Annotated in this window: 40 protein-coding genes, 1 tRNA gene and 2 pseudogenes (2 of these 43 running past the window's edge); 19 read left to right on the top strand and 24 right to left on the bottom strand. The window is 72.1% G+C overall.

The features are described from left to right. The 5 genes from Leucomu_RS06390 to rpsB all read right to left on the bottom strand — a co-directional run. Positions 1-841, bottom strand: the 5' portion of a protein-coding gene (locus Leucomu_RS06390; protein WP_128386697.1) for a phosphatidate cytidylyltransferase. 77 nt of this gene lie to the left of the window's left edge; the window shows 841 of its 918 coding nt (coding positions 1-841); it begins with the start codon at positions 839-841; its stop codon lies off the left edge, out of view. Positions 842-846: 5 nt separating this feature from the next. Further along, on the bottom strand, positions 847-1,401 hold the full coding sequence (gene frr, locus Leucomu_RS06385; RefSeq protein WP_017884890.1) for a ribosome recycling factor: 555 nt from the start codon (positions 1,399-1,401) through the stop codon (positions 847-849). A 44-nt stretch (positions 1,402-1,445) separates the two neighbouring features. Next, complete coding sequence (gene pyrH / locus Leucomu_RS06380) at positions 1,446-2,162, bottom strand: UMP kinase (RefSeq protein ID WP_017884889.1); 717 nt, start codon at positions 2,160-2,162, stop codon at positions 1,446-1,448. A 107-nt stretch (positions 2,163-2,269) separates the two neighbouring features. Beyond that, positions 2,270-3,100, bottom strand: a complete 831-nt coding sequence (gene tsf / locus Leucomu_RS06375) for a translation elongation factor Ts (protein ID WP_128386696.1) — start codon at positions 3,098-3,100, stop codon at positions 2,270-2,272. Positions 3,101-3,175: 75 nt separating this feature from the next. Then, complete coding sequence (gene rpsB / locus Leucomu_RS06370) at positions 3,176-4,051, bottom strand: 30S ribosomal protein S2 (RefSeq protein WP_017884887.1); 876 nt, start codon at positions 4,049-4,051, stop codon at positions 3,176-3,178. Between the two features lie 423 nt (positions 4,052-4,474). Between rpsB and Leucomu_RS06365 the strand changes: the two genes are divergently transcribed. From Leucomu_RS06365 to Leucomu_RS06350, 4 genes are read left to right on the top strand one after another with little or no spacing between them, the layout of a single operon-like run. Beyond that, on the top strand, positions 4,475-4,840 hold the full coding sequence (locus Leucomu_RS06365; protein ID WP_017884886.1) for a YraN family protein: 366 nt from the start codon (positions 4,475-4,477) through the stop codon (positions 4,838-4,840). Continuing rightward, a complete protein-coding gene (locus Leucomu_RS06360) occupies positions 4,837-6,408 on the top strand; it encodes a YifB family Mg chelatase-like AAA ATPase (protein ID WP_194294573.1) in 1,572 nt (523 codons plus the stop codon). Before Leucomu_RS06365 ends, Leucomu_RS06360 begins: the two co-directional genes overlap by 4 nt. Beyond that, positions 6,405-7,829: a DNA-processing protein DprA gene (dprA, locus tag Leucomu_RS06355; protein WP_323368309.1), complete on the top strand. Its 1,425-nt coding sequence runs from the start codon at positions 6,405-6,407 to the stop codon at positions 7,827-7,829. Before Leucomu_RS06360 ends, dprA begins: the two co-directional genes overlap by 4 nt. Positions 7,830-7,833: 4 nt before the next feature. Further along, a complete protein-coding gene (locus Leucomu_RS06350) occupies positions 7,834-8,748 on the top strand; it encodes a tyrosine recombinase (protein WP_017884883.1) in 915 nt (304 codons plus the stop codon). 343 nt (positions 8,749-9,091) lie between these two features. On the opposite strand, the pseudogene Leucomu_RS15915 reads toward Leucomu_RS06350, so the two are convergent. Next, positions 9,092-9,241: pseudogene (locus tag Leucomu_RS15915) on the bottom strand (M23 family peptidase); the annotation flags it as partial. A gap of 568 nt (positions 9,242-9,809) precedes the next feature. Beyond that, the gene (locus Leucomu_RS06340; RefSeq protein ID WP_017884881.1) at positions 9,810-10,133 is read right to left on the bottom strand and encodes a DUF2469 domain-containing protein; all 324 of its coding nucleotides are present in this window, start codon (positions 10,131-10,133) and stop codon (positions 9,810-9,812) included. A gap of 98 nt (positions 10,134-10,231) precedes the next feature. Between Leucomu_RS06340 and Leucomu_RS06335 the strand changes: the two genes are divergently transcribed. The 4 genes and pseudogenes from Leucomu_RS06335 to Leucomu_RS06320 all read left to right on the top strand — a co-directional run bounded on the left by Leucomu_RS06335 (position 10,232) and on the right by Leucomu_RS06320 (position 17,366). Beyond that, the gene (locus tag Leucomu_RS06335; RefSeq protein WP_128386695.1) at positions 10,232-10,882 is read left to right on the top strand and encodes a hypothetical protein; all 651 of its coding nucleotides are present in this window, start codon (positions 10,232-10,234) and stop codon (positions 10,880-10,882) included. After that, the gene (locus tag Leucomu_RS06330) at positions 10,879-12,525 is read left to right on the top strand and encodes a DNA polymerase Y family protein (RefSeq protein WP_017884879.1); all 1,647 of its coding nucleotides are present in this window, start codon (positions 10,879-10,881) and stop codon (positions 12,523-12,525) included. Before Leucomu_RS06335 ends, Leucomu_RS06330 begins: the two co-directional genes overlap by 4 nt. Further along, positions 12,525-16,011 (top strand): annotated as a pseudogene (locus tag Leucomu_RS06325) (error-prone DNA polymerase). The gene Leucomu_RS06330 and the pseudogene Leucomu_RS06325 overlap by 1 nt, the downstream one beginning before the upstream one ends. Before the next feature lie 32 nt (positions 16,012-16,043). Next, on the top strand, positions 16,044-17,366 hold the full coding sequence (locus tag Leucomu_RS06320; RefSeq protein WP_017884877.1) for a nicotinate phosphoribosyltransferase: 1,323 nt from the start codon (positions 16,044-16,046) through the stop codon (positions 17,364-17,366). A 139-nt stretch (positions 17,367-17,505) separates the two neighbouring features. Here the strand turns inward: Leucomu_RS06320 and Leucomu_RS06315 are convergent, their stop codons facing one another. The 3 genes from Leucomu_RS06315 to Leucomu_RS06305 are packed head-to-tail and all read right to left on the bottom strand — an operon-like array spanning position 17,506 to position 20,365. Next, positions 17,506-17,781, bottom strand: a complete 276-nt coding sequence (locus Leucomu_RS06315; RefSeq protein WP_017884876.1) for a DUF3039 domain-containing protein — start codon at positions 17,779-17,781, stop codon at positions 17,506-17,508. A 32-nt stretch (positions 17,782-17,813) separates the two neighbouring features. After that, positions 17,814-19,385 carry a hypothetical protein gene (locus tag Leucomu_RS06310; RefSeq protein ID WP_128386694.1) on the bottom strand — a complete coding sequence of 524 codons (1,572 nt, stop codon included), beginning with the start codon at positions 19,383-19,385 and terminating at the stop codon, positions 17,814-17,816. Continuing rightward, positions 19,355-20,365: an ABC transporter ATP-binding protein gene (locus Leucomu_RS06305; RefSeq protein ID WP_017884874.1), complete on the bottom strand. Its 1,011-nt coding sequence runs from the start codon at positions 20,363-20,365 to the stop codon at positions 19,355-19,357. The genes Leucomu_RS06310 and Leucomu_RS06305 overlap by 31 nt, the downstream gene beginning before the upstream one ends. 297 nt (positions 20,366-20,662) lie before the next feature. Between Leucomu_RS06305 and Leucomu_RS06300 the strand changes: the two genes are divergently transcribed. Beyond that, a complete protein-coding gene (locus Leucomu_RS06300; RefSeq protein ID WP_017884873.1) occupies positions 20,663-21,469 on the top strand; it encodes an ABC transporter permease in 807 nt (268 codons plus the stop codon). 4 nt (positions 21,470-21,473) lie between these two features. Then, positions 21,474-22,259 carry an ABC transporter ATP-binding protein gene (locus Leucomu_RS06295; RefSeq protein ID WP_017884872.1) on the top strand — a complete coding sequence of 262 codons (786 nt, stop codon included), beginning with the start codon at positions 21,474-21,476 and terminating at the stop codon, positions 22,257-22,259. 27 nt (positions 22,260-22,286) lie between these two features. Here the strand turns inward: Leucomu_RS06295 and Leucomu_RS06290 are convergent, their stop codons facing one another. Further along, on the bottom strand, positions 22,287-23,519 hold the full coding sequence (locus tag Leucomu_RS06290) for a hypothetical protein (protein WP_128386693.1): 1,233 nt from the start codon (positions 23,517-23,519) through the stop codon (positions 22,287-22,289). Positions 23,520-23,627: 108 nt separating this feature from the next. Between Leucomu_RS06290 and Leucomu_RS06285 the strand changes: the two genes are divergently transcribed. Further along, a complete protein-coding gene (locus Leucomu_RS06285; RefSeq protein WP_051066226.1) occupies positions 23,628-24,623 on the top strand; it encodes a glycosyltransferase family 2 protein in 996 nt (331 codons plus the stop codon). Between the two features lie 42 nt (positions 24,624-24,665). Here the strand turns inward: Leucomu_RS06285 and Leucomu_RS06280 are convergent, their stop codons facing one another. The 3 genes from Leucomu_RS06280 to Leucomu_RS06270 form a co-directional block, all read right to left on the bottom strand. Next, positions 24,666-27,035 (bottom strand): CDP-glycerol glycerophosphotransferase family protein, encoded by a 2,370-nt coding sequence (locus Leucomu_RS06280; RefSeq protein ID WP_128386692.1) that lies wholly within the window; start codon positions 27,033-27,035, stop codon positions 24,666-24,668. A gap of 21 nt (positions 27,036-27,056) precedes the next feature. Next, positions 27,057-28,682, bottom strand: a complete 1,626-nt coding sequence (locus Leucomu_RS06275; RefSeq protein WP_017884869.1) for a S1C family serine protease — start codon at positions 28,680-28,682, stop codon at positions 27,057-27,059. Positions 28,683-28,846: 164 nt separating this feature from the next. Further along, a complete protein-coding gene (locus Leucomu_RS06270; RefSeq protein WP_128386691.1) occupies positions 28,847-30,943 on the bottom strand; it encodes a DUF11 domain-containing protein in 2,097 nt (698 codons plus the stop codon). A 376-nt stretch (positions 30,944-31,319) separates the two neighbouring features. On the opposite strand from Leucomu_RS06270, the gene Leucomu_RS06265 reads away from it, so the two are divergent. Continuing rightward, positions 31,320-31,396, top strand: a tRNA-Met gene (locus tag Leucomu_RS06265). A 313-nt stretch (positions 31,397-31,709) separates the two neighbouring features. Here Leucomu_RS06265 and Leucomu_RS06260 read toward each other — a convergent pair. After that, positions 31,710-34,763, bottom strand: coding sequence for a UPF0182 family membrane protein (locus Leucomu_RS06260; protein ID WP_128386690.1), 3,054 nt, complete (start codon positions 34,761-34,763; stop codon positions 31,710-31,712). A gap of 218 nt (positions 34,764-34,981) precedes the next feature. After that, positions 34,982-36,070, bottom strand: a complete 1,089-nt coding sequence (locus Leucomu_RS06255; protein WP_128386689.1) for a YlbL family protein — start codon at positions 36,068-36,070, stop codon at positions 34,982-34,984. A gap of 393 nt (positions 36,071-36,463) precedes the next feature. Here Leucomu_RS06255 and Leucomu_RS06250 point away from each other — a divergent pair, with 393 nt between their 5' ends. Together Leucomu_RS06250 and Leucomu_RS06245 are read left to right on the top strand one after the other, a co-directional pair. Continuing rightward, on the top strand, positions 36,464-37,666 hold the full coding sequence (locus tag Leucomu_RS06250; RefSeq protein ID WP_228407312.1) for a zinc-dependent metalloprotease: 1,203 nt from the start codon (positions 36,464-36,466) through the stop codon (positions 37,664-37,666). Between the two features lie 132 nt (positions 37,667-37,798). After that, positions 37,799-38,749 carry a hypothetical protein gene (locus tag Leucomu_RS06245; protein ID WP_128386688.1) on the top strand — a complete coding sequence of 317 codons (951 nt, stop codon included), beginning with the start codon at positions 37,799-37,801 and terminating at the stop codon, positions 38,747-38,749. On the opposite strand, the gene Leucomu_RS06240 is transcribed toward Leucomu_RS06245, so the two are convergent. Both Leucomu_RS06240 and nudC read right to left on the bottom strand, forming a co-directional pair. Beyond that, a complete protein-coding gene (locus Leucomu_RS06240) occupies positions 38,721-40,403 on the bottom strand; it encodes an ATP-dependent helicase (protein ID WP_128386687.1) in 1,683 nt (560 codons plus the stop codon). The two genes, Leucomu_RS06245 and Leucomu_RS06240, sit on opposite strands and share 29 nt — an antisense overlap. After that, entirely contained in the window at positions 40,393-41,547 is a 1,155-nt protein-coding gene (gene nudC, locus Leucomu_RS06235) for an NAD(+) diphosphatase (protein WP_128386686.1), read from the bottom strand. Before nudC ends, Leucomu_RS06240 begins: the two co-directional genes overlap by 11 nt. A 123-nt stretch (positions 41,548-41,670) precedes the next feature. Here nudC and Leucomu_RS06230 point away from each other — a divergent pair, with 123 nt between their 5' ends. Then, a complete protein-coding gene (locus Leucomu_RS06230) occupies positions 41,671-42,891 on the top strand; it encodes a phosphotransferase (RefSeq protein WP_128386685.1) in 1,221 nt (406 codons plus the stop codon). Between the two features lie 56 nt (positions 42,892-42,947). Here the strand turns inward: Leucomu_RS06230 and Leucomu_RS06225 are convergent, their stop codons facing one another. Next, positions 42,948-46,463 (bottom strand): ATP-dependent DNA helicase, encoded by a 3,516-nt coding sequence (locus tag Leucomu_RS06225; protein WP_128386684.1) that lies wholly within the window; start codon positions 46,461-46,463, stop codon positions 42,948-42,950. Then, positions 46,460-49,738: a UrvD/REP family ATP-dependent DNA helicase gene (locus Leucomu_RS06220; protein ID WP_128386683.1), complete on the bottom strand. Its 3,279-nt coding sequence runs from the start codon at positions 49,736-49,738 to the stop codon at positions 46,460-46,462. Before Leucomu_RS06220 ends, Leucomu_RS06225 begins: the two co-directional genes overlap by 4 nt. Positions 49,739-49,907: 169 nt before the next feature. Here Leucomu_RS06220 and Leucomu_RS06215 point away from each other — a divergent pair, with 169 nt between their 5' ends. Next, a complete protein-coding gene (locus tag Leucomu_RS06215; protein WP_128386682.1) occupies positions 49,908-50,132 on the top strand; it encodes a DUF3107 domain-containing protein in 225 nt (74 codons plus the stop codon). Between the two features lie 292 nt (positions 50,133-50,424). After that, complete coding sequence (locus Leucomu_RS06210; protein WP_128386681.1) at positions 50,425-51,303, top strand: CPBP family intramembrane glutamic endopeptidase; 879 nt, start codon at positions 50,425-50,427, stop codon at positions 51,301-51,303. A 30-nt stretch (positions 51,304-51,333) separates the two neighbouring features. Here the strand turns inward: Leucomu_RS06210 and Leucomu_RS06205 are convergent, their stop codons facing one another. The 3 genes from Leucomu_RS06205 to Leucomu_RS06195 all read right to left on the bottom strand — a co-directional run bounded on the left by Leucomu_RS06205 (position 51,334) and on the right by Leucomu_RS06195 (position 54,811). Further along, complete coding sequence (locus Leucomu_RS06205) at positions 51,334-52,749, bottom strand: bifunctional phosphopantothenoylcysteine decarboxylase/phosphopantothenate synthase (protein WP_128386680.1); 1,416 nt, start codon at positions 52,747-52,749, stop codon at positions 51,334-51,336. A 134-nt stretch (positions 52,750-52,883) separates the two neighbouring features. Next, complete coding sequence (locus Leucomu_RS06200) at positions 52,884-54,095, bottom strand: methyltransferase domain-containing protein (protein ID WP_228407310.1); 1,212 nt, start codon at positions 54,093-54,095, stop codon at positions 52,884-52,886. Continuing rightward, entirely contained in the window at positions 54,092-54,811 is a 720-nt protein-coding gene (locus tag Leucomu_RS06195; RefSeq protein WP_128386679.1) for a ferritin-like fold-containing protein, read from the bottom strand. Before Leucomu_RS06195 ends, Leucomu_RS06200 begins: the two co-directional genes overlap by 4 nt. A gap of 141 nt (positions 54,812-54,952) precedes the next feature. Here Leucomu_RS06195 and Leucomu_RS06190 point away from each other — a divergent pair, with 141 nt between their 5' ends. Beyond that, entirely contained in the window at positions 54,953-56,470 is a 1,518-nt protein-coding gene (locus Leucomu_RS06190; RefSeq protein WP_407656654.1) for a DEAD/DEAH box helicase, read from the top strand. Between the two features lie 40 nt (positions 56,471-56,510). On the opposite strand, the gene Leucomu_RS06185 is transcribed toward Leucomu_RS06190, so the two are convergent. Next, positions 56,511-57,362 carry a PHP domain-containing protein gene (locus Leucomu_RS06185; RefSeq protein WP_128386678.1) on the bottom strand — a complete coding sequence of 284 codons (852 nt, stop codon included), beginning with the start codon at positions 57,360-57,362 and terminating at the stop codon, positions 56,511-56,513. Positions 57,363-57,567: 205 nt separating this feature from the next. On the opposite strand from Leucomu_RS06185, the gene Leucomu_RS06180 reads away from it, so the two are divergent. Continuing rightward, on the top strand, positions 57,568-57,671 hold the 5' end (the start) of the coding sequence (locus tag Leucomu_RS06180) for an aminopeptidase P family protein (protein WP_128386677.1). Its footprint extends 1,315 nt past the window's final position; only the first 104 of its 1,419 coding nucleotides appear in the window; it begins with the start codon at positions 57,568-57,570; its stop codon lies beyond the right edge, outside the window.

Here is a 57,671-nt window from a genome sequence, read left to right as displayed (position 1 = left end):
AGCCGCCGTGACCGGGAATCCACGAACTCATGTCTTTCACTCCCAGATTGCGTTTGATGAGCGACTCCGTGAGATCGCCCATCGTCGCCGTCAGCAGCACCACCAGACCGAGCAGGATCCCCACCCACCACGGCTGCTGCAGCGCGAACACCGAGACGCCGACGCCGGCCGCGGCCGCGACGACCGCCGCGCCCGCAAAGCCCTCCCAAGTCTTGTTGGGGCTGATCCTCGGCGTCATCTTGTGCTTGCCCAGGGTGACGCCCGCCGCATACGCGCCGACGTCGACCGAGACCACCACGAGCACGAGCGCGAACACCCACCACTCGCCGCCGTCGACGTCGACGAGCAGCACCGCGAACGATGCGAGGAAGGCGACGTAGACCAGCGTGAAGAGCCCCGAGAACACGTCGCGCACCAGGGTACGCGGCGGGGTCTCCCAGGCGGGCACCAGGCCCTCGACGAGCCGCCACACGGTGAGCAGCGCCGAACCCGCGAACAGGCCGAGCAGCATTCCCTCGGCGCCCCAGAAGTAGGCGCCGCTCACCACGACCAGCCCGCCGAGCACCACGCCGACGCGCGGCACCCGCCGCCCCGCGACGCGGAATGCGGCGGCCAGCTCAATGAGGGCCACCGCCACGATCACCGCGACGAGCAGCACGAAGACCTGCTTCACGAGCAGCAGGCTCGCGAGGAAGACCCCCGCGAACACGAGGCCCGAGAGCACCGCGAAGAACAGATTGCGCCCGGCCCGGGCCTCGATCCTGGCATTCGTCGCCTCGAGCTGCGCGCGCTTGCTCTCGAGTGCGCTGCGCAGTTCGTCGCGCCTGTCAGAACCGGTCATGGAGGTTAGACCTCCAGCAGTTCGGCTTCTTTGCGCTTGAGCGCGTCATCGACCTGGTCGATGAACTGCTTGGTCACCGACTCGAGCTCCTTCTCGGCGCGCGCCACCTCGTCCTCGCCGACCTCGCTCTTGAGCACGTCGAGATCGTCCTTGCCGCTGCGGCGCACGTTGCGGATCGCCACGCGGGCGTCCTCGGCGCGAGCCTTCACGATCTTCACGAACTCCCTGCGGCGCTCCTCGGTGAGCTCGGGCAGCGAGACGCGGATCACGTTGCCGTCGTTCGAGGGGTTGGCCCCGAGGTTCGGCATGTCGCGGATCGCCTGCTCGATGGCTTTCATCGCGCCCTTGTCATAGGGGGTGATGATCAGGCTGCGAGCATCCTGGTTCTGCACCGACGCCAGCTGCGCCAGTGGAGTCGGGGTGCCGTAGTAGTCGACCTGCAGGTTCTGCAGCAGGGCGGGGTTGGCGCGACCGGTGCGCACCGTGGCGAAGCCCTCCTTCGCAGCCTCGACCGCCTTGGCCATGCGGTCCTTGACATCGACGAAGACCTCTTCGATCACGGTGCTCTCCTTCTGAAACCTTCTGAAAACGCTCTGATACCAGCTTAGCGGTGCACCAGGGTGCCGAGCTGCTCGCCGCGGATCGCCTCGGTGACGTTGCCGGCCGGCTCCATACCGAAGACGCGCATCGGCATGCCGTTGTCCATGCACAGGCTGAACGCCGTCGAGTCGACCACCTTCAGGCCCCGCACGAGCGCGTCGTTGTACGTGATCTCGTCGATGAGGGTCGCGTTCGGATCCTGGTTCGGGTCGGCGGTGTAGACGCCGTCGACGCCGTTCTTCGCGACCAGCACCTCGTCGGCGTGGATCTCGAGCGCGCGCTGCGCGGCCACGGTGTCGGTCGAGAAGTACGGCAGGCCCGCCCCGGCGCCGAAGATCACGACGCGGCCCTTCTCGAGGTGCCGGATCGCGCGCAGCGGGATGTAGGTCTCAGCGACCTGGGTCATGGTGATGGCCGACTGCACGCGGCTCGAGACACCGGCCTGCTCGAGGAAGTCCTGCAGAGCGAGGGCGTTCATCACGGTGCCGAGCATGCCCATGTAGTCGGCGCGAGCACGGTCCATGCCGCGCTGCGAGAGCTCGGCGCCGCGGAAGAAGTTGCCGCCTCCGACCACGACCGCGACCTCGGCGTCGTCCATGGCCGCCGCGATCTCGCGGGCGATCTGGCTGACCACGTCGGGGTTCACGCCCAGCGTGCCTCCGCCGAAGGCCTCCCCCGAAAGCTTCAACAGCACTCGACGCTTGCGTGCGGTCTCGGTCATAGGGGGTACTCCTTCGCTCGGATGATCTGGTAGGTAGCTTATGGGGTGGCCGCTGTACGCAGCATAAGGGCCCGGGTCGCGTGTGCGACCCGGGCCCTGGACGACGCTTAGGCGCCGACCTTGCTGCGGGCGAACCCGGTGACGGTGATGCCGGCGGCCTCGGCCACCTTCTTGACCTCCCGCTTGTCGGCGTCGAGGGCGTGCACCTGCTCGTTCAGCGCGACCTGCTTGAAGAAGGCGGTGAGACGGCCCTCGACGATCTTCGGCAGAGCGGCCTCGGGCTTGCCCTCGTTCTTCGAGATCTCGGTGACGATCTCGCGCTCCTTCTCCACGTCGGCCTCGGGGACGTCCTCGCGGCTGAGGTAGAGCGGATCGGCGAACGAGATGTGGCGCGCGATGCTGAGCGCGGTCTCGGCGTCATCGCCCTCGTAGCCCACGACCACGCCGATCTGCGGGGGCAGATCCTTCGAGGTCTGGTGGAGGTAGATGGAGGTCGCGGGGGCCTCGACGCGCGAGACCTTGCGCAGCTCGATGCGCTCGCCGATGACGGCGGCCTCATCGGTGATCAGCTCGGCGACGGTCTGGTCGCCCGCGGGGGCCGCGAGGGCCTCTTCGGCGTTCTTCGCGCCGGCGGCGACGACCGCGTCGAGCACACGATCCGCCAGGGCGAGGAACTTCTCGTTCTTCGCGACGAAGTCGGTCTCGCAGACGAGCTCGATCATCGTGGCGGCGCCGTCGCTCTGCTTGGCCGCGACGAGACCCTCGCTCGCCTCGCGGTCGCCGCGCTTGGCGACGCCCTTCAGACCCTTGAGACGCAGGATCTCGATCGCCTTCTCGATGTCGCCATCGGCCTCGACGAGCGCGTTCTTGCTGTCGACCATGCCGGCGCCGAGGCGGTCGCGCAGTTCCTTCACAGCGGCCATGCTCACTGCAGCCATGTGTGACTCCTTCTTGTGTCGCCCTGCGCCCCTCGAGCGATCGAGGGGCGCAGGATCATACGTTGTGGTGTGGACTTACTCGGCGGCCGGGGCCTCGGCAGCCGCCTCGGCTGCGGGGGCCTCATCGGCGGCGGCTTCCTCGGCGGGAGCCTCGGCAGCGGGAGCCTCCTCGGCGGGGGCCTCGGTCTTCTCGGCGTTCAGCAGCTCGACCTCCCACTCGGCGAGGGGCTCGGCGGCGGCTTCGGCGCCCTCGGCGGGCTTCTGGTGGCGCTCCATGAGGCCCTCGGCGACGGCGTCCGCGATCACGCGGGTGAGCAGCGCGACCGAGCGGATCGCGTCGTCGTTGCCCGGGATCGGGTAGGTGACCTCGTCGGGGTCGCAGTTGGTGTCGAGGATCGCGATGACCGGGATGCCGAGCTTCTGCGCCTCGTCGATGGCGAGGTGCTCCTTCTTGGTGTCGACCACCCAGAGAGCCGACGGGGTCTTCGCCATGTTGCGGATGCCGCCGAGCGACTTCTGCAGCTTCTCGAGCTCGCGCTTCTTGAGCAGCAGCTCCTTCTTGGTGAAGCCGCTGGTGGTGCCCTCGAAGTCGAGCTGCTCGAGCTCCTTCATGCGCTCGAGGCGACCGGTGACGGTCTGGAAGTTGGTGAGGAGGCCGCCGAGCCAGCGCTGGTTCACGTAGGGCTGGTTCACGCGGGTCGCCTGCTCGGCGATGGCCTCCTGGGCCTGCTTCTTGGTGCCCACGAAGAGGATGTTGCCGCCGCGCGCGACGGTGTTCTTCACGAAGTCGTAGGCGGCATCGATGTAGCCGAGCGACTGCTGCAGGTCGATGATGTAGATGCCCGAGCGCTCGGTGAAGATGAAGCGCTTCATCTTCGGGTTCCAGCGGCGGGTCTGGTGCCCGAAGTGGACACCGCTGTCGAGCAGCTGACGCATGGTGACGACGGCCATTGCCGTTCTCCTGTTCTGCGCGCCCCTGCGGGCGCGCGCTTGCGGTTGTCATCGATCGCGGAGTGCGACCAGATCCTGGTGCCCCGGGCTCAGCCGCCCCGCGACGTGTGGAACACACGAACGGGGACCGTCGGCTTCGCTCCGCTGTGCGGGCACGCGAAGTCATCTCTTTCGAGATGCATCGACCAGTGTAGCATCCGGCTCCGCATCTCGGCGGTCGCGCGGAGGCGTCGCGGCCGCTCCTCGGACGGCGTCTCGCCGGGGGCCGTCCGCGGATGCTCGGCGGGCGCCCGCGGGAGGCCGGCGCGGACTCCGCTCACATGCCACCCGTTTCGCCCCTCACGCGACTATCCACTCACAATCGCCCGATTCCGGCGAAACCGCGCCGCCCCATCCCCCCAGTCTGAAGACCAGGAGGTGCCCATGACCAGCTCGGCCCACAACCAGACACTCGGCGCGCGCGGCGAATCGCTCGCCGCGGCGTTCCTCGAGGAGCGCGGCTTCGTGATCCTCGACCGCAACTGGCGCAACCGCTACGGCGAGCTCGACCTGATCGCGCTCGATCGGGGCGCGCTCGTGGCCGTCGAGGTGAAGACGCGCAGCGGCCGCGGCTACGGCAGCCCGCTCTCGGCCATCACCGCGCGCAAGGCCGGGCGCCTCAGACGGCTGCTGCTCGACTGGGCGCGGGAGCACCGCACCCGCGCCTCCGAACTGCGCGTCGACGCGATCGGCATCACGCTCGGCCCGAGCGGCGCACCCGGCATCGATCATCTGCGGGGCATCCTGTGACCCGCGCGGTCTGCCGCGCGGCGGCCATCACGCTCACGGGCCTCGAGGGCACAGCCGTGATGGTCGAGGCCGCGGTCTCGCAGCAGCTCCCCGGTATGGCGATCATCGGGCTGCCGGACACCGCGCTCGCCGAGGCGAAGCTGCGGGTGCGCTCGGCCACGGCCCAGCTCGGCATGCCCGTCTCGGAGCGATTCGTCACGGTCAACCTCAGCCCGGCGTCCCTGCCCAAGCAGGGATCCGGCTTCGACCTCGCGATCGCGCTCTCCGCCCTCGCCGCTCTGGGCCACCTGCCGGCCGGCGAGCTCGCGCAGACCGCGCACCTCGGCGAGCTCGGGCTCGACGGCGAGCTGCGCAGGCCCGCGGGGCTCCTCCCCGCGGCCGTCGCGGCCCGGGCCCTGGGCTTCCGCCGTGTCATGGTGCCCGAGGCGTGCAGCGCCGAGGCCGCCCTCGTGCCGGATCTCGAAGTGATCGCGGTACCCGGTCTCGCGGGTGCGGTGGCCTGGTACCGGGGTGAGGGCGGTCGCATCGCGGTGGGGGCCGGCGGCGAGCGCACCGGCGGTGCGGAGGCTGCAGGGCAGCGCGAGGATCGGGAGCAGCGCGAGGCCGAGCGTTCAGCGGATCCGGATCGAACCGTACAGTACAGTGCCGACGCGCAGCACCGCACCGAGGGTCTCGACATGGCCGACGTGATCGGGCAGCCCGAGGCCGTGGAGGCGCTCGCGGTCGCAGCCGCGGGGCGGCATCATCTCTCACTGCTCGGACCGCCCGGTGCGGGGAAAACGCTGCTCGTCTGCCGGCTTCCCACCATCCTGCCCGACCTCACCGACGACGAGTCGCTCACCGCCAGCAGCATCGCAGCGCTGGGCGGCGTATCGCTCACCTCGCTCGTGCGGCGGCCCCCGATGGAGTCCCCGCATCACACGGCCTCCAAGGTGGCGGTCATCGGGGGCGGCGACAGCGGCGGGGTGAGACCGGGTGCGATCACGCGGGCCTGTCACGGCGTGCTGTTCCTCGACGAGGCGCCCGAGTTCCCCAGTTCGGTGCTCCCCGCTCGCACCCAGCTGGTGCTCGCCTCGAACCCTTGCCCTTGCGGCAACGCGGGCTCGCGGGACACCGTGTCGGAGTGCCGCTGCTCCCCCGGCAAGCGGGTGAAGTACCTGCAGCGCATCTCGGGGCCGCTCAACGATCGCATCGATCTGCGGCTCACGGTGCAGCGCGTGCCGAGTGTGCTGCTCGGCGACGCCGAAGCCGAGCGCCCCTCGAGCGCCGATCTGCGGCGGCGGGTGACGCTGGCCCGCGGAGCGGCGGCCGAGCGGCTCAGCCGCACCCCGTGGAGCACGAACGCCGAGGTGCCGGGCAGCTGGCTGCGGGGGGGGCCGGCGGTGCGCCTGCCGCGAGCCGACACCGCGGTGCTGGATCGGGCGTACGCCAGGGGTGCTCTGACGCTGCGGGGCTACGACCGGGTGCTGCGCGTGGCCTGGAGCGTCGCCGACCTCGCCGGGCGGCAGCGCCCGGGTCGCGAGGAGATCGCGCAGGCCCTCGCCATGCGGGGCGGTGATCCCCGGTGAGCCGCTATGACGCGCGAGCCGCCCGAATGCTCGGCGTCGACGATGGAGTGCGCGAGCGGTTGGCGCTGCTGGCGCCGGAGACCGCGGGCCGCGGGGCATCCGGGATCGACGGAAGCGGGATCGACGCGCTCGATGCGAGCGGTGGCGCCTCTCAGGGCGCCGAGCCGGCCGAAGCGCTGTTCGCCCGCGTCGTGTGGGCGAGACTCGTGGAACCCGGAGACGCCGTCGCGGGATACCTCGTGGCGGCGCTCGGCGCCGTCGCCGCCCTCGGGCTGCTGCTCACGGGAGCGACGGCAGAATCCGCCCGCGACGCGGTGCGCGCGGAGGGCGGGGTCGAGCCGGATTCGGCAGAGCTCACCCGGGCGTTCGGGCGCTGGCGGCTGCGGCTCGACCGCGCCGCGAGCCTCGGCGATCTCGACCGCGGCATCGAGTCGGGGATGCGGCTCGTATCACCGGGATCCGCGCACTGGCCGAGCGCGCTCGACGATCTCGGCGGGCACGTCCCGCTGCTGATCTGGGCCCGGGGCGAACTCTCGGCGCTCACGGCCTTCTCGGTCGCCGTGGTGGGCGCTCGGGCTTGCACCGGCTACGGGGCCGGCGTCACGGCCGAGCTCACAGAGGCCCTCTGCACGGCTGGTGCCGCGATCGTCTCGGGAGCGGCCTACGGCGTCGACGCCGTCGCCCACCGCACCGCACTCGCCGTCGGATCCCCCACCATCGCGGTGCTCGCCGGCGGAGCGGATCGCGTCTACCCCAGTTCGCACGGGCCGCTGCTCGCCCGCATCGCCGAGTCGGGTGTCGTCTGCTCCGAGATGGTGCCGGGAACGGCGCCGACCCGGTGGAGGTTCCTGCAGCGCAACAGAACCATCGCAGCGCTCTCCCGGGCCACGCTCGTCACCGAGGCCGGCGTGCGATCGGGGTCGCTCAACACCGCGGGGCACGCCGCCGAGCTCGGCCGCCCGCTCGGCGCGGTTCCGGGCCCCGTCACGAGTGCGGCCTCGGCGGGGTGCCACCGGCTGATCCGCGACTACGACGCCGCGCTCGTGACCAGCGGCGCCGAGGCTCGGGAGTTCGCCGGCCTGGGCGGGGAGCCGATGCTGTTCGAGCTCGCCGAGGCATCGGATGCGGCGACCGGCGACCGTGCGGCGGGGCCGGTCGGGCTCGGCGCTTCCGGCGTTCCCGGCGCTCCCGGCGTGCTGGGCGCACCGGGAACACCCCGGCAGCCCGCCCTGCACCTGCGGGTGCTCGACGCGCTGCCGCTGCGCGGGGCGCGAGGAATCGTCGAGATCGCACGGCTCGCGGGCATCGACGAGCGGGAGGCGCGGGGCGCGCTCGCCGAGCTGGAACTGCTCGGCGCGGCGACGCGTCGCGAAACGCCGGGAGCAGCCGGAGCCCAGTGGGCGCTGCAGCGGCGAGAATGATGGCATGGAGTTGGCGGCGGCGATCAAGGCGTTCATCGCGGCCGTGCGCCTCGAATACGGGTATTCCGAGCACACGGTGCGCGCCTACGAGCGCGACCTGCGCGACTTCTCGGAGTTCGCCGAGCAGGCCGGCGCCACCGCTCTCGCCCAGTGCGACCTCGAGCTCATGCGCGGGTGGCTCTGGCAGCGGCAGCAGCGGGGCCTCGCGGCGAGCACCCTCGCCCGCAACGTCGCCACCCTCAAGTCGTTCGGCTCGTGGCTCGAGCAGCGCCGGCTCGTACCCGGCAGCCCGGCCTCCCGGCTCCGCGCGCCGAAGACCCAGCGCGAACTCCCTCGTGTACTCGCCGACGAGCAGATCACCCGCATCCTCGAGCGGGCCGCCCTGCGCGCCGAGAGCGGCGACCCCGAGCAATTGCGCGACCGCGCCGTGCTCGAACTGCTCTATGCCTCCGCACTGCGCGTCTCCGAGCTGTGCTCGCTCGACCTCGGGGGCGTCGACCGCCGCGAACGCACCGTGCGGGTGCTCGGCAAAGGCGGCAAAGAACGGGTGGTGCCCCTCGGGGCGCCGGCCGCCGAGGCCATCGACGCCTACCTCGAAACCGGGCGCCCGTCCCTCGCGATCCGCTCGGAGCAGCCCGACCTCGCCGCGTTCTTCCTGGGCAGGCGAGGTGCGCGGCTCGGCACCAACACCGTCTACCGGCTCGTGGCGCGCGAGCTCGAGCACGAACCGGGCGGCGGCCCCCGCGGCCCCCACACCCTGCGGCACACCGCCGCCACGCACCTGCTGAACGGCGGAGCCGACCTGCGCGTCGTGCAAGAACTGCTCGGGCACGCCAGTCTCGCGAGCACCCAGGTCTACACCCACGTCTCCACCGAACGGCTCGCGCAGAGCTACCGGCAGGCCCACCCTCGCGCCTGACCCGGGCGGCACAGCACCGACTCGGCACGACCCGTCTCGGCACGGCGCGATTCAGCACCGCGCGGTTCAGCACCGCGCGGTTCGCGACGTCGAATAACGCCGCACGATCCTCACTTCCGCGATGCGCGGTACCGAACGATGCGCGCTGCCGAGCGATACGCGGTGCCGACGCGCAGTGCCGAACGATCCCGCGTGCACGATCCCGCTCGCTCCGGTTCACCAGGGCAGCAGCACCGGCCGACCGCGGAGGTACCGCAGCGGATTGACGTACTCGCCCCCCCCCCAGGTGCACGCACTCCTGCAGGCAGTGGCCGCCGCCCGCCACCTCACCGAGCACGGCGCCGGCCGCCACCGGGTCTCCCGCCGCAAGGCCGCTGCTCACCGGTTCCAGGGAGTAGACGGTGCGCTCGTCCACCCGCACCGAGACCACCGGCCGGTCCACCACCGCACCCGCGAACGAGACCGTGCCTGAGGCCGGGGCCACGACAGCCATACCCGCGGTGGCGGCGAGGTCGATCCCCCGGTGGCCCGAGCCGTAGCGATGCGGCGGGGCGCTGTAGGGACCCGTCACCTCCAGAGACCCGAGGGGCGGGATCCAGAGCCCCGTCGGCGTCCCATCGGCGGCGAGCGCGGCAGCGGGAGCCCCCTCCAACCACGAGACCCGCGCGAGCGGCGCCCGCGCATCCGATGCCGACACGGGCGACGGCACCGCCCGCGAGAACGCCGACGGCACCGAGGGTACCGAGGGCACCGCGAGCGCCGAGGAGGCGGTCACCGTTGTCGGCGGCTCCCGGGCGGCGGCCGGTGCGCCGCCCGGGACGCCCGCACTCACGAGCACCGCGATCATCACCAGGGCGATGAGAGCGAGCGCAACGGCTGAGGCGCGAGCGTGAGGGGAGACGGGAGCGGTCATGCTCCGACCCTCTCATCGTGGAGCAGCCGGCGGGGCACGATCCCGAGATCTGTGGAGAACCGGCCCGTCGACCGCGCAGCGGCGCGGATGTGAGCGGGGTGCTCAATGCGGGCGCCGTGCGGCCCGGGGTCTCACGCGGGGCGACCGGCTACTCGTCGAGCGACAGCTCCTGCGGCAGCTTGAATTCGCGGGCCGAGAGCTCTTCGACGTTGACGTCTTTGAAGGTGAGCACCCGCACCGACTTCACGAAGCGGTCGGAGCGATACACGTCCCATACCCAGACATCGCTCATCGACAGTTCGAAGTAGAAGTCGCTGCCGGCGTCCTGCCGCTTGAGGTCGACCTCGTTGGCCAGGTAGAAGCGGCGCTCGGTCTCGACGACATAGCGGAACTGGCTGGCGATGTCGCGGTACTCGCGAAACAGCGACAGCTCGGCCTCGCGCTCGTAATCGTCTAGCTCGTCTTCGTTCATCCCCACCATCCTACGCCGTCTTCGACGCCTCCCCGAGCCCCGCCGGGGACGGGCGCGTCCGGATTGACTTATTCGAACATATGTTCGAATATTGCTGCATGAATTCCGTCGCGACCGTCCGCTCGCTGCAGCAGCGCATCACCGAGATGCAGCCGCTGCGGCTCGACGATCGCGCGCTTCCCACAGCGTCGGGCCTGCGCCCGCTGCTGCCCGGCGGGTCCCTGCGCAAGGGGGCGAGCTACGCCGTGCACGGCTCCACGCAGCTCGCACTCGCGCTGCTGGCCGAGGTGTCATCGGCGGGCTCCTGGTGCGGCGTGATCGGCTGCCCGGCCTTCGGCGCCGAGGCCGCCGCCGCACTCGGCGTCGCACTCGACCGCTGCGTGCTCGTCCCGTGCCCCGGCCCCGACGCCCTGGGCATCGCGGGCGCGCTGAGCGAGGTGCTCACCGTCGTGCTGCTGCGCCCGCCCCAGCGGGTGGGCCCCGGTGAGGTCGAACGCATCTCGGCCCGTCTCCGCGAGCACGGCTCCGCGCTCGTCGCGGTGGGCGACTGGCCCAGGCCCGAGAGCACGATGCGGGTCACGGGGTCGCGGTGGCGAGGGCTCGGCGAGGGGCACGGCCTGCTCGAGGAGCGGGAGCTCACGGTGCAGACCCAGGATCGGCGGGGTACGGCCCGCCACACCGTGCGCTTCGCGGGCGGCGCAGTCGCCGACCCGGCCGTTCCCGGGGTTCGCAGGCTGGTGCCGCGATGAGCGCCCCCGTCACGGTCTCCGCGGCGGCGAGCGCGGCGGAGCGGATCCTCGTCTTCTGGGTGCCCGACTGGCCGGTGCGCGCCTATCTTCGCGAGTTGGAGAGCGCGGAGGAGGACCCGCCGGCCACCCCCGCCATCGCGCTGATCGCGAATCGGCAGGTGATCGCCTGCTCCGACGCGGCGCGGGCGGAGGGCGTGCGGGTGGGGCTGCGCGAGACCGAGGCCCAGTCCCGCTGCCCATCGCTCGCGGTGCCCCCGCACGATCCCGAGGTCGACGAGCGCAGATTCGCCCCCGTGATCGCCTCGCTCGAGCACCTCATCCCCGGGGTCGAGCCGCTGCGGCCGGGGCTCTGCGCCATGCGCGCCCGCGGCCCGGCGCGCTACTACGGGGGCGAGGATCGCGCAGCCGATGCGATCCTGAGCCTTGCCGAGCAGTTGGGCCTTCCCGGGGCGCGGGTCGGCATCGCCGATGGCCGCTTCGCCGCCGAGCAGGCCGCCCGCGCCTCCTCGACCGATCCGGCTGTCACGGCTCCGTCCGAGGGAGTGCGCATCGTGCCGGCCGGAGCCGCAGCCGCTTTTCTCAGCTCGCTTCCCGTCGGCCGCGCTGCGCAGCCGGCCTTCGCCGAGGTGCTGCACGGCCTCGGAATCCGCACGCTGGGGGCACTGGCGGCACTCCCCGAAGACGCGGTGCGGCAGCGCTTCGGGCCGGAAGGGGTCGCGGTGCACCGGCGAGCCTGCGCCTCCGGCCCGCAGCACGGCTCCGAGGTGCGCCCGCGCACCCCGGTGCGGGAGCTCGCCGTCGAACTCTCGCTCGAACCACCGGTCGAGAGCGCCGAGCAGCTCGCCTTCGCGTGCATGGCCCTGGCCGAGCGATTCGTCTCGGGGCTCGCCGAGGATCGTCTCGTCTGCACCGCCCTCCGCATCGAGCTCACCGACGACATCGGCGTGCGGCACGAGCGCGTGTGGTCGCACCCGCACCGCTTCACCGCGGCCGATGCGGTCAACCGTGTCCGCTGGCAGGTCGCCGCGATGCCGACGACCCCCGCAGGTGCAGAGAGCGGCAGAGAGGGGGCGGGCATCGCCTGCGTTCGACTGTCCCCCGCCCACACCGACCGCGCCGCCGCGCACGAGCCGGGCCTCTGGAGCACGGAGCCCGACACGCGCGTGCATCACCATCTGAGCAGAGTGCAGAGCCGGCTCGGACACACCGGAGTCGGCACGATGGGGCTCGTCGGCGGCCGCCTGCTCGCCGAGCGGCAGAGCTTCGTCCCCTGGAGCACGGGGCGGGCGGGCCGGCGCGAATCGCGGAGCTCCGCGGCAGGCCCCTGGCCCGGGGCGATCCCGGGGCCGACGCCCAGCCTCGTGTTCCCCGAGCCGATTCCGGTCGAGCTCTGCGACAGTTCCGGCGCCCCCGTCGCCATCGACGACGAGGATCTGCTCACCGCCCGACCGGCCCGTCTGCGGGTGAGCGGCACCGGGTTCGACGCCCCGGTGAGCGACTGGTCGCTCCCCTGGCCCCTGCGCGAGCAGTGGTGGCGGGGCGCCCCCGAGCGTTTCAGGCTGCAGTTGCAACTCGCCGACGGAGACGCCTGGCTGCTGCTGCACGAGCAGGGGCGGTGGCACGCCGAGGGGCGGTACGACTGATGAAGTGGCACAACTCACCGCTGCCCTGGCAGGAGTTCGAACGGCGCCTCTCGGGCCGCGCCCCGCAAGCGGGCCCGCCCGCCGCAGCTCGGGATCGCCGAGACGATCCCGAGACGGGCGACGCGCGCAGAGCCGACACGGGATCCGGACCCGCCACCGCCTCCGGGCTCCACACGGCTGCCGAACCGCAGTCCCCCGCCGTGCCCTACGCCGAACTCCACGCCCACTCCCACTACAGCTTCCTCGACGGATCGTCGTCGCCCGAGCAGCTCATCGAGGAGGCCTCACGACTCGGCCTCAGCGGCATCGCGCTCACCGACCACGACGGTTTCTACGGAGCGGCGCGCTTCGCGGAGGCCGCCGAGGCCCAGAACAAGAGGAACGCAGCAGACGAGCAGGGCGAGCGCTCCCCGCTGCTCACCGTCTACGGCGCCGAGCTCTCCCTCGGACTCGACGCCCCGCAACTCGGGGCGGCCGACCCGGTGGGCACGCACCTGCTGGTGCTCGCGCGGGGAACCGAGGGGTACCACCGGCTCGCGGGGGCGATCACGGAAGCGCAGCTGGCCGGGGGTGAGAAGGGTCGGCCGGTCTACGACCTCGAGGCGCTCGCCGAGGCCGGTCGGGGCGAGTGGGTGATCCTCACCGGCTGCCGCAAGGGCGCTGTACGTCGTGCCCTCGGCGGGGCCTCGACCCGCGAGATGGGCGAGACGCTGGCGCTGGCCGAGCTCGACCGCCTCACCGCGCTCTTCGGCGCCGACAGCGTGCACGTCGAGCTGACGCACCACGGGCACCCCGGCGACGACCCCCTGAACGCCCGCCTCGCGGGTCTCGCCGCCGCGCGCGGCGTCCCCACGATCGCCACGGGCAACGTGCACTACGCCGCCCGCGCGCATGCCCCCCCTCGCCGAGGCCATGGCGGCGGTGCGGGCCCGTCGCAGCCTCGACGAGCTCGATCCGCACCTCCCCGCCCCCGGCGCCTCCCATCTGCGCAGCGGAGCCGCGATGCTGCGCCGCTTCGCCCGCTACCCCGACGCGGTCGCGCGCACCGTGCCGCTCGCGAGGGAGCTGGCCTTCCCGTTGAAGGCCGCGCGGCCGAGGCTGCCGAAGCTGGACGTGCCCGAGGGGCACACGCAGATGAGCTGGCTGCGCAGCCTCGTGTGGGAGGGGGCCGAGCGCCGCTACGGCGCGGCGCTCCCCGACGGGCACCGCACCCGCATCGAGCAGGAGCTCGACGTCATCGAGCAGAAGGACTTCCCCGGCTACTTCCTGATCGTGCACGACCTGGTGAGCAAGGCCCGCGCGGAAGGAATCCTGTGCCAGGGCCGCGGATCGGCCGCGAACTCCGCAGTCTGCTACGTGCTGCACATCACCGCGGTCGACGCCATCTTCTATAATCTGCCCTTCGAGCGCTTCCTGTCGAGCCTGCGCGACGAGGAGCCCGACATCGACGTCGACTTCGACTCCGAGAAGCGCGAAGAGATCATCCAGTACGTCTACGGCAAGTACGGCAGGCGCAACGCGGCGCAGGTCGCGAACGTCATCAGCTACCGCCCGAAGGCCGCGGTGCGCGACGCGGCCAAGGCCCTCGGCTACAGCGCAGGTCAGCAGCGGGCCTGGACGAAGGGCCTCGAACGGTGGGGCGGCATCGAGGACGATCCCGACAGCCCCCTCCCCGAAGCCGTGCAGCGGCTGGCCAGGCAGTTCATGCAGGCGCCCCGGCACCTCGGCATCCACTCGGGAGGCATGGTGCTGACGGAGCGGCCCGTTGGCGAGGTCTGCCCCATCGAGCACGCCCGCATGACGGGCCGCACCGTGCTGCAGTGGGACAAGGACAGCTGCGAGACGATGGGCCTCGTCAAGTTCGACCTGCTCGGCCTCGGCATGCTGAGCGCCCTGCAGAAGACCATGGACATCGTCGAGACGAGCACGGGCGAGCACTGGGAACTCGACACGATCCCCAAGGAGGAGGCCGGCGTCTACGACATGCTGTGCCGCGCCGACGCCGTGGGCGTGTTCCAGGTCGAGAGCCGCGCGCAGCTGAACACCCTGCCACGACTGCTCCCCCGCCAGTTCTACGACCTCGTCGTCGAGATCGCGCTCATCCGCCCGGGCCCCATCCAGGGCGGTGCGGTGCACCCGTATCTGCGCAGAAGGAATGGTCGGGATCCCATCGAGTACCCGCACCCCAAACTGGTCCCGGTGCTCGAGCGCACCATGGGCGTGCCGATCTTCCAGGAGCAGCTCATGCAGATGGCCATCGCCATCGGCAACTGCTCGGGAGAGGACGCCGACCTGCTGCGGCGCTCCATGGGTTCGAAGCGCGGCCAGGAGCGCATGGACAGTCTCAAGGCAAAGCTCTTCGCTGGGATGCGCGAGAACGGCATCGGGGACGACGACGCGCAGCGCCTCTACGAGCAGATCGAGGCCTTCGCCAGTTTCGGATTCGCCGAGAGCCACTCGCTCAGCTTCGCGCTGCTCGTCTACGTCAGCTCCTGGTTCAAGCTGCACTACCCGGCGGCCTTCCTCGCGGGCCTGCTGCGCTCGCAACCCATGGGCTTCTACTCCTCACGGGAGCTCGTGCAGGACGCCCGCCGACACGGGGTGACGGTGCTGCCGCCCGATGTGCAGCGGTCGGGCGCGCAGGCCGACCTCGAGGCGCTGCCGAACGCGGATCGCGGCCGGGTCACCGGTTCGGATGCCTGCCTCGCGGATCCGCAACCCCCGGTCGGAGCCTTTGATGCGCAGGCGCCGGACACGAGCGGCGTGCACCGCCGCGACGGCGCCTTCGCGGTGCGACTCGGCCTCACCTCGATCCGGGGCATCGAGGCGGAGGCGGCCGAGCGCATCGCCCGAGCCCGCGCGCACGCGCCCTTCGAGGATCTCGCCGACCTCGCGCGGCGGGCGGACCTGGACCGGAGCCGGATCGAGGCGCTGGCCTCGGCGGGCGCCTGCGAGAGTCTCGGCATCGGTCGCCGCGAGGTGCTCTGGGCCGCCGCGCCGGCGGCGGACAACCGGGAGCGCTTCCTGCCCGGCATCGCCGTGCACGTGCAACCGCCCCTGCTGCCCGTGCTGAACCCGGCCGAGCAGACCGCCCTCGACATGTGGACCACTGGGGTGCCGCTCGCGGCGCATCCGCTCGAGCTGCTGCGCGACTCGCTCGACGCGCGGGGCGTGGTGCGCTCGGACGGCGTGCGGCTCACCCGCCCCGGGACGATGGTCGAGGTCGCGGGGCTCGTCACGCACCGCCAGCGCCCCGGCACCGCTGGCGGCATTGTCTTCGTGACGCTGGAAGACGAGGCCGGCAGCGTGAACGTCGTGACCTGGCGGGATGTCTGGCTGCGCAACCGGCTCGTGGCCCGATCCTCGCCCGCGCTCGTCGTGCGGGGTGTGGTCGAGCGCTCACCGGAGGGGGTGATCAACATCATCGCCGAGACCTTCGAGCCGCTCGCGGCACCGGCGGGCACCACCTCACGAGATTTCCGCTGATCCGGCCGCACCCCACCGACTATGCTGGCGGCGTGCACACGTCAACGGCCCTCCTCACCGACCACTACGAGCTCACCATGGTCGACGCCGCGCTGCAGGCCGGCACCGCTCAGCGGGGCAGCGTCTTCGAGCTCTTCGCCAGGCGGCTCTCGGGTGCGCGCCGATACGGCGTCGTCGCCGGCACCGGCCGCCTGCTCGACGCCATCGAGCGCTTCCGCTTCACCGACGCCGAGCTCGAGTTCCTGCGCGAGCACCGCATCGTGAGCGGGGCCGCCCTCGACTGGCTGGCCGACTTCCGGTTCTCGGGCGACATCTGGGGCTATCCCGAGGGCGAGGTGTTCTTCCCCGGTTCCCCCCTCATCATCGTCGAGTCGAGCTTCGCCGAGGGTGTGCTGCTCGAGACGCTCGCGCTCAGCATCCTCAACGCCGACTCCGCCGTCGCCACCGCGGCCTCCCGCATGAGCCACGCCGCGGCAGGCAAGCCGCTCGCCGAGATGGGCTCCCGCCGCACCGGCGAGTACAGCGCCGTCGCCGCGGCCCGCTCCGCCTACCTGGCCGGCTTCAGCGCCACGTCCAACCTCGAGGCGGGCCGCCGCTACGGCATCCCGACCATGGGCACGGCCGCCCACAGCTTCACCCTGCTGCACGACAGCGAACGGCAGGCGTTCGAGGCGCAGGTCGCAGCCCTCGGCACCGATACCACACTGCTCGTCGACACCTACGACATCGAGCAGGGCGTGCGCACCGCCGTCGAGGTCGCCGGCACCGGGCTCGGCGCCGTGCGCATCGACTCCGGCGACCTGCCGGTCGTCGTCGCGCAGGTGCGCCGACTGCTCGACGAGCTGGGGGCCACGCGCACCCGCATCACCGTGACCAACGACCTCGACGAGCACACCGTCGCCGCCCTCGCGGCCTCGCCCGTCGACAGCTTCGGCGTCGGCACCTCGGTCGTGATCGGATCGGGCACCCCCACGATGGGCATGGTCTACAAGCTCGTCGCGCACGAGAACGAGTCGGGCGAGTGGATCTCGGTCGCGAAGAAGTCGGCTGAGAAGGCCTCCGTGGGCGGGCGCAAGAGCGTGCGCCGCAGCTACAACGCGCGGGGGACCGCGACCGCCGAGCTGATCCTGCTCGGCGACGGCCCGAGCGGCGAGCCCGAGGGCGAGGATCTGCCGGGTGTCAGCCGCGAGGTGCTCGCACCGCTCGTGCAGGCGGGCGAGATCCTGCCCGAGCACACGGGCGCCGCAGGCCTCGCGGCCGCCCGCGAACGGCACCGCACCCGCGTCGCCGAGCTGCCGCCGGTCGCGCTCAGCCTCACGCGGGGCGATCCCGCGATCCCCACCGAGTACCGCTGACCCGCTCCGAACCGCTCGAACAGCCGATCAGCGACAGGGCCAGGCGAGACGGCTGCGCCCCCGCCGAGAAACCTCGGCGGGGGCGCAGTCGTTCACGCACCGCATGCGGTCGCTCGGCCGCGGCGGAGCGAGCTGCGCGTCACTTCTTCATGCGCTCGTAGACCCTCTTGCAGTCGGGGCAGACCGGGAACTTCTCGGGGTCGCGCGAGGGCGTCCATTTCTTGCCGCAGAGCGCGCGTACCGGCTTGCCCGTCACGGCCGATTCGAGGATCTTGTCTTTGGGCACGTAGTGCGAGAAGCGCTCGTGGTCGCCGTCCTCGATCTGCGAATCCTCGAGCAGTTTCTCGAGTTCGCGGTCGAGCACATCGGTGCCCCCGCCTGCGGTGTCCGGATCACGACGCGAGAAAATACCCATGAGCCGATTGTACCTCGGGGGCTCCCGGAGCGTCAGTCGAAGACCTGGGTGACGGCGATGAGTTCGGGGCCGCTGCGGTCGAAGAGCCAGCCGCCAATGAACACGCCGAGCAGCAGCACCACGGCGCCGTAGCCCAGGCCGAAGCCGAGCGCCCACATGTTGCTCGCGAACTCGACGTCGAGGATCGCGCTGATCGCGTACCAGAGGGGCGGCACCGCGAGCAGCAGCGCCAGCACCATCGAGAGGGTCTGCGCGAGGCCCGAACCCGAACCCGACCACTGGGGCTGCGAGAAGGGGCTGTCCCCGGGTCGCGTCGCCGGGTAGGGCATGAGCACGGAGAACACGCTCGACACCGCGCACGCCACCAGCAGCACCGAGACGTTCATGCCGATCACCGCGGGCAGCACCCGCCACTCGCCGAGGATCGTCACGGTGATGCTCGAGCCGATGAGGGCGAGGGGCAGGCCGATCATGAGCACGGGAGCCAGGCGGCCGGCGCGGTCGGCGCGGCCGCGGATGCCGCTAGCCACGTGCTCCCAGATGGCGGTCGAGTCCATCGAGACGTCGTTGTGCTGGGACCAGCCGAGCAGCAGCAGGATGACCGGCAGCGGCACGAGCGCGAGCGGCCGCAGATCGGCGCCCGCCACGGCGAACGCGATGAGCATCACGACGGGGGCGATCGGGATCGCGAAGAGCGCGACGCGGTAGCGGGGGTCGCGCGCCCAGTAGGTGAGCTCGCGGGCGGCGATCACCTGCGCGGGTCGCGCGGCGAAGCGCTCGAACCAGCCGAGGCCGGCGCGGGCCGCGTCGGGGGCGACGGGGCGGTCGACGTGCTGGTTGGCGAAGCGCACGAGCGGGAACCAGACGGCCAGCAGCACGAGGATCGCGGCGGCCGCGACCGCGAGATGCAGCAGGGCGCCGTCGACGTCGCCCGCGGCCGCGAGCGCCAGGGCCGCGAAGGGCGCCCCGAACGGGGTCCACCCCGCGGCTTCCGCGGCGCTGGTCGCGGCGACCGATCCCTCTGCCCCGAACGCTGTTGCGGCCGCGAACACGGCCACCGGCAGGAAGGCGATGAGCAGCACCACGCCCACCGTGCGGATGGAACCCGCGTTGCGGGCTCCTGCGAGCAGCTTCGACACGGCCGACACGACGCGCGCGCTGCAGAGCGCGAGGATCGCCGCGAGAGCCAGGGCGACGGGCGCGATCCAGCCGGGCTCGCCCCACTCGGGCCGCAGCACGGCCAGCGCCGTCAGCCAGATCAGCATCAGCAGGAAGGGCCACGTCATGATCGACGTGATGAGCACCGACGAGGCGATCGCCGCGGGCGCGACCGGGAACTGGCCGAACTGGCGAGGTTCGAGGTTGCGGCGGTTCTCGAAAAACGGCACCACGAACGCGCCCGCCAGCACGATGGTGCCGATGATCACGTCGACGATCGCGCGCTCGTGCCCGGCGGGCAGCAGGCGCGCGGGCACCACGGCGAGCAGCACCGCGGCCGCGCCGAGCAGCACGTAGAGCAGTGAGGTGCGCAGGCCCTTCGCGAACGATCCTCGGAACGCACCGCCCAGCAGCGCTACTCGGAGTCGGAAGAGCCGTGCAACCACTCGAGCCCCTTCCTCGCGTCGCTCATGCCGGTCAGTCTGGTGAAGCGCTCCTCGAGGCTGATGCCGTCGCGCACGGCGTCGACGGTGCCCTGCGCGATGACGCTGCCGTCGACGATGATCGAGACGTGATCGCAGACGCGCTGGATCAGATCGAGGCTGTGGCTCGACATGACCACGCTGCCGCCGCCCGACACGAACTTCTCGAGGATCTCGGTGACGTTCGACGCCGAGACGGGGTCGATCGCCTCGAACGGCTCGTCGAGCACGAGCACCTCGGGCGCGTGGATCATGGAGCAGGCCAGCGCGATCTTCTTCTGCATGCCGGCCGAGTAGTCGGAGACGAGGCGCCCGAGCGCCGACTCGAGGCCGAACGCCTCGGCCAGCTCCGCGGAGCGCTGCGCGACCGCGCCCTCCTCGACGCCGTGCAGCACGCCGCAGTAGTAGAGCAGCTGCGCGCCCGTCAGGCGGTCGAACAGGCGCAGCCGATCCGGCAGCGTGCCGATGAGGCGCTTCGCGGCCGGCCCGTCGCTCCACACGTCGACGTCGCGCACGCTCACCCGCCCGGAGGTGGGGCGCAGCAGCCCGCTGATCATCGAGAGCGTGGTGGTCTTGCCCGCGCCGTTGGGGCCGACGACGCCGGTGAAGGATCCGGCGTGCACCTCGATCGACACCTCGTTGGCGGCGACGAGCGAACCGTAGGTCTTCGTGAGCATCTCGGTGCGCAGCACGACGGGGTTCTGCTCAGCCAGACGGCCGCGCTCCCGCGCTCGCACCACCGACGGAACCGGCACCTGGATACGGCCCGTGCGCGTTGACGGCTTCGGCTGGGCAGCCTCGAGATCGGCGGCCCGGGGCTCGGAGGGGGCGTCACCGCTCGCACCCGCGGCGCGGCTCGGCCGGATGCGGGGGGAACCGCCCGCGGATGCCGCCTCCGCACCGGTCTCCTCGCCCTGACGGCTCTCGACCTCGCGCTCCTCCAAAACCGGTTCGCTCGACCTCGAGCTCTCTTCTGGCTCGAAAACAGGCTCGGTCGAAGGCGATACGGGCGGCACGTGTCTAATTTATCAAATCATCGGCGGCGAAGCGTGTGCGCGCGCCGGGAGCCGCGGCTTCGGTGCGCGGGCCGACGGGCCGCTCCTCCGCGGGTTCGAGCGGCGGGTTGAGCCGGCGAGTCGTGCCCGCGTTCGGTCGGCGGCGCGTCCACGGGTTCGCCCGGCGGGCGCGCCGCCGTGGACGCGCCTGCCGACGGAACCCCGAAAAACCGGCAGAATGGCTGTGTGACGTTTTCCTCCGAGCCCCGGTCGACGCGGTCGACGCGGTCGACGCGCAAGCGAGCCTGGTCGTCGCTGTGGCTGCTGACCCGGCGCGATCTCAAGGTTCGCTACTCCACCTCGCTGCTCGGCTACCTCTGGTCGATCCTCGATCCGCTGCTGATGAGCCTCATCTACTGGTTCATCTTCACCCAGGTGTTCAGCCGGTCCGTCGGCGAGACGCCCTACATCGTCTTCCTGCTGACCGCCCTGCTGCCGTGGGTCTGGTTCAACGGGGCGGTCTCCGACTCGACGCGCGCATTCCTGCGCGACGTGAAGCTGGTGCGCTCCGTAGCCCTGCCCCGCTGGATCTGGGTGGGTCGCATCGTCTGCTCGAAGGGCGTCGAGTTCGTGCTGAGCCTGCCCGTGCTCATCGCGTTCGCGATCGCGACCGGGGCCACCGTCGGGTGGGAGCTCGTGCTCTTCCCGCTGGCGGTGCTGATGCTCGCGACGCTCACACTCGGGGTCGGCCTGCTGGTCTCGCCGCTCGTCGTGTTCTTCCGCGACTTCGAACGCGCGACGAAGCTGATCCTGCGCGTGCTCTTCTACGCCTCCCCCATCATCTACGGCGCCGCCGACCTGCCCGAGTTCGCCCGGCCGCTCGCGTGGCTCAACCCGCTCTCGGGCATCTTCGCACTGTTCCGCGCCGGGTTCTTCCCCGACCAGCTTGACTGGGCGCTCGTGGGCGCCTCCGCCCTGGGCACGCTCCTCTTCCTCGTGATCGGCGTGCTCGTGTTCCGACGCTCCACCGGCGGCGTCCTGAAGGAGCTGTGACACGATGTACGAACTCGACGAGAACATCGGCCGCTCAGACTCCCCCGATGCGCCGCCCATCATTTCCGTGCAGAAGCTCGGGGTGCGCTTCCGACGCAACAAGGGCTCACGCCGCAGCTTCAAGGATCTCTTCTCGGGGCGGTCGCGCCGCAATCGCCCGGGCGAGTTCTGGGCGCTGCGCGACGTCTCCTTCGAGGTGCGGCCCGGCGAGGCGATCGGCGTGGTGGGCCGCAACGGGCAGGGCAAGTCGACGCTGCTGAAGCTCGTCGCCGGCGTGCTGCTGCCCGACGAGGGCACGGTGACCGTGCACGGCGGCGTGGCTCCGCTCATCGAGATCACCGGCGGCTTCGTCGGCGACCTGACCGTGCGCGACAACGTCAACCTCGCCGCGGGCCTGCACGGGCTCAGCCGTCAGGAGATCGCCGCGCGCTTCGCCGACATCATCGATTTCGCGGGCGCCGAAGACGTGATCGACACCCCGTTCAAGCACCTCTCGAGCGGCATGAAGGTGCGGGTCGCCTTCTCGGTCATCTCGCAGCTCGACGAGCCCGTGCTGCTCGTCGACGAGGTGCTCGCCGTGGGCGACCGGGCGTTTCGGGCGAAGTGCTATCGGCGCATCGAAGATCTGCTCGCGCAGGGGAAGACCCTGTTCCTCGTCTCGCACAAGGAGGGCGATCTGCGACGGTTCTGCTCGCGGGGGCTGTACCTCGACAAGGGGCGGCTCGCGCTCGACGCGCCGATCGACGAGGTGCTGGATCGCTACAACGCCGATCACCCCGTCGGCGGTTAGGGGCCGCGGCTCGCGTGCGGGGCTCCGCTACTCCGCCGTCTGCCTCCGCCGCCACTCGTCGGCTTTCGCCAGCAGGCCCTCGATCGCGCCGTGGAAGCGGCGGGTCGGCGCCCCGGGCGAGGTGTCGCCGAAGTAGTGCTGCGACCACGTGCCCAGCCGCTCGCGGGCCGCATCGTCGCCGATCACCCGGTCCAGCACCGCCGCGATATCGCCGGCCTGATCCGCGTCGAGCCACTCGCACACGCTCAGGTAGCCGCCCTCGTCGACCTCGGCCTCGGGCGCGACCGGGCGGGTCACCATGAGCGGCTTGCCCGTGGCGAGGCGGTCGTAGACCATCGCGGAGATGTCGCAGATGGCGACGTCGGGCAGGCTCAGCTGCCAGCCGAGGGCGGGCGAGGTGTCGTACACGTGCTGCGCCGCCGGATCCTGCTGGTTGGCCTCCTGCAGCATCGCGATGATGCGGGTGTTCGCGGCCCCGAACTCGGAGTCGACCACGCCGCTGCGCGGGTGGGGCCGATACACCACGCGGTGCCGGCCGGTGGCGATGAGCTCGCGCACGAGGGCCTCGCCGTGGGTCGCCACGGATCCGTAGCACGCCGCCGGCCGATCGCCCTCCCAGGTCGGGGCGTAGAACACGACGGTGCGCTCGTCTGGCTCGAACGGCGGGGTGCCGCCCAGGTGATCGGCCTGCGGGCGGCCGATCGGGATCGTGCGCCGATCCACGTCGTAGTCCCAGAGCGCCTTCGACAGGCGGGCCTGCGCGGCGTCGCCCGCGACCAGTGCGAAATCGTACGTCTTGTACTGATTGCTGGTCATGTACATCTTGTCGCTCTCGCCGTGGTTGATGAACACGTGCCAGCGTCGGCCGTAGCGCATCATCTGGAAGTTGCGCGTGTTCTGGTTCACGTAGAGGATCACGTCGAGGGGCTGCTGCTCGATCACCCGCTCGAGGTCGGTGACCTTCTGCACGAAGGCGACGTCGAGGCCGCTCTCCTGCATCAGCTGCCGAGCTCCGGCCGGGTTGCGGGCGAGCACGAGCACCGGCCAGTGCTTCGAGAGCTCCTGCAGCGGCGCGTACCACTGTCGCATCTGGTAGATGTTGACGTCGCTGTCGGCGAAGTAGACGCCCACGCGGAAGCGCTGTTCGGGCAGGGGGCCCTGCTCGAGGATCAGGTTGCGCAGTTCGAAGTAGGCCCGTCGTCCCTTCAGCACGCGCTTCGCCAGTCGCACCGCGCGCTTCGCATCTTTCGCCAGTTGCATCCCTCCAGAATATCGCCAGTCCCCGTGAGACCCGTGACACGGAGGCTGTGGGAGGATCGTGGGGTGATCCTGCCGCCCCTCCCTGAGCTGCCCGCCGTGAGCTACGTCATGCCGGTGCTCAACGAGGAGGGGTATCTGGAGACGGCGGTGCGCACGATCCTCGACCAGGATTACGCGGGCGAGAAGGAGATCGTGCTCGCTCTCGGCCCGTCCCGCGACCGCACCGACGAGATCGCCGCGGCCCTCGCGGCGGCGGATGCGCGCGTGCGTCTCGTTGAGAACCCGCAGACGCACATCCCGGCGGGCCTCAACCTCGCGATCGCGGCGAGTCGCCACCCCGTCGTGGTGCGGGTCGACGCGCACTCGGAGCTCACCCCCGACTACACGCGGCGCGGCATCGAGGCGCTGGGGCGCGAGGGCGCGGCGAACGTCGGCGGCGTGATGCGGGCCGCGGGGCGCGGGGCGGTGCAGCGCGCGATCGCCCGGGGCTACAACAGCCCGTTCGGGCTCGGGGGCGGGGCGTACCACGGCGACGGCTCGGCGGCGCCCGCCGAGTCGGCGTACCTCGGCATCTTCCGTCGCGAGGCGCTCGACGCCGTCGGCGGCTACGATCCCGCGATCCTGCGCGGCGAGGACTGGGAGCTCAACCTGCGGATCCGCCGCGCCGGCGGCCTCGTCTGGTTCGAGCCCGCGCTCGGCGTCACCTATTGGCCGCGCGCCTCGCTCGGCGACCTCGCTCGGCAGTTCTTCGCGACCGGCACATGGCGGGCCGTGCTCGTGCGGAGGTACGGGCGGGCGAACCCCTGGCGCTTCTTCGCCCCTGGGGCCCTGGTGCTCGGGCTCGCCGCAAGTCTCGTCGGCCTCGTGCTGCTCGTCTGCGGGGTGCTGCCCTGGGGCTCCGCCTGGTCGCTGCTGCTCGCACCCGCCGCGCTGTACCTGCTCGGGATCGCGTACGCCACGATCAGGATCCCGGATCAGCGCGGGCTGCGCGACCACCTGCTCACCGCCGCGACGCTCGTGACCATGCACCTGAGCTGGGGCTCCGGTTTTCTGCGGGGCATCACTCTCGGCGGCGGCCGAGTGGTCGACCGCTCGCGGGTGTAGCGGCCCGGACGAACGCGAGCGGCCGCCGGCACCGCCCGCCGCTCAGCCGAGCGCGCCCCGCTCGACGAGCGCCCTCACCACGCGCTCCGAGGCGCGACCGTCGTCGTGCGGGTTGAAGCGCTCCCGCCAGGCCGCCGCAGCAGGGGCAGACCGTCGCACCCAGTCCGCGGCCACGCCGAGCTCCGCGAGCTGCCGCGCGCACTCGACCACCTCGGATCGCTGCGACAGCAGCGGCCCGGGAGCCTCGCGCTCGAAATCGAAGGTGAAGCCTCGCTCACGGTCTCGGTAAGCCGCGAGATCGGGCACGAAGAAGACCGTCGGCAGCTGCGCGATCGAGGCGTCGAACATGATCGACGAGTAATCGGTGACGAGCAGATCGGCCGCGAGGATGACGTCGTTCACGTCGGGGTGCTGCGACGCGTCGACCACCCGGGCGGTCGCGCCTCCGTAGCGTCCGAAGGCGTGCGTGCGCGTGTGCCCGCGCGCCACGACGGTCCACTCCTCGCCGAGCTGCTCGGCGAGCGCGCGCACGTCGAGCTCGTCGACGAGCGTGAGACCGCCGTCGCGCCAGGTCGGCGCGTAGGCGAGCACTCGGGCGTCGGGGTCGATGCCGAGCGCCGCCCGCGCGGTGCGCACGGCGATCGGGTTGCGCTCGCTTCCGAGCATCGCCTGGGCGAGCCGGTCGTCTCGCGGGTAGCCGGTCTCGAGGATCTCGCCCCGGAACGCGTAGCTCGAGCGGAACTGCTCGGTCGAGTGGGGGTTCTGCGAGAGCAGGAGACTCCAGCGGCGGCTCTCGCGGCGGATCGCCAGGCGGGTGCGCAGACCCACGTTCGGGCGGCCGAGGGCGAGGTGCTTGAGCATCGTGCCGTGCCAGGTCTGCATCACGGTCTGGCCGCGGCGTCTGCGGAACCGGTAGCGCAGCCAGTCGTTGACGACGAGCAGCCTGGCGGTGCGCCGCGCCGCGAACCATTCGCGGCCGCCGACGAGCAGTGGCACGGCGCCCTCGGGCACTCGCTGCCGCTCGCCGGTGACGCTCCAGTAGCGGGTCAGCTGCGGGAAGCGGCGGGAGATCTCGCGGTCGAGGGCGAGCGGATTGCAGCTCACCTGGCGCCCGTAGAAGCTCTCGAAGAACACCGATGCGGGGGTGACGAGTTCGCGCAGCGGAGTGCGCAGCCGGATGATCTCGGAGAGCACCCTCGCCGCCGCTCCCCCCTCCGGATGGGCGTGGAAGCGGGTGGCGAGCGAGCGCGCGTCCGCCTGCGCCGCCCGCGCCGCGAGCACGCTTCCGCTCAGCTCCGCGAGGCGGCGCGCCACCGAAGTCCAGTCGCGCTCGACGCGACCCGCGGCCGTCACCGCGAGAGGCTCGTAGAGGCCGCGGGTGGCGGTGTAGTGCTCGAGGTCGGGCGCGAACCACACGATCGGGCGCCCGAGCAACGAGAAGTCGATGGCGATCGACGAGTAGTCGGTGACCACCGTGTCGACTCCGCCGAGCAGCGGAGTGATGTCGCGCACGCGGTCCGCGCCGAGCAGGTGCACCCGCTCGCCGACCATCGGCTCGTATGCGCCGCTGCCGAGGGGGTGCGAGCGGATGAGCAGGTGGGCGCCGCTCTCGGCGAGGGTGCGCCGGATCAGCGCGACCTCTGCGGCGTCGGGCGCCGCGGGGTCGGGATCCCCGTCTCGCCAGGTGGGCGCGTAGAGCACGATCACGTCGGTGTCGGCGACGGCGGATCCGGCCTCGCCGAGGGCCTCGAGCAGCCGCGCTCGCGCTGCGGCCGCGGCCTCGGGGTCGCGCGCCTGCTGTGCGAGTGCGTCGTCGCGAGGGTCTCCGAGCACGCGCACCTTGCCCGGATCGACCCGGAACGCCGAGCGCAGCCGCTCGGCGGCGGTGACGGAGCCCGCGACGAAGAGGTCGATCTCGCGCGAGCCCGCGAGGTACATGCGGCGCAGCAGCGCCCGCACCGGGGCCGGCCCGCGCACCGCCGTGGTGACGGGCGAGTCGAGATGCAGTCGTTTGAGGGGCGCCCCGTGCCACAGCTGCACGACGGTGGCGCCGTAGACGCCGAAGCGGTTCGCGTCGCCGAGACCGTGGGTCACCACGACGCGGCTCGCCCTGAGGGTCTCCCAGTAGCCTGCCCGGCCGCGGCGGGGCACCGCTTCGAAGCCCTCCGCTCGGGCGAGTTCGGCCTCGGCATCGTCTGCCACGAGCCAGACGATGCGGGCATCGGGGTCGGAGGCGCGCAGGGCTCGAGCGAGGGGCAGCGCTCCCTCGCCCACTCCGATGCCGCTGCCGAAGACCCAGCGCTGCTCGCCCCGCGGAACGAACCACGAGACGAGCAGCGACAGCAGGTATTTGGGAAGCGCGAGCAGTTTGGCGAGGTTGCCGCTCGCGAAGCTGAATCCGGCGGTACTCATCGGATTCAGCTTAGCGTCGAGCTACCACTCCAGCGTGCCGAGGGTGGCCTCGGTCTGCTGTTCTTCACCCCCGCGGGTGTAGTCGATGGAGACGGTGCTGCCACCGGGGTGCATTCGCACGAGGGCCGAGACCGAGGTGCCGTCGACCGCGGGCACGCCGTCCACCGCCGTGATGACGTCTCCGGCGCGCAGACCGGCGCTGTCGGCGGCGCCGCCGCGGGTCACGTCGACGAGCAGACCGCCCGCGTGGTTCGCGTCCTCGTCGGTGTCCTGGCTGGAATCGGCGACCGAGGCGCCGAGCAGGCCGTGCGAGGGCTGCTCGCCCGCGATGATCTCATCGGCGACGCGGGTCGCGAGGTTGACCGGGATCGCGAAGCCGAGGCCGTCGCTGCCCGCAACGCCCTGCGAGCTCGTGGGCGAGGCGATCGCGACGTTGATGCCGATGAGCTCGCCGTTGCCGTTGAGCAGCGCACCGCCCGAGTTGCCGGGGTTGATCGACGCGTCGGTCTGGATCACAGGGAGCGTCACTGTGCCGCCCGTGGTCTGCTGCTGTTGCTGCTGCTCGCCCTGGTCCGGAAGACCGAAGCGGAAGTCCCACGGGCTGGTTCCACCGCTGCCCTCGTCGTCCTGGGGCGTCGGATCCTGCGGTACGAGCGCGCTGCCGACCGAGATGCCGCGGTTGACGGCGCTGACGACACCGCTGGTGACCGTGTTCGCGAGGTTGAGCGGCGCGCCGATGACGACGGCGAGATCGCCCACGTTGAGCTCGTCGGAGTCGGCGACCTCGATCGCGGGCAGCCCGTCGGCGTCGACCTTCACCACCGCGAGGTCGGAGTACGGCGCGGTGCCGACCACTTCGCCGTCGAGGATGCGTCCGTCGCTCAGCTTGACGCGCACCTGCGGATCGAAGGTGGCTCCGTCGAGCGTGACGACGTGCGCGTTGGTGATGATGTAGCCGTCTTCGCGGTAGATCACGCCGGAGCCCGACCCCGAGGCGCCGTCGCTCGTGACCTGCAGCGTGACGACGCTCGGGGTGGCGACCGCGGCGACGCCCGAGATCTGCGTCGCGTTGTCGGCGTTGTTGAGCGTCAGCGTGCCGGTGCCGCCGCTCTCGGCCACCGTCTGCGGCGCCGCGTTGGAGGCGACGATGGCCGCCACGCCGCCGCCGACCACGCCGCCGAGCAGCGCACCGATGGCGAGTCCCGCGAGCAGCGCACCGCTGCGGCTCTTCGGCTGCGCGTGCGCGGTGGTCGATGTCTGCGGAGCGAACTGCGGCTCCGCGTGCGACTCGTGCGACGGGTGCTGCGGCTGGCCGGGCTGCGAGTAGGCGCCCTGCTGGTCGTGCTGAGGGTAGCCCTGCTGGTTCGGAGAGGACTGCTGCTGGTATGCCTGCTGCGCGTGCTGATCGTGTCCGTGGAGCGGCGTCGGATGCTGCGGCTGAGCGCCCTGCGGCTGCCCGTGCCACGAGGCCTGCTGATCCGCGAGGCTCTCGGGCAGCGGGGTGGTCGGCTGCGTGGCGTGCGGCGCCGGCTGCTCCGGCGCGGCGGAGGCGGGCTGCTGCGGCGATGCGGCGCCCTCACCCGCCCCCGCAGGAGTGCCGGTGGTGTGCTGAGCGCCCGGGTGGTCGTGCTCGGGGTTGGTCGTCATGGGGGCTCCCTTCTCGTAACCCCTACCCTGGCCTGCGAACTTATGAATTGCATTTACGAGCACTGCGTGTCAGCTGCGGATCGCGGCGCGGATCCCGTTTCTGCTCGCCGCCTCGAGTCGCCGGTCAGCGGGGAAGGCTGCCTCGCGCGCTTGTACGGGCGGCCCTACCCCAGCCCGGACCCCTTCCCTCTCGCTCGGCGCCTCCTGTCGCGCACGACGGCGGCACCCGCGATGGCGGTGCCGCCTACGAGCAGCAGGCCTCCGGCCGCTGAGAGCAGCAGCAGGCCCTGCTCGCCGCCGGTCACCGCGAGCATCGACGACCGTTTCGCGGGGACCGGCCCCTCGGACACGGGGTTCGGCGCCGTCGGCCGCGGCTCGGCCGCTCCGGGCTCGGGACTCGCCGCCGGCGCGATCCGCGGCTTCTCGAGCACCGTCGTCACCTCGTCGCAGCGGTCGCGGTCGGTCTCGAGCGTCTCGTTCGCCTCGCAGGGATCGGCGTCCGTCCGGGGCGGCAGCACGTTCGCCTCGACCGTCGCACGGTTGACGTGCTCACCGTGGCCGTCGGGCCCCGCCGCCAGCGGCAGCTCGGCCGTGAACTCGACTGCGGCTACCGCACCGCCGTTGAGCGAGAAGCCGTCCCACAGGCCGGTGGCCGGATCGAAGACGCCGGCGGGCGCCCCGGCCGGCACGGCCGCCTCCCCCGTCTCCGGCAATCCGGCCTCAATCACGACGGGCGGGTCTACCACTTCGATCCCGATCGCGTCCGCCGGGAAGATGTCGCGCACCACCAGGCTCTCGGCCCACGCGTCGATGCCACCGGCGTTGCGCACCGCGATCCGGTACCGCACGGTGGCCGACGCGCCGTCGTCGGCGAACACCGCCTCCCCCACCTGGGACTTGTCGATCTGCAGCGCCGGAGGCGGGCCCAGCGGCGCATCGAGCTCCACCTGCGAGCACTCGGTACCCTCGGCGAGCAGCACCGCCCCCGCGACGCACTCGCCCATGCCCGGCAGTCCGAACGCGTTGACCGATGAGGCGATCCGCGGCAAGCCCGCCTCCAACCAGGCGGCGTAGTCGAACGGCACCGACGCGGTGATGCTCTCGCCGGGCTGCAGCGACGGGTAGGCCCAGGTGCTCCCCTCGACCGTGCCGCTCGAAGGCTCCACGATGGTCAGCTGCTCGGCCGCCTCCTGCCCGTTCACGAAGAAGCGGTCGATCGCGGTGCCGGCGCGCACCACGTAGCCGGATGCGCCGGAAGACGGGTTGCTGATGCGCAGCAGGTACCCTCGGTCGCCGTCCAGGGTCTTCTCGAACAGGGGCGGTCCGACCGTGCGCGCCCCACCGCTCACGGAGCCGTAGCCGGTGTCGGAGGTCACGAGCACCGGTGCCCCATCGCCGACTCGGAATGCTCCGGCGATCTGTCGATTGGCCGGGTCGAGACTCTGCCCCGTCATCGCGGAGCCGCCGGTGACGTGCACGACGAATCGCTGCTGCTGACGTATCTTCGGGGCGACGAAGCCCACGCGCACGTCGCCGTTCGGCAGCTCCTCCACGGTCATGCCGTTGTGGGAGTCGAAATGCTGCTCCGTGCCGACGATCGGGCGCGTGCGGTCCTCGCTCACCGCGTAGGCAGCGGCACGGAGCGTCTGCGGGTCGAGCCGGTACTCGTGCGGGTTCGACAGCACCACCTCGATGCGACGACCGCCCTCGGACGCGGCGGGCTCGTCAGCGCGGTGCGCCAGCTGCCACATCAGCGCGGCGCCCGGCGTCGCCGCATAGGCGGAGGTGACTCCCATGGGGGCGAGCTCCTCCAGCACGACGCCGAGCTCGCCGTTCTGAACGGGGATGCAGGTCGAGACGCGGCCCGCGAGGTTCTCGCCCAGCACCGGAGGAGCGCCGAGCCCGTAGAACTCGTAGAACGCCGAGATCGACACGCTCCGATCGACAAGGCCGTCGACCGCGGGCAAGAACTCGTAGTCCACCCACGTCGAGGCCCGATCGTCGGCTCCGTAGGCCGTTGCGCCGCCGACGCTCCGCGCGACCCGCGTGCCGTCGATCTCGAGGAACGGCGGGCGCGCCGCGTACACGTTCTCGAAGTCGATGCGGATGCGGTCTCCTGCGGCGACCGATGGTGCGAGCTCGAGCTCGAGGGTGTAGTCCCCGATACCCGCGTGCCAGCGGAAGTGCCGCAGCTTGTAGTCGTAGAGCACGGAACCCGCGGAGCTCTCGACCGTCTTCTTCGAGATCGCTGCTCCGGTCACCGCGCACTCGTTAGCTGCCTGCGCCCCGCTCTGCGGGACGGCGGGGGTGAGGAAGCCGACGCCCGAGAGGATAGCTCCGACGGCGGCGAGCCCGGCGAGGCGGAGCAGCCTGCGAGGCGCGCAGAATCGTGGTGCGATGAGATCGCGGATGCCGCTTGATGGCGGGAGCTGCGGCCTTCGGGTCGGCGGCGGGTCGAGGCGGTTCATGAGGTTCCCTTCGGTGAGACGGTGTGGGTTTCGATCCGCCCCGCCGCACCGGCACGCATCTCCCCCGATCCTGCCCGCCGCCCGCGCACCGGAATCCGCACTGTCCACAGGCGGTGTTCCGGGCCGATTTGCATTCACTCGGGGCGCCGTGTAAAGTAAATTCTTGTGCCGCGGGGTGGAGCAGTTCGGTAGCTCGCCGGGCTCATAACCCGGAGGTCGTAGGTTCAAATCCTGCCCCCGCAACCAGTTGAGAAGAGGCTCCCGAAAGGGAGCCTCTTCGCTTTTCCGCTGCGTTTCCCGCGCCGGAGCCCTCGCTCACCGCGTCGAACGGCCGTCTGCGTGGCGACGCCCGCGAAACGATTCGCGCCTCTGCGCGGCTCGGAACGGCGCGCGCGGGTGAGTCCGCATAGACCCGCACCGGCGTGCGGGAGAATCTTCGCCCAGTGCGTTCAGGCTCTCATGTGAGCGGAGTCCCGTGCGCCACCGCGCAGCTCCCACACGCGAAGGCGGCCGGGCCGAGGGTTCCCCCTCGACCCGGCCGCCTCGTCGGTGCGGAGCCCTACTCCGCCGCCAGCGCCTCCTCCAGAGCGGTGCGCAGGCGCGCATCGGCTTCGCCGAACGCGGTCCAGTCGCCGTCCTGCATCGCCTGGTCGCGGTCGCGGATCGCCTGCTGCATGTCGCGCAGCGCGTCGTCGAGCGAGACCGCACCCCCGGTCGAACCGCCGGTGCCGCCCGTCGCGTCCCCGGTGTCCTCCGAGCCGGTGTCGTCGCCGGTCTCGCCGTCGACCGGATCCTCGGTGGTGGGGGTGGTGCCGCCGTCGCCGGCGCTCGCACCCGAGTTGCCGCCGAAGAGCGCGTCGAGGGCGGCGTCGAGGGTGTCCTCGAAGGCGATCTGGTCGCCGAAGGCGACGAGCACCTTCTGCAGGATCGGGAAGCTCGTGCCCGACGACGCCTTCACGTAGACCGGCTGCACGTACAGCAGGCCGCCGCCGACGGGCAGCGTCAGCAGGTTGCCGCTGATCACCTGGCTCTCGCCCTGACGCAGGATGTTGAGCAGGCGCGAGACCTCGGAGTCGGTCGTGAAGCTGTTCTGCACCTGGCCGGGGCCGGGGATCGGGTCGCCCTTCGGGAGCGTCAGCAGCTTCAGCGTGCCGTACTCCTCGGAGACCTCGCCCGCCTGCGATCCGGCGTTCGAGTTGGCGGCGAGATACCCGGTGAGGATGTCGCGCGAGCCCTCGCCCTGCTGGTCGGGGATGTAGGTCGAGTAGATCGAGAAGTTCGGCTCGGCGTCGGCGCCCGCCGCGAGCGTCAGGTAGTACGGCGGCTGGGCGAGCGCCTGCGCCCCCGCTCCCGCGCTCGAGACGGGATCGTTCGGCGTTCGCCAGCGATCCTCGGCCGAGTAGAAGGCGTCGGCGTCGGTGACGTGGTACTCGCCGAGCATCGCGCGCTGCACCTTGAAGAGGTCGCTCGGGTAGCGCACGTGCGCGAGCAGATCGCCGCTCATCTCGGAGACGCTCTCGAGCGTGCCCGGGAAGATGTTGCCCCACGCCTTGAGCAGCGGATCCTCGGCGTCCCACGCGTAGAGCTTCACGGAGCCGTCGTAGGCGTCGACCGTGGCCTTCACCGAGTTGCGGATGTAGTTGACCGGCTTGGACAGCGGGTCGGTGCGCTCGTTGTCGGCGTCGACCGTCAACGCGTTCATGTCGGTCACCTCGGAGTAGGGATAGTCTGCCGAGGTGGTGTAGCCGTCGATGATCCAGACGATGCGGCCGTCGACCACCGAGGCGTAGGGCGCCCCGTCGACGGTGAGGTACGGTGCGACCTTCTGCACGCGGTCGACCGGGTGGCGGTCGTACAGGATCTGCGATCCGTCGACCACGGCGCCCGAGAGCAGCACCTCCATGTCCTGGAACTTCAGCGCGTAGATGAGCTTGGTGAAGAGGTTGCCGAGTTCCGGCCCGCCCTCACCCGAGAAGGTCGTCATGTTCTGGCGACCGCCGCCTCCGGCGCTCTCCTCCTCCTCGGTCTCGACGACCTCGGTCTCCTGAGCCGTCTCGCCTTCGGCGGGCGCCTCGGCCTCGGCCGGAGCGGCGCCCTCCTCGTCCTCTGCGGAGGCCTCGGCCGCGCTCTCGGCGTCTGCGGGGAAGTCGAGCTCGATGGCCCGATCCCGCTCGCCGCCCACGATCGAGTACTCGGGCGAGTTCATGCCGAAGTAGACGCGGGGCTCGAACTTGCCGAGCTTGCCGCTGGTCGGGATGCCGTTCTCGAGGAAGACGGGCTCGCCGCCCGGCGAGCGCTGGTTGCCGAACGCCGCCACGAGGCCGTAGCCGTGGGTGTAGACGAGGGTGCGATTGTACCAGCCGTCCTGGTCGCTGATGTCGATGTCGCGGATCGCCGAGACCGTGTCCTCGACCTGGCCCTCGATCTCGTAGCGGTCGACGCTGAGGGTGGTCGGAAACTTGTAGTACTGGCGGATCTGCTCGAGCTGAGCGAACGTCGGCGACACGATCTCGGGGTCGATGATGCGGATGTTCGCCGTGGTGACCGCATCGTTGCGCAGTGCGCCCGGCTCGGCGTCGGTGACGGCGTCGTAGCGCTCGACCTCGACGTTCTCGATGCCGTAGGCGGCCCTCGTCGCCTCGATGTTGCGCTCGATGTACTCGGCCTCGAGGCTCTTCTCGTCGGGTCCGACCTGGAACTGCTGCACGGCCCACGGGTACCCCATGCCGAGCACGATGCTCGAGACGAGGAACAGCGCGGTGCCGATGACCGGCAGCCGCCACTTGCCGGTGAACGCGGTGATGAGGAACAGCACCGCCACGATGAGGGCGATGCCCGCGAGGATCTGCTTGCCCGGGATCACCGCATGCACGTCTTGGAACAGGGCGCCCGTCCACCGGCCGCCGTTGTCGGCGAGCGATGCGTACTGGTCGAGCCACAGGCTGCCGGCCTGCAGCACCAGGTAGAGGGTGGCGATCACGGCCGCCTGGATGCGGGTGGCCTTCGACACGCGCACGTCGCGACCCGAGAACGAGATGCCGCCGTAGAGGTAGCTGGTGGCAACGCCTGCGATGAGCGCGATGAGGGTAACCGCCGAGGCGAAGCCCACGATGCCCTGCAGCATCGGAAGGTCGAAGAGGTAGAAGGAGACGTCGAAGCCGAACTGCGGATCGGTCTCGCCCGTGGGGGCGCTGTTGAGCCAGAGCAGCGCGCGCTGCCACTGCGTGGCCGTGCTGATGCCCGCGAACAGGCCGAACACGGCGGGCAGCGCCCACTTCACGAGCCGGCGCAGCGGCTCGAACAGCTCTTGGTAGCGGTCGAGCTGCGCGGTGAGGCGCGCGTAGACGGGGCGCTTGCGGTAGGCGACGTCGATCGCGAAGAACAGCGGCACCGCCATGCCCGCGAAACCGATGAGGAACATCACCCCCGCCGCGATCCACTGCGTGGTGAGCACGGGCAGATACCCGATCTGGCGGTACCACAGCACCTCGGCGAACACCGAGGCGACCGCGAGGAAGCCGAGGATCAGCAGCACCACCAGCACGACGGTGATGGCGAGCGGGGAGATTCTGCGTCGAGTGGCGGCCGGAGCGCCTGCGTTCTGGTCGGTCACGTCTTCGAGTTACTTCCTGTCCTGAGTGCGCGCGTGAGGCGCGCCGGGCGGGTGCTGCGGACCACCCTATCGGTCGCCGCTGACAAAGCGCCGGGCCGAACCGCACTTCGCCGCCGCGCCCGCGGGGATGCCGGCCTCCGCGCGACGCCCGCTCGGCGACGCGATTCGAGGCCCCGTTCTCGCGCGGGACCCCGGGCCCGGGAGGCTCCGGAGAGCGCTCAGGCGCCCGCCCCGCACCGCTCGAGCCCCGCGGGCTCCTCCCCCGCCGCCACGACCTCCACGGCCGAGATCGCCTCGTCGAGCGTGGCGACCGGCGCGATCCTGAGCCCCTCCGGTCGCCGCTCGGGCAGGTCACCGCAGTTGCCGATCGGCATGAGGAAGAGGTCGCTCTCGGCCCGATCCGCCGCCCACATCTTCTGGGCCAGGCCGCCGATCGCGCCGACCTCTCCCGTGCCTGAGATCGTGCCGGTCGCGCTGATGATCGACCCGTCGACCATCGTGCCCGGAGTGAGCCGCTCGACGAGACCGAGCGCGAAGACGAGGCCCGCGCTCGGGCCGCCGATCTGGGAGAGGCTGATGTCGACCTCGTTCGGCAGCTCGTAGCTGGAGGCGATCGTGGCGCCGATCAGCGGCTCGTCACCGCCCTGCGGGATCCGGGGCTCGATCACCGCTTGCTGCGGAACTCCCTCGCGCTCGATGCCGAGCACGATCCGCCCTCCCGCGCCGGCATCGGTCACGAGCGCCCGCAGCTCGGCGAAGTCGGCGATGGGGGCGCCGTCGGCGGTGAGCAGCACGTCGCCCTCCCGCAGCACGCCGTCCGACGGACCGTCCTCGATCACCGCCGCGACACTCAGCTCGACCGGCACGGCTTCCCCGAGCCAGCGGAACGCCGCGGCGGCCGCCTGCATCTGCGACGAGTCCATGTACGCGGCATTCTGAGTCTGCCGCTGCTCGAGCGTCACCCCCTCGGGGTAGAACTCGGCGACGGGCGCGACGCGCTGCGCCGGGTCGAAGAGCGAGGGGACGAGGGACAGCCAGCTCCTCGGGTGCGCGGGATCGCCGAGGATCGAGACCGTGAGCAGGTTCAACTCGCCATCGGCCTCGTACAGCTCGGCGTCCTCGACCGCGATAACGGGCTCCACCTCGCCGTCCTCGAGCTCGACCTCGCCCAGCGTGTTGACCACCGGTCCCGGCCGCTCGACCACGAAGGGCGAGGGGATCAGCGCGGCCAGCAGCACGGCGCACGCGACCAGCGCGAGGGTGATCATGATGCGCAGGCGACGGCGTTCGATCCGGTCGTCGTTCACTGATCTCCTCCACGGGGCCCGTCGCTGCACCGGGCCCGGAACTTCACTGCCCGCGGCTTCGCGAGGGCCGATGCGTCGCCCCGCCTGTTCGCAGTCGGCGCAATGGGATTCGCCGAGCGACGGCCAATCTAGCAGGCGGATCTGATGGACGTGCCGTAGCGTGGTCGGCGACGCACGAAGCGGAGGAGCGGGTAATGAGCGAGAGTGACCACGACAACTCTGGCAGCCGGGGTCCGGAGGACTTCGAGGAACTGCAGCGCATCCTCCGGGAGATGCTCCAGGGCGGCGGCGCGGGGGCGAACGGCATGGACGCGGAGCAGTTCGCGAAGGGCCGCCGGCATCCCGGTCGACCCGAAGACGCTGCAGGGGCTGTTCAGCACGCTGCAGGGCGCCATGCAACACCCCACCGACGAGATCGACTGGTCGACCGCGCGCCGCACCGCGATCGAGGTCGCGAGCGACGGCGTCCCTGCCGGCGATCCGGCACCCGCGATGCGCGCGTTCCCCGTGGCCGCGCTGTGGCTCGACGAGGCCACCGAGCTGGGCCCCACCCCCGACGCGCCGCGCACGCTCACCCGCATCGAGTGGGTGCAGCAGTCGGTCGACACCTGGATCAGCCTGGCCGAACCGGTCGCCGAGTCGATCACCGGCGCGCTCATGAACGCGCTGCAGAGCCAGATGCCCGAGGAGCTGAGCGACGCGCTGCAGGGGGCGACCCCCGTGCTCCGCAGCGTGGGCGGCGCACTGTTCGCGGTGCAGCTCGGCACGATCGTGGGCCGGCTCTCGGGCGAGGTCGTGTCGGCGGGAGACATCGGGATCCCGCTGCTCTCGGGGCCGGGCCGCGAGGGCGGCGCGCTGCTGCCGAGCGGGGTCGCGGCGTTCGCGGAGGGGCTGGATCAGGACGCCGAGGCGGTCACGCTCTACCTCGCCGTGCGCGAGCTCGCGCACGCGCGGCTGTTCCGGCACTCCAAGTGGCTGCGGCTGCACCTGCTCACGGCCATCACCGATTACGCGCGCGGCATCCGGATCGACACCGATCGCATCGAGGAGATGGCGCGCGACATCGATCCGCAGCATCCCGAGCAGATCCAGGAGCTCATCTCGAACGGCGCGCTGATTCCGCCGAAGACCGAGGCGCAGGAGGCCGCGCACGCGCGGCTCGAGACGATGCTCGCGCTGATCGAGGGCTGGGTCGACGTCGTGACCGCGGAGGCGGCGAAGCGAATCCCCGGCGCAGATGCGATCGCGGAGATGGTGCGGCGGCGGCGCGCGACCGGCGGTCCCGCCGAGCACGCGTTCTCGGCGCTCGCGGGGCTCGAGTTGCGGCCCCGGCGTCTGCGCGATGCGGCAGCGGTGTGGCGGCTCGTCGCCGAGCGCAGCGACGCCGCGACGCGCGACGGGCTGTGGGCGCACCCCGACCTGCTGCCGACCGCCGAGGAGCTCGACCACCCGGCCCGTCTGCTCGAACGACTCGGACTGGCCGGCGCGGCGCCGGACGCCGAGACCGACGAGTTCGACGCGGCGCTGGCCCAGCTGCTCGACGGCGAGCTGCCGCCGCACGAGGGCGGCGAGGACGGACAGGGCCGCCCGGCCTGACCCGCCGCGGGTTCGCCCCGCTGACGCGAGCACTTCGCTCACAGTCGGGTGGATCCGGTGCACCCCCGGCGATCCCGCCCGGCGCCTGTGAATAACTGCGTCGGCGGTGGTGCCGTGATGCAGACTCGTGCCATGAACGACACGATCACCCGCATCCGGCCCGATCTCCCGCTCTGCTGGGAAGACCCCGACACGCTGCGCGTCGGGTTCGAACGGGCGCAGGCGCGCGTGCGGCACCCGAGCCCCGGCGCGCAGCGCCTCATCGGAGCACTCGTCTCCGGCATCGCGCCGCGCCGCCTCTCGCGGGAGGCCCAGCGATTGGGGGCGACCCCGCAAGAGGTCAGGGAACTGCTCACGGCGCTCTCCCCAGCGCTCGAGTCGGTGCCCGCGCCCGGCGCTCCGGATCGAGAGGCACCGATCCGGACGGCGCCGGATGGAGACGGCTCGACTGGACGGGCACCGCTGCACGGCGCCTCGCGCGGAGACGCGCGGCGTCGAACGGCGGCGCCCGCCGCCGCGCAGCGCTCGCTGCGGGCGCTGGTCTGCGACGACGGCCGCGAGGTGCCCGGCCTGCGTGCCGCGCTGAGCGCCACCGGCCTGTGCGCGCTCGACGAGCAACCGTCGCTCGAGCAGGGGTACGAGCTCGTGGTGCACGTCGAGCGCTTCCTCGAACCGCTCGAGTGGGCGCAGCGCTGGCTCAGCCTCGCCGTGCCCCACCTACTGATCCGCTTCACCGACCGCACCGTGACCGTGGGCCCGCTGGTTTCGGAGCTGGGTGCGCCCTGTCATACGTGCTGCGCGCTGACCATGCTCGACGAAGATCCGGCCTACCCGGTTCTCGCCGCGCAGCTCTACGGTTCGAGCCCCCGCACCGAGACGGCCGCGGGCGCGCACATGGCGGCCGCGTTCGCCGCCATGCTCATCGGCCGCTGGCGCGCGGGCGACCCGTCGGCCCGCGCCACGCGCGCGATCATCCCGATGCGTCGCGGTCAGGTGAGCGACGCCCCTCGCCTCGTCTCCGTCGCACCGCACCCCGAGTGCGCGTGCGGGGCGTTCACGCCAGCAGACCGGCCTCCGCGATGAACCGGGACGGCCGCCGCGGGGCGCGGGAGCCTCCGCCCACACCCGAGAGGCGCAGCACGTCGCGCGCGCGGGTGAAGGCGACGTAGGCGAGCCGCCGCTCCTCCTCGATGGCCGCCTCATCGGCGGCGTGGGCGATCGGCAGCACGCCCTCGCTCATGCCGACCACGTGCACCATCGACCACTCCAGGCCCTTCGCCGCGTGGATCGCGCTGAGCGTCACCGCCTCGAGCGTCGGCTCGTGCTGGGTGCGCTGCCTGGCGAGCAGCTCCTCGCTGAACTCGCGGATGCCCGCGCCCGGCGGCATCTCGTCCACGAGCGCGAGCAGCGCGCCGAGCGCCTCCCAGCGCTCCCGTGCGGCGGCGCCCTCCGGCGGTTTCTCGGTCCACCCTCCGGCCCGCAGCACATCGCTCACGATCTGGAACAGCGGCCGGGGGTCGGCGACCTTCGCCTCGCCCCTCACGAGCATCACCGCCTGCTGCACGTCGGCGCGCTCGAAGAAGCGCTGCGCGCCGTGCACGCGCGTGCTGATTCCGCGCTGCTGCAGCGCCTCCTCGAAACGGGCCGACTGCGCGTTCGTGCGGTAGAGGATCGCGATCTCGGAGGCGCGCGTGCCCGCGCTCAGCGCGTCGACGATCGAGCCCGCCACCGCAGCTGCCTCGTCGTGCTCGCTGCCGAACCACTCGAAGGTGGGCGCATCCGCCTCGGTGCGCTCGCGAGTGGCCCGCAGCGTGAGCGCGCCCGGCCGGTCGCGCATCAGACGGTTGGCGAGCCGCACCACCGGCTCGGTCGAGCGGTAATTCCGTTCGAGCCTGATCTCGCGCGCGTGCGGGTACTCGACGCCGAACCGCAGCAGGTACGAGCTCGTCGCCCCGGCGAACGAGTAGATGGTCTGGCTCGCGTCGCCGACCACGCAGAGATCGTCGCGATCCCCGAGCCAGACCCGCAGCAGCGCGTGCTGCAGCGGCGACACGTCCTGGAACTCGTCGACGGTGAAGAAGCGGTAGCGCTCCCGCACCTGCAGCGCCGCGAGGGGCTCGGCCTCGAGCATTCCCGTGAGCAGCACGAGCACGTCCTCGAAGTCGATCTGCCGCCGCTCCTCGAGCAGCGTCGTGTAGGCCCGATGCACGTCGACCAGCTGCTCGGCCGTGAGCCCCTGCGGCAGCGGTCGATCCTGCACCCGCTCCGCGTAGGCGTCGATGCTCAGCATCGAGGTCTTGCGCCACTCGATCTCCGAGGCGGCGTCGCGCAGCGCCTCGCCGCCGAGCCGCAGCCCCATGCCCTCGACGGCCTGCGAGAGGGCGGCGACCTTGCCGGGCAGCACCTTCGGCGCGGCCCCGCCCACCAGCTGCGGCCAGAAGTGCCCCAGCTGCGAAAGCGCCGCCCCGTGGAAGGTCTGCGCGCGCACCCCCTCCGCGCCGAGCCCGCGCAGACGCCCCTGCAGCTCCCCCGCCGCCTTGCGGGTGAACGTCACCGCGAGCACGCGCTCGGGGGCGTACACGCCGCTGCGCACGCCGTAGGCGATGCGGTGCGTGATCGCCCGCGTCTTGCCCGTGCCCGCGCCGGCGAGCACCGCGACCGGCCCGCGGAGGCACTCCGCGATCTCCCGCTGCTCGGGATCGAGCTCCGCGAGGATCTCCTCCGCGTCACTCGCCATGCGCACCCTCTGCGAGCGCGACGGCGGTCTCGTCGGGATCGGCAACCGCGCGATCGCGTTCGCTCGGACCGCTCGCGGCGCCCGATCCGGCCGAGCCGCCCGCATCACCCGCGCCCTCGGCCGAGGCGGGATCCCGGTCGCCCTCGGCGACCCAGCGGTCGATCATCCAGCGCGCGATCGAGAGCGGCATCGGCAGCGTGATGCCGGCGGCGGGACTGCGCAGCTCGTCACGCGTGAACCACCGCAGCTCGGAGATCTCCTCGGGATCCGGGCTGAGATCGAGCGGATCCGCCCCCTCCGCGAGCCGAGCTCGGAAGCCGAGCATGAGCGAGCGCGGGAAGGGCCACGGCTGCGAGGCGACGTACTCGACCTCGCCCAGGCGCACGCCCGATTCCTCGAAGACCTCGCGCGCGACGGTCTGCTCCAACGACTCGCCCGACTCCACGAACCCCGCGAGCAGCGAGAAGCGTCCGCTCTCCCAGAGCGCGTTCGACCCGAGCAGCACCCGATCCTCGTGCTCGATGAGCACGATCACGGCCGGGTCGGTGCGCGGGAAGTGCTCGCCGCCGTGCGCGTCGCGCCGCATCCAGCCGCCGAGCCTCGGCTCGGTGAGGCTGCCGTCCCGCGGCGAGAACCGAGCCGACTCGTGCCAGCGCACGAGCCCCGAGGCGACGGCGATCATCTCGCGTTCGGCTTCGGGCAGACGATCGGCGAGTTCGAAGGGGTGTCGCCATTCCTCGCCGGGCAGGCCTGCGGCGGGCGGGCTCGCGGGATCGCTCGGCGCCGTCTCCCCCGCACCCGCTCCGGCCGCGCGGGGCGCCCCGTCGCGATCGACGTCATCGGCGCCGCGCTGCGAGACGGCGACGGCGAAGACGGGATCCCCGTCCACCCGACCGAGGTAGAGATGGCGAGCGTGCTGATCCGGCCCCGCGGCCTCGAACTCCCCCGTGGTGGGGATCAGCGCGAGACGAGGCCCGCCCGCACCATCCGGCGCCCCTCCGACGACCGGAACCTCCACACCGCGCAGACGCAGCAGCTTCGCGGCCGAGTCGTTCCAGGCAGCGCTCAGACGCCCGGCATCGGCGCGGGTCTCGGCGTCGCGGTCGAGCGCCCGGCCGGCGAGCGGAGGGTGGTCGGCAATCATCGCGTCTCCTCTCGGGCGGGGGCGCCGAAGCATCGCATCTCGATCCCCCGAAGTTGCGTGCGGTGTGCCGCGCGGTGCGCGTGGCGCGGCCCAGGAGTCCGCGCGCGTGCATACCCTGAATACATGGCCACCATTCCCTTCACTCTAGCCGCGCTCGCGACTTCGGCCGTACCTGGCCTCGTCGTCTTCGGGGTTCGCGCGCACGAGGGCGACGAGAGCTTCGCCTCCGCAGTCGTCGCCGGCGAAGACGCCGAGCTGCTGGTGCGGGTGCCCCGCACGCAGGCCGCCGAGGTGCAGCAGTCGACCGAGTTGCTGGGGATCGCGGCGCTCACGGAGGGGCCCCGCAGCCGCCTGCCGTTCGAGGTGCCCGAGACGCTCGGGATGACGCGGGCCGGCGACACGCGGGCCGTGGTGACGACCATGCTCGGCGGCGCCCGCTTCGAGGCCGAGGATCTCTCGGACGACGCACGACTGCTGCAGCCGATCGCGGAGGCGATCGGGGCGATCCACGATCTGCCGACGAGCGTCGCGCAGCAGGGCGGGCTGCCCGTGCGCAGCGCGCAGGATCTGAGACTGCTCACGACCCGCCTCATCGACCGGGCCGAGGCAACGCGTCTGCTGCCCGAGACGGTGCTGCGGCGCTGGCAGCAGACGGTGGAGACCGCCGACATCTGGGATTTCACGCCGACCGTGGTGCACGGCTCGCTCGATGCCGAGCAGCTGCTCGTCGAGGACGACCGGGTCACGGGCGTGACGGGCTGGTCCGAGCTCTCGGTCGGAGACCCGGCGTCCGACCTCGCGTGGCTGCTGGCCGCCGGCTCGGACGTGCTCGACTCGGCGCTCGCCAGGTATGCCCAGAACCGCAACACGGGCTCGCTCGCCCACCTGCGAGTACGGGCAGCGCTCTACCACGAGTTGGAGGTGGCGCGCTGGCTGCTGCACGGGGTGGAATCGCACGATCAGGCGGTGATCGACGACGCCGTGAGCATGCTCGACCGCATGGTCGGCTCGTCCGGCCCGCTCGGCGCCGCGTTCTCCGCTGCGAAGCACCGCGCACCGCTCGACGAGTCGGAGGTGACGGCGCTGCTCGACGAGACCCCCGAGGTGGCCGACCACCTCTCGGACACGGCCGCCTACGAGGCGCTGGACGAGGATCGCATGTTCGGGGTCGACACCGACTTCATCGAGCCGCTCCGCGAGGGGAGCGACGAGGACGCCGAGGCGCCGACGAGCGGGGGCGGTGAGCCCGCAGAGGACGGTGCGGAGCACATGACCGAGCCGCTCTCGGACCAGCTGACGCAGCCGATCGAGGACGAGGATCTGCCGGAGACCCCCGCGCGCTGAAGCGGGGTCGGCGGCGGCTCGCCCAGGCTGCGCGGCTCTGCTCGGTCGCGGCGGCGCTACGGCGCGGGGCGCAGGCGCGCTGCGGCGGAGCTCCAGATCTCTTCGAGTTCTTCGAGGCTGCGCGGTCGACTGCCGGTGAGTTCGACGCCCTCGGCGACGTAGAACAGCGAGACATCGATTCGCCCGGGATCGACGCCGGCCCACTGCGCGTAGGCGTGCCGGTAGAGATCGAGCTGGAAGAAGCGGCTCTCGCGCTCGGCGTCGGTGCGCGGCGACCGGCCCGCCTTCCAGTCGACGATCTCGAAGCGGTCGGCTGCGCCGCCGTGCCCGGGGAACCGGTAGACGGCGTCGAGCTTGCAGACGAGTGTGCGGCCGGCGAAGGGCAGCGTGACCTCCTGCTCGACGGCGATGGGCTGCAGCCCCGCCCATCGCGACTGCTCGAACTGTTCGATCAGGGGCCTCAGTTCGGCTTCGCCGTCGAACTCGGCGAGTTCGGGTTCCCACCCCTCGAGGTCGAGCCCGGTGAGCGGCAGCGCGGTGCCCCGCGCAGTCGTGGCGCGCCGCTCGACCCACTCGTGGAAGCGGTTGCCGATGCGGGTGCGCCGGTAGGGCCGCTGAGGAACGGGTCGCCGCCTGCGCCGTTCCGCGAGGGCTGGATCGTCGATGAACTCATGGAAGGTCGAGGCCGTGATGCGCTCGGGCAGGCCTCGCTCCGGCGGAGCGTCGGCTCCGGCCCCGGAGTCCGCTCCGGCCCCGGCGTGGGCTCCGGCACCTGAGCGGGGGTCGGCGGCCGCGCCCGGGGCGCCCGCCTGGGCCGGTGCGCCGCCGCCGACCGGTGAGCCGTCTCGGCGCTCGGCGAGCAGCAATCGCACGGTCTCGTCGAGGTCGGGGTCGTCGAGTGGATCCCGGCCCTCGTCTCTCCCGTCGATGGCGGCCTGCACCGCTGCGGCTGCGCGCATCACGGCGGGTTCGCGGGCGCCGAGGGGATCGAGCGGCCACTGCAGGGCGAGCTCGGCGAGTTCGCTGGGGTCGGACTCGTGGGCGCTCTGCTCGGGCAGCCCCGCGATGATGCCGGCCTGCTGCAGTTCGAGCAAATAGGGCGACGGTGTGCGAGGTCGGGTCTGCCCGCCCCAGAAGGCACCGCTGAGCAGCAGCCGGCTCGCCGAACGGGTCACCGCGACGTAGGCGAGGCGGCGCTCCTCGTCGTGATGCCGGTCTCTCAGCTGTTCGCGGTAGGAGGCGATGCGGTCGCGCAGCTCCTGCTGCGTGTCGGCGATGCGCCAGTTCAGTTCGGGGCGTGCGGCGGCGTCGCCGCGCAGCTCGTCGGGCAGTTCTCCGGTGCGCAGCCAGCCGGCGCCGCTGCGGGGGCTCGACGGGAACTCGCCCACGACGAGGCGGGGCACGGCGACGAGGTCCCATTCGAGGCCCTTCGAACCGTGGGCGGTGATGAGCTGCACGGTGCCGGGGGCGGGTGCCGCGACGTGCTCGGCGGTTTCATCGGCCTCGACCGCCCGCTCGATCCACTCGAGCAGCGACGCGAGCGTGCCTCGGCTGTCGACCGAGAGGTAGCTCTCGACGAGCTCCGTGAAGATGTCGAGGTTGGCGTGCGCCGCCGAGCCCCCGGCGTGCTCGCGCGCCTCGTTGGCGTCGAGCTCGATGTCGAGCCGCAGCCCCTGCACGGTCGCTCCGATGAGTTCGGGGATGCTGCCTCCGACCCCCCGGCGCAGTGCTGCGAGCATGCGGCCGGCGTCGCGCAGCCGCTCGCGCCCGGCCTCGCTGACGCCGCGCAGCGCCGCGTGGTCGAGGCTGCGCATGGTGGCGATCTGGTCGAGCGCGTCGATGAGGGTGAACTGCCGGTCGGGGTCGGGCAGCACGCGGTCCTCGGCGCGGTCCTCGTCGCTGAGGGGCTGCTGCGAGACGTCGCGCCGCGCGAACCAGCGGGCCGCGTCGCGCAGTCCGGCGATGTCGGCGACGCCGACGCGGAAGCGCGGCCCGGTGAGCAGCCGGATGAGGTCGCTGCCGGCGTCGGCATACCAGATGCAGCGCAGGGTGCTCACAACGTCGGTGACCTCGGGTGTGGTGAGGAGGCCGCCGAGGCCGATGATGCGGTTGGGCACGCCCGCATCGGTGAGCGCGGCCGAGAAGGCGGCCATCGGGCTGCGCGTTCGGAAGATGACCGCGGCCGTGGGCGGCTCTCCGTGCTCGGCGAGGTGGGCGTCGCGCGTCTCGCGCATCCACTGCGCCACCGCGGCGCGCTCCTCGTGGGCCGTCTCGGGGTACCGCCACTCGATGGAGCCCTCGGCTGCGCCGGGTCGCGGCGCGAGCCCCGGCACGTCGATCGCGGCGTCGGCGGCGAGCGGCGCGGCGATGACGTTCGCCGCGTCGAGCACGCGGTCGGGGTTGCGCCAGCTCGTGGAGAGCGTGAGGGTGGCGGGGGCTGTGCCGCCGTCGGAGGGTCCGCGACCCCGGAAATCGGAGTGGAACGACTGCAGCCCCTCGGCCGAGGCGCCTCGCCAGCCGTAGATCGACTGGTGCGGGTCGCCCACCGCCATGACGGAACCGCCTGCGAAGATGCGCGAGAGGAACCGGGTCTGCCCCACCGAGGTGTCCTGCACCTCGTCGAGCAGCACCGCGCGGTGCCTGCGGCGCAGCACGGCGACCGCATCGGCGGAGCGCTCGAGCGCCAGCGTGGCGAGGGCGAGCTGGTCGGAGAACTCGATGACGCCTCTGCGCTGCTTCTCGGCCGCATACTCGCGGGCGAGGCGGGTGATGAGCGGGGTCTCTGCGAGACTCGCGACCGCGTCGCGCACCGGCGCGTAGACCTTGCCGCTCGGCTCGCCGCCGAGCTCCTTCTCGTTGTAGGGCAGATGGATCACGCGCCCGAACTCCTCGACGACGCGGTCGACGCGGTCGAGCGAGGTGAGGTGGTCCGAGACCGCGTGGTCGAGGTTCAGCAGGTGGCGGATGAGCTGGGGCAGGCTGAGCTCGCTCGTGGCGAGTTCGGGATCGCGGCTCGCGATCACGGTGTCTCGCGCGATGCGCCAGGCGGTCGCCTCGTCAATGACCGCGGCTCCCGGTGCGATGCCCGCGGCCGCCCCGAACTCCTGGAGCACACCTGCCGCGAAGGAGTTGTAGGTGCTCACGTCGGGAAGATCGAGGCCGTCGGCGAGCTGCTCGGCGAGCACTGAGGCGCGTTCGGCCTCGCCCGGCGAAAGCGCCCCCCGCTGCGCCGCATCGCGCACCCGCTCGACGAATGCGTCGATCCTGCCCGAGATGCGCTCGCGGAGTTCGCCCGCGGCCTTGCGGGTGAAGGTGAGCCCGAGCACCTGATCGGGCTCGACAAGGCCGTTCGCGACGAGCCAGACCACCCGGTTGGCCATCGTCTCGGTCTTGCCGCTGCCGGCTCCGGCCACGACGAGGGTGCTGCCACCGAGCGGGTGCTCGATGACGGCGCGCTGCTCGTCGGTCGGCACGAGAGCCGGTTTGGGCGGCACGGCCAGTATCTCGGCGATGCGCGAGGCGGAGAAGACGGGGGGTTCGGGGAGCGCGCGCGCCATCGGATCGCGGGTCATGCGCGGCTCACCGCCGGGATGATGTGCAGCCGGCAGTCTCCGGGCTGATGGGGGTCGGAGCAGTGGTGTTCGACGCGGGCGGTGAACTCGCCGGCCGCCATGACGCCGGCGATGTCGACGACGCGCTGCTGCAGCAGGTGCATCGCCTGCTCGGTGATGGGCTGCTGCACTCGTTCGACGTAGTCGGCCCGCTTCGTCGCGTCGGGGTGCACGTAGAGCAGGCGGGCCCCGCCGCTGTGCGCGTTCTGCGTCGGCGGGGCGTCGTCGGGAAGCTCGAATGCGCCGCGTGCGACGCCCAGCTGGTAGGCCTGCAGCTGCGCGTGCTCTTCGGCCGCGGACTTGCTCGGCGGCGTGCGCCCGGTCTTCAGGTCGAGCACGGTGATCTCGAGTGCTCCGTCGGCGCGCTGCGTCGCTTCGAGCCGGTCGGCCGTGCCCCGGAGCACGGCTCGATCGATGGGGATCGAGAACGCGGTCTCGCGGCCGAGCAGGCTGCGCTCGGACGCCTCGAAGGAGCGCAGATACGCGGCGAGGCTCTCGGTCATGGCGCGGGCGAGCCGTTCGGCGCGCTGCGATTCCCACTCGGCGTCGAAGGGCAGTTTGCCCCACTCGGCCTTCACCGCGTCGAGCATGGCCTCTGCGTCGGCCTGCTGCGCGGTCTCGAGGGCGTGGTGCACCAGCGTGCCGAGGCTCGCCTGGAGGTTTCCGCTGCCTCCCCCGAGGCTCGCGATCGCCCAGTCGAGCGGGCAGGTCTCGGCGCGTTCGAGCTGCGACGGGCTGACGGGCACGCTGCGTTCGGGGTCGTCGAGATCGAAGAGCGGGGCGGTGGTGCTGGGCGGCAGCACGCCGTACCACTCGGAGGGGCGGGCTCCGGGCACCGACTCCCAGGCGAGCGCGGCGATCGAGCGCAGCGCTTCGTCGTCGCCCGGGTCGAGCGCGAGCCTGCGCCTCATCTCGGCCACCGCTCCGCGCAGGGTGAGCCGACTGCTGGGCAGCCCCTCGCGCAGGTGAACCCGGCCCAGGCCGAAGAAGGGGCTCGGGTGCTGTTCGTCGTCGGAGACCGCGACCACCAGCAGTTCGTCGCGGGCTCGGGCGCAGCTGTGCACGAAGAGCCGCAGCTCGTCGTGCATGGTGTCTTTGCGGGAGGGCGGGATCGCCTCCGCCCCGCGCAGCCACCGCTCGAGCGCGGCGGTGCCGAGCAGCGACCCCCGAGCGCGCAGATTGGGCCAGGCGCCGTCTTGCACTCCGAGCACCGCGACGACCGAGAACTCCCGCCCGATGGCGCCCTGCGGGGTGGTGACGGTGACCGCGACGCGCTCGCTGCGCTGCGCGAGCGAGTCTTCGGGCACCGCGCTGAGCAGCAGGTCGTCGAGCAGTTCGCCGATCGGTTGCTCGCTGTCTTGTTCTTCGTGGCGCTGGAGCGCGAAGAAGAGGCCCATCACGGCGTCGAGCGAGCGGTGCGCCTCGTCGGCGCGCACACCGCGACCGTCGAGGGCCTCGGCCTGCCAGCGATCGGCGAGCCGCGTGCCCTCCCACAGGGACCAGAGCGTCTCTCGCGGTGTGCCGCCGGCCTCGCGCACTCGAGCGGCCGCGGCGGTGAGCAGTCCGATGCGTCGCAGCGCACGGCCGCCGGCGCTGTCGATCACCGGAGTGTCGCCCGGGTGGGCGACGGCTTCGAGCACGAGCCCCTCGATGGCGCCCGGCTCGCGCTGCTCGGCCCGCGCGTCGCGGCGCTCCTGCATGAGCAGCGCGCCTCGCAGCCGCCGGATCGCCACGGGGTCGAGGCCGCCGATCACCCCGCCCGCGAGCCTCAGCACGTCGTCGCCGGTGAGCGGGGCCAGCCCGAGGGCGTGCTGCAGCAGCCGCGCGAGCTCGCGCACGATCTGGTGCTCGCGGAGCACGATGCCGCCCGCCGCGACCCCCGTGGGCACCTGGTGCGCGGCGAGTGCGCGCGAGACGCGCAGCGCCTCGGATCGGCTGCGGCAGATCACGGCCATGTCGCTCCAGTCGGTGCGTTCGCTCGCGCCGAGGCCGAGGCGGCGGGCGCGCAGGCGGTGGGCGATCACGCCCAGCTGCTCGGCGGACGATCCCACCGATGCGAACTGCACCGCCCCGAACTCGGTCGAGGCGGGCGCCGCCGTGACGGGCCCCGCCGATCGCGCCGCCCCGTCGGCGCTCTGAGCGGAGCGCTGCTCTCCTGCTCCCGCGGCGCCGACGCGCGTCGTGAGGCCGCGCACGAAGCCGCGCAGTTCGGGGCCGTGCCGATGCACCGTGCGCAGCACCGCGCGCTGCTCCCCGCCTGCGGCGGCTGCACGGGAGGCCGTCGCGGAGGCCGCACCGGCGGCACCGCCGCCGCGCCGCTGGAGTTCGTCGCCGAGCCGCGCGAGCACGGCGGTGCGCTCGCCGTGGAACGCACCGGTCGCCTCGTCGGGATCGCCGAAGACCCAGACCCGGCTGCCCGCGCTCGCGCAGGCCGCGATGAGCGCCAGCTCGCCCTCGCCGAGCTCTTGGGCGTCGTCGACGAGCAGCAATCGCGGCACCGCGAACGAGCCCGGCGCCAGCGCCCCCTCGCCGATCGCGGAGCCGCCGGCCCGCACCGCGGCGGCGGCCGCGCGCAGCAGCGCGCTCGAGCTCAGCTCTTCGGGTCGCTCGACCGCGAGACGCTGCGAGACCGCTGCGATGAGATCGAGCCCGTCGCACCAGCGATCGAGGATCTCGGGAGCGGGCATCCGCGTCTGCGCCGCCCGCCCGGCCGACGCGCGCAGCGCGCGCAGTTCGGCGGCGAAACCGGCCGGCTCGAGGTCGAAGTCGTCGACGATGCGCCACAGCTCGCGCAGTTCGGCGCGGAAGGCGGGGCTCTGCAGCACCTCGGGAACGAGCCCCACGATGCCTGCGGCTCCGGCGAGGCCCCGCTCGATCGTCTCGGCGATCGCCTCGTCCTGCGCCGTGCCGGTCAACAGGCGCGGCGCATCGCGCCCCTCGACGGCGGCGGCGCGGCCGAGCACGGCGAAGGCGAGCGACGCGGCGGTGCGCACCGGGGTGCCGCCGATCGCGCGCCCCGCACGACGTTCGACCTGCCCGCGCAGTTCGCTCGCCACCAGCCGGTTCGGGGCGATGACCAGCGCGTGATCCTCAGCCCACCCGTCGAGGTCGATCACGCGCGCGAACGCCTCGACCAGCACCGTGGTCTTGCCCGTTCCCGGCGCCCCCAGCACCCGCGCGTGGCGGGCGGGGTCGAGGGCCAGAACGGCCTGCTGAGACGGGTCGAATGAGAGCATGCGATCACCCTACCGAGCACCTCGGACATTCCCGTCCGGCCGGCCCCGGGCTCGATGCGCTGACGGCGAACGGGCGCCGCAGCGGGCCTCTCGCGCGGCCCGCTGACCCTAGACTCGGAGAACGGATCAACAATCGTGGTCTCGCACCACAGCACCCGAGGAGGCACCCGTGGAAGTTCGTATCGGCATCAAGCACTCGCCCCGTGAGCTCGCGTTCGAGACCGAGGCGAGCGCCGACGAGGTGCGCGGCCTCATCGACGCGGCCGTCGAGAAGGATTCGGCGCTGCTCGCTCTGACCGACACCCGGGGCCGCCAGTACCTCATCGACACCGAGTCGATCAGCTATGTCGAGCTGGGCGGCGAAGGCGGTCGCAAGGTCGGCTTCATCAGCTGAGGCAAGGTCGGCTTCATCAGCTGAGGCAAGATCGGCCTCATCAGCTGAGGCAAGATCGGCCTCATCGACTGATCCCTGGCGGCCGCATCAGCCGACCGGGCCGATCGGCTGCGGGCGACGCCCTCGATCCGGCGCATGCCGTCACCGGGGCGCGCCGCCCCTGCGCCCCGCCGCCACCGCGATTCGCGGTCCCGTGCCCGCGGGCCGTGCCGCAGAAACGCCCGCGCGCAATCGCGTGTCGCCGCCGCAGAACCGATAGGTTCATCCTCACCGCCGAACGGAGTGAGGGATCATGGTCGAGTACGCGCGCAAGAACCGCTGGCAGGTGTTCTGGAACCGTGGGAACTGGTGGAAGGCCCTGCTCCTCGTCGTCGGCTACTGGGGTGTCTACCAGCTGATCGGCCTCGGAACGTCGACGCTCTTCCACTCCTTCGTCGACCGACAGAATCCGCTCTCGAGCCCGACGAGCATCTTCTTCACCGTCGCGCTCCCGATCATCATCGCCGGCGGCCTGCTGCTGCTGTTCGCCGTCTCGCTCGGCTGGGTGCGCGATCCCTTCGGCCGTCAGCCCCTCCCCGGACGCCCTTGGATGTGGCTCGCGGTCGTGCTCGTGCTGATCCCCGTCGTCGTGCGCCTCGTGGCGGCGAACTGGGCCGCCTACTCCATAGCGACCGTGCTGACGCTGCTCTTCCTCGGCCTCTGCATCGGCTTCACCGAGGAGCTCTTGACCCGCGGCTTCGTCGTCAAGATGCTCCGGGACGGTGGCCACGGCGAGAAGACCGTCCTCGTGCTGTCGTCGGCGTACTTCGCCACGCTGCACGCCGGGAACGCACTCGGCGGTCAAACAACGCAGACGGTGCTGGTCACCGTCGCCTACACGTTCGGCTTCGGCGCGATGATGTACCTCTCGCTGCGCGTCACCGGCCGGATCTTCTGGGCGATCCTGCTCCACGCGGCGACCGATCCGACCACCATGCTCGCGACCGGCGGCATCGACACGCACTCGTCGACCGGGTCGACGTCGCAGGGTCTGCTCTCGGTCGCCGGCTTGTTCGACTTCGTCTACATCGCTCTCGCCCTCGTCGCCCTCCTGCTCGTCAAGAATCGCGAAGGGCGCGCAGCCGAGGCGCCGCTCGAGGCGACGAGCGCGCGGGAGCCCGCCGAGCAGTAGGCACCGGGCGCTGCACAGTACCGGCGCGCGCTATCGCAGTTCGTCGCGCACGGCGTCGAGCAGGCGCTCGGCCACGTCGCGCTTGCTGCCGTGCGCTTCGCAGGCGAGGTGCCCGTCGGCGTCGAGCACCAGCAGGCTGTTGTCGTCGGTCTCGAAACCCGCGTTCCACCCCACCGCGTTGACGGCCAGCAGATCGGCGCCCTTGCGGGCGAGCTTGCGCCGACCGCGCTCCAGCAGCTCGGAGCGCGCCGCGGCCGCGTCGAGGCCCTCGCCCTCGACTCCGCCCGCCACGGTCTCGGCGGCGAAGCCCACGATCACCTGCCCCTCCCGGCGCCCCTGCACGAGTCCGACGAGCACGTCGGGGTTCTCGACGAGTTCGAGCACGGGAGCCTCGCCGGGCGAGTCCTCCTTCCGCAGCTTCTGATCCGCCACGTTCGCGACACGGTAGTCGGCGACGGCCGCCGCCATGATGACCGCCTCGGCCCCGGACGACGCCCCGTTCGCCGCCGCCTCGAGCTCCGCCGTCGTGCCGACGGGCACGACCCGCACGCCCGCGCGATCCCGCACCTCGGCGAGTACCGACTCGTCGATGTTGGCGGCGAGCAGCACCACCTTCGCCCCGCGATCCGCGGCGGCCGCGGCGATCGCGACGCCCTGCCGGCCGCTGGAGCGGTTGCCGAGATAGCGCACCGGGTCGATCGGCTCGCGCGTGCCGCCGGCGGTGACGAGCACGCGGAGCCCGTCGAGGTCGCCGGGCGCAGCGGATTCGGCAGCAGGCCCGGGCCCGGCAGCAGGCTCAGGAGCGGCCTCAGCGGGCTCTGGCGCGGCGGCTGCACCGGGGATCGGCGCCGACGGCTGCTCCCCCGAGGCCTCGGGCGTCGCACCGGGTTCGGAATCGCCGTGGGTCGCGGCATCTCCGCCGCCCGAAAGCAGGTGCTCGACCGCCTCGGCGATCCGCTCCGGCTCGCTCATACGGCCCGGGCCGCTGTCGTCGCCCGTGAGCCGCCCGCTCTCGGGGCCCGTGAAGTGCACGCCTCGCGACCGCAGGATCGCCACGTTGTCCTGCGTGGCCGGGTGCTGCCACATCTCGGTGTGCATGGCGGGTGCGACGAGCACGGGCGCACGCGTGGCGAGGAGTGTCGTGCCGAGCAGGTCGTCGGCGAGGCCCGCGGTCATGCGGGCGAGCGTGTTCGCAGTGGCAGGAGCCACGACCACGAGATCGGCGCGCTGCCCGAGCGCGACGTGGCGCACCTCGGGGACGTCATCGTGCACCGACGCGGTCACGGGGTGACGGCTGATCGCCTCCCAGGTGGGCGTGCCCACGAAGCGCAGCGCATCATCGGTCGGCACCACGTGCACCTCGTGGCCCGCCTCGACGAGCAGTCGCGCGAGCGCAACGGCCTTGTAGGCGGCGATGCCGCCGGTCACCCCGAGCACGATGTTCATAGTGACATCCTGCCATGCCCTTGTCCGGCCATGCCCCGAGTCCCGGCGCAGGGTAAGGGTTCTGCCGAAGATATGCCGTATCCGGGCGGATCGACCATATCTTCGGCAGATCCCATATCGACGGCCGGCGCGCTTCAGCGACGTTCCAGCAGCACCGCTGCCTCCATGTGCCGCGTGTGCGGGAACATGTCGAAGACGCGCGCCTCGCGCGCCGCGAACGACGGCATCGCGGCGAGATCCCGGGCGAGGCTCTCGGGGTTGCAGCTGGAGTAGACGACGTGCCGGATCCCCGCGGCCCCCTCGAGCCAGCCGGCGAGCTCGGCGCCGATGCCGCGCCGCGGAGGGTTCACGATCACCGCCTCCGGCAGGTCCTCCCGAGAGGCTCCGAGAGCGAACGCCGTCGCGTCCCCCGCCTCGAACCGCGCGTCGATCCCCGCCTCGCGAGCGCTGCGCCTGGCCGAACGCACCGCCTCCTCGCTGATCTCGATCCCGAGCACGCGGCGGGCCGATCCCGCGCCCGCCGAGTGCAGCGCGAAGCCGCCGACGCCGCAGTAGAGATCCCAGAGCGACGCCGGATCCGCCCGCTCGATCCACTCCGCGGCCTGCGCGTACAGGGCGCGCGCCACGCTCGTGTTCGTCTGGAAGAAGCTCTGCGGCCGCAGGTGCAGGGCGAGGCCCGCGCCGGTGTCCATCGCGAGCGACGAGCCGAGCAGCGGCACCTCGCGCTCGCCCTCGAGCACGGCCTTGTGCTCGGGCAGCAGATTCACCGACACGACGGCCGCGGCCGGGATCGCGCGCCGCAGCTGCGGCAGGCGGGTGCGCAGCACGTCGAGCGCCCGCTCGCTGCGCACCACGAAGCGCAGCATCAGCTCGCCGTCGGGAGAGGCCGTGACGTGCACGAACTTGAGCTCGCCGCGCCGCTTCGGCACGTCGTACGGAGGCAGCCCGCTCTGCTCGATGAAGCGAGCGAGGCTCGGGATCGCCGCGCGTATCGTGGGCTGCTGGATCAGGCAGTCGCGCAGATCCACGCCCGCGCCGTCGGGGCCGAGGATGCCGAGGGTCACCCGCCCCGGTCTTCCGCCCACCACCAGCTTCGCCTTGTTGCGGAACTCGCGCACCCCGCCCGGCACGGGCGGCAGCCACGCGCGTTCGGGCACCCCGGGCAGCAGCTCTCGGCAGCGGGCCTCCTTGTCGCGCAGCTGCTGCTCGTACGGGGTCTCGATCAGCGCGCACGAACGGCAGCGTCCCGCCTCGAAGTAGTCGCAGATCGGGTTCGCGCCGCTCGCGAGCGGAAGCCGAGCGCGGCCGCGGGGCCGCTCGACGGGCCCGGGCCGGGCTGCGCTCATGCGGTCAGGCCCAGACCGTCCATGCGGCGGATGTGGTCGGCGATGAGCTCGGTGAAGACGGGCTCGACCTCGCTCTCGACGAACGGTCGGCCCTCGCTGAGAGCCAGCACGGCTCGCGAGACGAGCAGCGTATCGCCCACGAGGCGGCGGCCCCACAGCGCGAGCCAGCTCGACAGCCCCTCATCAGTGACGAGGGCCGCCTGCAGCAGCTCTTTGAGCTCGGCGCGGCCGGTGTCGTCGTGCAGGATCGCGATGGCGTCGCCGCGGTACCCGTCGCGCAGCCCGCCGGCGAGGCTCGCGAAGAAGTCGTCGAAGAGCCCGCCCACGAGGTACAGGGAGAGCACGTGCTGGTGCCAGTCGGCGGCGTCGATGCGCTCGACGTACTGCTCGATCACGTGCGCGAACGGCGTCATCACCACGTGCGGTTCTTCTCCGCGCCTGCGGATCTCGGCGGTGAGCCGCTGGTGCTTCGACAGCGTCTGGCCGGCCACGCGGGCGAGCACGTCCTTGGCTTCGAGGGTCGGGGCGCCGGAGACGGCGCGGGTCGCGCCTTGGTAGAGCTCGAGCTGCAGGTAGGAGGTGAGGCCGAGGAACGGCATGATGCCGGGGGCGAACTCCGACAGCTCGACGCGCTCGGTGTCGACGGCGTCGCCGCGCGAACGCAGCTTGCGCGCTGGGGCGCTCTTCTTTCGCAGCCCACGGATCCACTCGAACACCCTGTCAGCTTACCGCCGACCCGGCGCCTCGCTGGAATAGACTGTGCTCGAAATGTATTCATCGTCGGCGACGCAGGAGCGCCGACCGCTGCGCCTTCGTGATTGTGCGCGCAGCACCGCACCATACGAACAGGACGCAACGTGACAACTTTCCGCGAACTCGGCGTCGACCAGGACATGGTCGACGCGCTCACCGACAAGGGCATCACCGAGGCCTTCCCCATCCAGGAGCAGACGATCCCCCTGGCCCTCACCGGCCAGGACATCATCGGCCAGGCGAAGACCGGCACCGGCAAGACCTTCGGCTTCGGCCTGCCCCTGCTGCAGCGCATCGGCGAGAACCCCGAGCCGGGTGTGCAGGCGCTCATCGTGGTGCCCACCCGCGAGCTCGCGGTGCAGGTGTACGAGGATCTCGAGCTCGCCGCCAAGAACCGCGCCGCGACGGTCGTGCCGATCTACGGCGGCAAGGCGTACGAGGGCCAGATCGAGCAGCTGAAGGCCGGCGCGCAGATCGTCGTGGGCACGCCGGGCCGCCTGCTCGACCTCGCGAGCCAGCGGGTGCTGAACCTCGGCAACGTGCGCGAGATGGTGCTCGACGAGGCCGACAAGATGCTCGACCTCGGCTTCCTCGCCGACATCGAGAAGCTGTTCTCGAAGACCCCGGCCACCCGCCACACGATGCTGTTCTCGGCGACCATGCCGGGCACGATCGTCACGCTCGCGCGCCGCTTCATGTCGGAGCCCATCCACATCCGCGCCACCGATCCCGACGAGGGCGCCGCGCAGGCGAACATCGAGCACATCATCTACCGCGCGCACTCGCTCGACAAGGACGAGGTGATCGGCCGCATCCTGCAGGCCGAGGGCCGCGGCAAGACCGTGATCTTCATGCGCACGAAGCGCGCGGCGGCGAAGCTGCAGGAGGAGCTGAACGACCGCGGCTTCAACACCGCGGCCGTGCACGGCGACCTGAACCAGGATCAGCGCGAGCGCGCGATGGCCGGGTTCAAGGCCGGCAAGAAGGACATCCTCATCGCGACCGACGTGGCGGCGCGCGGCATCGACGTCGACGATGTCACGCACGTGATCAACCACACCGTGCCCGACGACGAGAAGACCTACCTGCACCGCGTGGGGCGCACGGGCCGCGCGGGCCGCACCGGCATCGCCGTCACCTTCGTCGACTGGGACGACCTGCACAAGTGGGCGCTCATCGACAAGGCGCTCGAGTTCGGCGTGCCCGAGCCCGTCGAGACCTACTCGTCGTCGCCGCATCTCTTCGCCGATCTGAACATCCCCGAGGGCTCGAAGGGCCGACTCAAGGCCACGCCGGTGAAGGAGCGCGCTCCTCGGGCCGGCGGCCCGAGGTCGGGCGACGAGGGCGGGTCGCGGGAGGAACGCGGCGAGGGCCGCTCCCGCAACCGGCGCCGCACCCGCAGCGCGAACCCCAAGGGCCCGGGCCGCCACGAGGCCCACGGCCACGAGCAGCACGGCCACGATCAGGAGGGCGGCGGCGAGCCCGGCGCCCCGCTGCTGCAGGACGGCGGCGAGGGATCGTCGCCGCGCCGTCGCCGTCGCCGTCGCCGCGGCGGATCGCAGAACGACGCCGGCGCCGCGGGAGCGGGTTCGGCCGAGGCCGGCGCGGCCTCCGCGGAGTAGCCACGCCGGGCCCGCGCCGCGCATGCGGCGCGGGCCCGGATCAGCGCGGTGTCACGAGCCGCTCGCGCAGGCGTTCCACGAGCGCCGGATCGGTCGCGCGCTCGCCCAGCAGGTTCGGTTTGCCGACGCCGTGGTAGTCGCTCGAACCGGTCACCGCGAGCCCCAGCTCGGCGGCGGCCTCGGCGAGCGGGGGCAGCCAGTCGGCCCGGTTCTCGGGGTGGTCGAGCTCGACACCCCAGAGCCCCGCGGCGGCGAGCTCGCGCAGCTCGCGCGCGGTGGTCGGGGTGCGCTGCCGGAAGGCCGCCGGGTGGGCGAGTGCGGCCGCTCCCCCGGCTGCGCGCACGAGCCGGATCGCCTCGACGGTCTCGATGGCGTAGGTGCCCAGGTAGTAGGGAGAGCCGGGGTGCAGGATCTCGGCGAACGCCGTGCTGCGGTCGGCGAAGTAACCCGCGGCGACGAGCGCGTCGGCGATGTGGGGGCGGCCCACGGTGCGCGCGTCTTCTTCGCCCACCACGGATTCCCAGGTGATCGCGTAGGCGGCCGAGAGCCGCCGCACCATCTCCTGCGCGCGCCCGAGCCGCGAACTGCGCACCTCGGCGAGGGCGGCGAACAGCTCGCCCGCGGCCGGGTCGATGCCGTAGCCGAGCAGGTGCCGCGAGCGGCCGGCGTGCTTCGTCGTGATCTCGATGCCGGGGAGGAAGTCGACGCCGGCGTCGCGGGCGGCGTCACGGGCTTCGCCCCACCCGTCGATCGTGTCGTGGTCGGTGAGCGCGAAGCCCGCGAGCCCGATCCCGGCCGCCTCGCGCGCGATGTCGGAGGGCCTCGTCGTGCCGTCGGAGAACACCGAGTGCGTGTGCAGGTCGAAGCCCTGCTGCGTCCCGGATCCGGCCATTGCTCCATCCTATGAGGTCAGCAACGGGCCACGGACCGGGGTGAGGGGCTCGCGAGTGGCCGAAACGTGCTGAGAAGCCCGGGATCCTCGACACTTCTCGACCCCTCGGCGGGGTCGCACCCGCGCTCGGGGCCGCGCCCCTGGACGCGGCCCGGTACGGCTCGGCCCCCATCGACCGCTCGGCGGGGAGTGAGAGGATGGGAGGATGACCGAGAGCGCGCAGACCACCCACGAGGTGGAGATCGACCACAGCAACCGCAGCACCACGCCGCAGACCGGCGCCTTCCTCGACTACATCTCGTCGCACTG

The sequence above is a fragment of the Leucobacter muris genome (assembly GCF_004028235.1).
GTDB lineage: Bacteria > Actinomycetota > Actinomycetes > Actinomycetales > Microbacteriaceae > Leucobacter > Leucobacter muris.
This window is presented reverse-complemented; position numbering and strand designations above follow the sequence as displayed.

Excerpts from the sequence above, each read along its gene's own strand:
- pyrH (WP_017884889.1), bottom strand. The coding sequence starts at position 2,162 with ATGACCGAGACCGCACGCAAGCGTCGAGTGCTGTTGAAGCTTTCGGGG.
- tsf (WP_128386696.1), bottom strand. The coding sequence starts at position 3,100 with ATGGCTGCAGTGAGCATGGCCGCTGTGAAGGAACTGCGCGACCGCCTC.
- rpsB (WP_017884887.1), bottom strand. The coding sequence starts at position 4,051 with ATGGCCGTCGTCACCATGCGTCAGCTGCTCGACAGCGGTGTCCACTTC.
- Leucomu_RS06365 (WP_017884886.1), top strand. The coding sequence starts at position 4,475 with ATGACCAGCTCGGCCCACAACCAGACACTCGGCGCGCGCGGCGAATCG.
- Leucomu_RS06350 (WP_017884883.1), top strand. The coding sequence starts at position 7,834 with ATGGAGTTGGCGGCGGCGATCAAGGCGTTCATCGCGGCCGTGCGCCTC.
- Leucomu_RS06340 (WP_017884881.1), bottom strand. The coding sequence starts at position 10,133 with ATGAACGAAGACGAGCTAGACGATTACGAGCGCGAGGCCGAGCTGTCG.
- Leucomu_RS06335 (WP_128386695.1), top strand. The coding sequence starts at position 10,232 with ATGAATTCCGTCGCGACCGTCCGCTCGCTGCAGCAGCGCATCACCGAG.
- Leucomu_RS06330 (WP_017884879.1), top strand. The coding sequence starts at position 10,879 with ATGAGCGCCCCCGTCACGGTCTCCGCGGCGGCGAGCGCGGCGGAGCGG.
- Leucomu_RS06315 (WP_017884876.1), bottom strand. The coding sequence starts at position 17,781 with ATGGGTATTTTCTCGCGTCGTGATCCGGACACCGCAGGCGGGGGCACC.
- Leucomu_RS06295 (WP_017884872.1), top strand. The coding sequence starts at position 21,474 with ATGTACGAACTCGACGAGAACATCGGCCGCTCAGACTCCCCCGATGCG.
- Leucomu_RS06290 (WP_128386693.1), bottom strand. The coding sequence starts at position 23,519 with ATGCAACTGGCGAAAGATGCGAAGCGCGCGGTGCGACTGGCGAAGCGC.
- Leucomu_RS06285 (WP_051066226.1), top strand. The coding sequence starts at position 23,628 with ATGCCGGTGCTCAACGAGGAGGGGTATCTGGAGACGGCGGTGCGCACG.
- Leucomu_RS06280 (WP_128386692.1), bottom strand. The coding sequence starts at position 27,035 with ATGAGTACCGCCGGATTCAGCTTCGCGAGCGGCAACCTCGCCAAACTG.
- Leucomu_RS06275 (WP_017884869.1), bottom strand. The coding sequence starts at position 28,682 with ATGACGACCAACCCCGAGCACGACCACCCGGGCGCTCAGCACACCACC.
- Leucomu_RS06250 (WP_228407312.1), top strand. The coding sequence starts at position 36,464 with ATGCAACACCCCACCGACGAGATCGACTGGTCGACCGCGCGCCGCACC.
- Leucomu_RS06245 (WP_128386688.1), top strand. The coding sequence starts at position 37,799 with ATGAACGACACGATCACCCGCATCCGGCCCGATCTCCCGCTCTGCTGG.
- Leucomu_RS06240 (WP_128386687.1), bottom strand. The coding sequence starts at position 40,403 with ATGGCGAGTGACGCGGAGGAGATCCTCGCGGAGCTCGATCCCGAGCAG.
- nudC (WP_128386686.1), bottom strand. The coding sequence starts at position 41,547 with ATGATTGCCGACCACCCTCCGCTCGCCGGCCGGGCGCTCGACCGCGAC.
- Leucomu_RS06230 (WP_128386685.1), top strand. The coding sequence starts at position 41,671 with ATGGCCACCATTCCCTTCACTCTAGCCGCGCTCGCGACTTCGGCCGTA.
- Leucomu_RS06225 (WP_128386684.1), bottom strand. The coding sequence starts at position 46,463 with ATGACCCGCGATCCGATGGCGCGCGCGCTCCCCGAACCCCCCGTCTTC.
- Leucomu_RS06220 (WP_128386683.1), bottom strand. The coding sequence starts at position 49,738 with ATGCTCTCATTCGACCCGTCTCAGCAGGCCGTTCTGGCCCTCGACCCC.
- Leucomu_RS06210 (WP_128386681.1), top strand. The coding sequence starts at position 50,425 with ATGGTCGAGTACGCGCGCAAGAACCGCTGGCAGGTGTTCTGGAACCGT.
- Leucomu_RS06205 (WP_128386680.1), bottom strand. The coding sequence starts at position 52,749 with ATGAACATCGTGCTCGGGGTGACCGGCGGCATCGCCGCCTACAAGGCC.
- Leucomu_RS06200 (WP_228407310.1), bottom strand. The coding sequence starts at position 54,095 with ATGAGCGCAGCCCGGCCCGGGCCCGTCGAGCGGCCCCGCGGCCGCGCT.
- Leucomu_RS06185 (WP_128386678.1), bottom strand. The coding sequence starts at position 57,362 with ATGGCCGGATCCGGGACGCAGCAGGGCTTCGACCTGCACACGCACTCG.